50 protein-coding genes and 1 pseudogene (1 of these 51 cut by a window edge) are annotated in these 55,061 nt (G+C 43.8%); 10 read left to right on the top strand and 41 right to left on the bottom strand.

Annotated features, from left to right (window positions below):
* Nucleotides 1-190 (top strand): annotated as a pseudogene (locus BM377_RS16400) (IS110 family transposase); the annotation flags it as partial.
* 157 nt (nucleotides 191-347) lie between these two features.
* Here BM377_RS16400 and BM377_RS05415 read toward each other — a convergent pair.
* Together BM377_RS05415 and BM377_RS05410 are read right to left on the bottom strand one after the other, a co-directional pair.
* A complete protein-coding gene (locus tag BM377_RS05415; protein WP_092244895.1) occupies nucleotides 348-713 on the bottom strand; it encodes a hypothetical protein in 366 nt (121 codons plus the stop codon).
* 22 nt (nucleotides 714-735) lie between these two features.
* Nucleotides 736-1,410, bottom strand: coding sequence for an HAD family hydrolase (locus BM377_RS05410; protein ID WP_092244892.1), 675 nt, complete (start codon nucleotides 1,408-1,410; stop codon nucleotides 736-738).
* Nucleotides 1,411-1,548: 138 nt separating this feature from the next.
* Between BM377_RS05410 and BM377_RS05405 the strand changes: the two genes are divergently transcribed.
* Nucleotides 1,549-1,842, top strand: a complete 294-nt coding sequence (locus BM377_RS05405; protein WP_092244889.1) for a hypothetical protein — start codon at nucleotides 1,549-1,551, stop codon at nucleotides 1,840-1,842.
* Nucleotides 1,843-1,951: 109 nt separating this feature from the next.
* Here BM377_RS05405 and BM377_RS05400 read toward each other — a convergent pair whose 3' ends face one another.
* From BM377_RS05400 to BM377_RS05385, 4 genes are all read right to left on the bottom strand, one after another.
* Nucleotides 1,952-3,559 carry a DUF4153 domain-containing protein gene (locus BM377_RS05400; RefSeq protein ID WP_177223807.1) on the bottom strand — a complete coding sequence of 536 codons (1,608 nt, stop codon included), beginning with the start codon at nucleotides 3,557-3,559 and terminating at the stop codon, nucleotides 1,952-1,954.
* On the bottom strand, nucleotides 3,549-3,773 hold the full coding sequence (locus BM377_RS05395) for a helix-turn-helix domain-containing protein (RefSeq protein ID WP_092244883.1): 225 nt from the start codon (nucleotides 3,771-3,773) through the stop codon (nucleotides 3,549-3,551). Before BM377_RS05395 ends, BM377_RS05400 begins: the two co-directional genes overlap by 11 nt.
* A 15-nt stretch (nucleotides 3,774-3,788) precedes the next feature.
* A complete protein-coding gene (locus BM377_RS05390; RefSeq protein WP_092244880.1) occupies nucleotides 3,789-4,265 on the bottom strand; it encodes a DUF2975 domain-containing protein in 477 nt (158 codons plus the stop codon).
* Between the two features lie 85 nt (nucleotides 4,266-4,350).
* Nucleotides 4,351-5,586, bottom strand: a complete 1,236-nt coding sequence (locus tag BM377_RS05385) for a hypothetical protein (RefSeq protein WP_143104467.1) — start codon at nucleotides 5,584-5,586, stop codon at nucleotides 4,351-4,353.
* Nucleotides 5,587-5,710: 124 nt separating this feature from the next.
* On the opposite strand from BM377_RS05385, the gene BM377_RS16320 reads away from it, so the two are divergent.
* Complete coding sequence (locus BM377_RS16320) at nucleotides 5,711-5,881, top strand: hypothetical protein (protein ID WP_158588674.1); 171 nt, start codon at nucleotides 5,711-5,713, stop codon at nucleotides 5,879-5,881.
* A gap of 41 nt (nucleotides 5,882-5,922) precedes the next feature.
* Here the strand turns inward: BM377_RS16320 and BM377_RS05380 are convergent, their stop codons facing one another.
* The 7 genes from BM377_RS05380 to BM377_RS05350 all read right to left on the bottom strand — a co-directional run bounded on the left by BM377_RS05380 (nucleotide 5,923) and on the right by BM377_RS05350 (nucleotide 14,593).
* Nucleotides 5,923-7,110 (bottom strand): pectin acetylesterase-family hydrolase, encoded by a 1,188-nt coding sequence (locus BM377_RS05380; RefSeq protein ID WP_092244874.1) that lies wholly within the window; start codon nucleotides 7,108-7,110, stop codon nucleotides 5,923-5,925.
* Nucleotides 7,111-7,150: 40 nt separating this feature from the next.
* Entirely contained in the window at nucleotides 7,151-7,816 is a 666-nt protein-coding gene (locus tag BM377_RS05375) for a DUF6320 domain-containing protein (protein WP_092244869.1), read from the bottom strand.
* Between the two features lie 33 nt (nucleotides 7,817-7,849).
* Nucleotides 7,850-9,115, bottom strand: a complete 1,266-nt coding sequence (locus tag BM377_RS05370) for a hypothetical protein (RefSeq protein ID WP_092244866.1) — start codon at nucleotides 9,113-9,115, stop codon at nucleotides 7,850-7,852.
* A gap of 27 nt (nucleotides 9,116-9,142) precedes the next feature.
* On the bottom strand, nucleotides 9,143-11,830 hold the full coding sequence (locus BM377_RS05365; protein ID WP_092244860.1) for a right-handed parallel beta-helix repeat-containing protein: 2,688 nt from the start codon (nucleotides 11,828-11,830) through the stop codon (nucleotides 9,143-9,145).
* A gap of 241 nt (nucleotides 11,831-12,071) precedes the next feature.
* A complete protein-coding gene (locus BM377_RS05360) occupies nucleotides 12,072-13,214 on the bottom strand; it encodes a GGDEF domain-containing protein (protein ID WP_092244857.1) in 1,143 nt (380 codons plus the stop codon).
* Nucleotides 13,215-13,327: 113 nt separating this feature from the next.
* Entirely contained in the window at nucleotides 13,328-13,600 is a 273-nt protein-coding gene (locus BM377_RS05355) for a hypothetical protein (protein WP_092244854.1), read from the bottom strand.
* Nucleotides 13,601-13,768: 168 nt separating this feature from the next.
* A complete protein-coding gene (locus BM377_RS05350) occupies nucleotides 13,769-14,593 on the bottom strand; it encodes a PilZ domain-containing protein (RefSeq protein WP_092244851.1) in 825 nt (274 codons plus the stop codon).
* Nucleotides 14,594-14,700: 107 nt separating this feature from the next.
* Between BM377_RS05350 and BM377_RS05345 the strand changes: the two genes are divergently transcribed.
* Nucleotides 14,701-15,399 carry a YggS family pyridoxal phosphate-dependent enzyme gene (locus BM377_RS05345; protein ID WP_092244848.1) on the top strand — a complete coding sequence of 233 codons (699 nt, stop codon included), beginning with the start codon at nucleotides 14,701-14,703 and terminating at the stop codon, nucleotides 15,397-15,399.
* 213 nt (nucleotides 15,400-15,612) lie between these two features.
* On the opposite strand, the gene BM377_RS05340 is transcribed toward BM377_RS05345, so the two are convergent.
* Nucleotides 15,613-17,568: an oxidoreductase gene (locus BM377_RS05340; RefSeq protein WP_092244845.1), complete on the bottom strand. Its 1,956-nt coding sequence runs from the start codon at nucleotides 17,566-17,568 to the stop codon at nucleotides 15,613-15,615.
* 158 nt (nucleotides 17,569-17,726) lie between these two features.
* Here BM377_RS05340 and BM377_RS05335 point away from each other — a divergent pair, with 158 nt between their 5' ends.
* Nucleotides 17,727-18,152 carry a MerR family transcriptional regulator gene (locus tag BM377_RS05335; RefSeq protein ID WP_092244842.1) on the top strand — a complete coding sequence of 142 codons (426 nt, stop codon included), beginning with the start codon at nucleotides 17,727-17,729 and terminating at the stop codon, nucleotides 18,150-18,152.
* A gap of 118 nt (nucleotides 18,153-18,270) precedes the next feature.
* On the opposite strand, the gene rho is transcribed toward BM377_RS05335, so the two are convergent.
* The 9 genes from rho to BM377_RS05290 form a co-directional block, all read right to left on the bottom strand.
* Nucleotides 18,271-19,806, bottom strand: coding sequence for a transcription termination factor Rho (gene rho, locus BM377_RS05330; protein ID WP_092244839.1), 1,536 nt, complete (start codon nucleotides 19,804-19,806; stop codon nucleotides 18,271-18,273).
* 1,294 nt (nucleotides 19,807-21,100) lie between these two features.
* A complete protein-coding gene (gene hflC / locus BM377_RS05325) occupies nucleotides 21,101-21,985 on the bottom strand; it encodes a protease modulator HflC (protein WP_092244835.1) in 885 nt (294 codons plus the stop codon).
* Nucleotides 21,986-21,995: 10 nt separating this feature from the next.
* Complete coding sequence (gene hflK / locus BM377_RS05320) at nucleotides 21,996-22,913, bottom strand: FtsH protease activity modulator HflK (RefSeq protein ID WP_092244832.1); 918 nt, start codon at nucleotides 22,911-22,913, stop codon at nucleotides 21,996-21,998.
* A gap of 133 nt (nucleotides 22,914-23,046) precedes the next feature.
* Nucleotides 23,047-24,405 carry an NCS2 family permease gene (locus BM377_RS05315; RefSeq protein WP_330392951.1) on the bottom strand — a complete coding sequence of 453 codons (1,359 nt, stop codon included), beginning with the start codon at nucleotides 24,403-24,405 and terminating at the stop codon, nucleotides 23,047-23,049.
* A gap of 52 nt (nucleotides 24,406-24,457) precedes the next feature.
* On the bottom strand, nucleotides 24,458-25,090 hold the full coding sequence (locus BM377_RS05310) for a CPBP family intramembrane glutamic endopeptidase (protein WP_143104466.1): 633 nt from the start codon (nucleotides 25,088-25,090) through the stop codon (nucleotides 24,458-24,460).
* An 88-nt stretch (nucleotides 25,091-25,178) separates the two neighbouring features.
* Complete coding sequence (locus BM377_RS05305; protein ID WP_092244826.1) at nucleotides 25,179-27,173, bottom strand: methyltransferase domain-containing protein; 1,995 nt, start codon at nucleotides 27,171-27,173, stop codon at nucleotides 25,179-25,181.
* An 8-nt stretch (nucleotides 27,174-27,181) separates the two neighbouring features.
* On the bottom strand, nucleotides 27,182-28,111 hold the full coding sequence (locus BM377_RS05300; RefSeq protein ID WP_092244823.1) for a diacylglycerol kinase catalytic domain-containing protein: 930 nt from the start codon (nucleotides 28,109-28,111) through the stop codon (nucleotides 27,182-27,184).
* Between the two features lie 43 nt (nucleotides 28,112-28,154).
* Nucleotides 28,155-29,342, bottom strand: coding sequence for an SPFH domain-containing protein (locus tag BM377_RS05295; RefSeq protein ID WP_177223806.1), 1,188 nt, complete (start codon nucleotides 29,340-29,342; stop codon nucleotides 28,155-28,157).
* Between the two features lie 183 nt (nucleotides 29,343-29,525).
* A complete protein-coding gene (locus BM377_RS05290; protein ID WP_092244818.1) occupies nucleotides 29,526-30,380 on the bottom strand; it encodes an NUDIX hydrolase in 855 nt (284 codons plus the stop codon).
* Between the two features lie 107 nt (nucleotides 30,381-30,487).
* Between BM377_RS05290 and abc-f the strand changes: the two genes are divergently transcribed.
* Entirely contained in the window at nucleotides 30,488-32,488 is a 2,001-nt protein-coding gene (gene abc-f, locus BM377_RS05285; RefSeq protein ID WP_092244815.1) for a ribosomal protection-like ABC-F family protein, read from the top strand.
* 151 nt (nucleotides 32,489-32,639) lie between these two features.
* Complete coding sequence (locus BM377_RS05280; RefSeq protein ID WP_143104465.1) at nucleotides 32,640-33,239, top strand: hypothetical protein; 600 nt, start codon at nucleotides 32,640-32,642, stop codon at nucleotides 33,237-33,239.
* 63 nt (nucleotides 33,240-33,302) lie between these two features.
* On the opposite strand, the gene BM377_RS16620 is transcribed toward BM377_RS05280, so the two are convergent.
* From BM377_RS16620 to truA, 10 genes are all read right to left on the bottom strand, one after another.
* A complete protein-coding gene (locus tag BM377_RS16620; protein ID WP_278289977.1) occupies nucleotides 33,303-33,425 on the bottom strand; it encodes a hypothetical protein in 123 nt (40 codons plus the stop codon).
* A complete protein-coding gene (locus BM377_RS05275; RefSeq protein WP_092244810.1) occupies nucleotides 33,412-33,948 on the bottom strand; it encodes a hypothetical protein in 537 nt (178 codons plus the stop codon). The genes BM377_RS16620 and BM377_RS05275 overlap by 14 nt, the downstream gene beginning before the upstream one ends.
* 53 nt (nucleotides 33,949-34,001) lie before the next feature.
* Entirely contained in the window at nucleotides 34,002-34,547 is a 546-nt protein-coding gene (locus tag BM377_RS05270) for a hypothetical protein (protein ID WP_092244807.1), read from the bottom strand.
* Nucleotides 34,548-34,600: 53 nt separating this feature from the next.
* Complete coding sequence (locus BM377_RS05265; protein ID WP_092244804.1) at nucleotides 34,601-35,146, bottom strand: hypothetical protein; 546 nt, start codon at nucleotides 35,144-35,146, stop codon at nucleotides 34,601-34,603.
* Between the two features lie 14 nt (nucleotides 35,147-35,160).
* A complete protein-coding gene (locus BM377_RS05260) occupies nucleotides 35,161-36,534 on the bottom strand; it encodes a DUF2147 domain-containing protein (protein WP_092244801.1) in 1,374 nt (457 codons plus the stop codon).
* Between the two features lie 29 nt (nucleotides 36,535-36,563).
* On the bottom strand, nucleotides 36,564-36,935 hold the full coding sequence (locus tag BM377_RS05255) for a hypothetical protein (RefSeq protein ID WP_092244798.1): 372 nt from the start codon (nucleotides 36,933-36,935) through the stop codon (nucleotides 36,564-36,566).
* The gene (locus BM377_RS05250; protein ID WP_092244793.1) at nucleotides 36,932-37,249 is read right to left on the bottom strand and encodes a hypothetical protein; all 318 of its coding nucleotides are present in this window, start codon (nucleotides 37,247-37,249) and stop codon (nucleotides 36,932-36,934) included. Before BM377_RS05250 ends, BM377_RS05255 begins: the two co-directional genes overlap by 4 nt.
* A gap of 176 nt (nucleotides 37,250-37,425) precedes the next feature.
* A complete protein-coding gene (locus BM377_RS05245; RefSeq protein WP_092244790.1) occupies nucleotides 37,426-39,324 on the bottom strand; it encodes an ArnT family glycosyltransferase in 1,899 nt (632 codons plus the stop codon).
* A 61-nt stretch (nucleotides 39,325-39,385) separates the two neighbouring features.
* Nucleotides 39,386-40,996: a DUF5722 domain-containing protein gene (locus tag BM377_RS05240; RefSeq protein ID WP_092244787.1), complete on the bottom strand. Its 1,611-nt coding sequence runs from the start codon at nucleotides 40,994-40,996 to the stop codon at nucleotides 39,386-39,388.
* Between the two features lie 154 nt (nucleotides 40,997-41,150).
* On the bottom strand, nucleotides 41,151-41,903 hold the full coding sequence (truA, locus tag BM377_RS05235; protein ID WP_092244783.1) for a tRNA pseudouridine(38-40) synthase TruA: 753 nt from the start codon (nucleotides 41,901-41,903) through the stop codon (nucleotides 41,151-41,153).
* 564 nt (nucleotides 41,904-42,467) lie between these two features.
* On the opposite strand from truA, the gene BM377_RS05230 reads away from it, so the two are divergent.
* A complete protein-coding gene (locus tag BM377_RS05230) occupies nucleotides 42,468-43,007 on the top strand; it encodes a QueT transporter family protein (protein WP_092244780.1) in 540 nt (179 codons plus the stop codon).
* A 32-nt stretch (nucleotides 43,008-43,039) separates the two neighbouring features.
* On the opposite strand, the gene BM377_RS05225 is transcribed toward BM377_RS05230, so the two are convergent.
* Nucleotides 43,040-43,225 (bottom strand): hypothetical protein, encoded by a 186-nt coding sequence (locus BM377_RS05225; RefSeq protein WP_092244777.1) that lies wholly within the window; start codon nucleotides 43,223-43,225, stop codon nucleotides 43,040-43,042.
* 389 nt (nucleotides 43,226-43,614) lie between these two features.
* Between BM377_RS05225 and BM377_RS05220 the strand changes: the two genes are divergently transcribed.
* Complete coding sequence (locus BM377_RS05220) at nucleotides 43,615-44,400, top strand: CPBP family intramembrane glutamic endopeptidase (RefSeq protein ID WP_092244774.1); 786 nt, start codon at nucleotides 43,615-43,617, stop codon at nucleotides 44,398-44,400.
* A gap of 364 nt (nucleotides 44,401-44,764) precedes the next feature.
* Here BM377_RS05220 and BM377_RS05215 read toward each other — a convergent pair whose 3' ends face one another.
* Together BM377_RS05215 and BM377_RS05210 are read right to left on the bottom strand one after the other, a co-directional pair.
* Nucleotides 44,765-45,547, bottom strand: a complete 783-nt coding sequence (locus BM377_RS05215) for a ZIP family metal transporter (protein WP_092244907.1) — start codon at nucleotides 45,545-45,547, stop codon at nucleotides 44,765-44,767.
* Between the two features lie 139 nt (nucleotides 45,548-45,686).
* Nucleotides 45,687-48,098, bottom strand: coding sequence for a glycoside hydrolase family 3 C-terminal domain-containing protein (locus tag BM377_RS05210; RefSeq protein WP_092244771.1), 2,412 nt, complete (start codon nucleotides 48,096-48,098; stop codon nucleotides 45,687-45,689).
* A gap of 270 nt (nucleotides 48,099-48,368) precedes the next feature.
* Here BM377_RS05210 and BM377_RS05205 point away from each other — a divergent pair, with 270 nt between their 5' ends.
* Entirely contained in the window at nucleotides 48,369-48,872 is a 504-nt protein-coding gene (locus BM377_RS05205; RefSeq protein ID WP_092244768.1) for a CinA family protein, read from the top strand.
* A gap of 61 nt (nucleotides 48,873-48,933) precedes the next feature.
* Here the strand turns inward: BM377_RS05205 and BM377_RS05200 are convergent, their stop codons facing one another.
* The 5 genes from BM377_RS05200 to BM377_RS05180 all read right to left on the bottom strand — a co-directional run.
* Nucleotides 48,934-50,967 (bottom strand): ABC transporter permease, encoded by a 2,034-nt coding sequence (locus tag BM377_RS05200; RefSeq protein WP_177223805.1) that lies wholly within the window; start codon nucleotides 50,965-50,967, stop codon nucleotides 48,934-48,936.
* Nucleotides 50,957-51,727, bottom strand: coding sequence for an ABC transporter ATP-binding protein (locus BM377_RS05195; RefSeq protein ID WP_092244762.1), 771 nt, complete (start codon nucleotides 51,725-51,727; stop codon nucleotides 50,957-50,959). The genes BM377_RS05200 and BM377_RS05195 overlap by 11 nt, the downstream gene beginning before the upstream one ends.
* A 132-nt stretch (nucleotides 51,728-51,859) precedes the next feature.
* Entirely contained in the window at nucleotides 51,860-52,780 is a 921-nt protein-coding gene (locus tag BM377_RS05190; RefSeq protein ID WP_242948092.1) for a sensor histidine kinase, read from the bottom strand.
* Nucleotides 52,755-53,444 carry a response regulator transcription factor gene (locus tag BM377_RS05185; protein ID WP_092244756.1) on the bottom strand — a complete coding sequence of 230 codons (690 nt, stop codon included), beginning with the start codon at nucleotides 53,442-53,444 and terminating at the stop codon, nucleotides 52,755-52,757. Before BM377_RS05185 ends, BM377_RS05190 begins: the two co-directional genes overlap by 26 nt.
* A gap of 93 nt (nucleotides 53,445-53,537) precedes the next feature.
* On the bottom strand, nucleotides 53,538-55,061 hold the 3' portion of the coding sequence (locus BM377_RS05180) for a hypothetical protein (protein WP_092244753.1). The gene runs 522 nt beyond the window's last position; the window shows 1,524 of its 2,046 coding nt (coding positions 523-2,046); its start codon lies beyond the right edge, outside the window; its stop codon occupies nucleotides 53,538-53,540.

Genomic DNA, 55,061 nt, shown 5'->3' with positions numbered 1-55,061 from the left:
TCTACGATATGCTCTGTTTAATACCACCATCTATGTCTGTCATTGGGATCCGACATTTAGCGCTTACCTTGCCAAAAAGCGAGCTGAAGGGAAGCATTATTATGTGGCTGTATCCCATGCCACAAAAAAACTTGTGAGACTGATATATCAGCTTGAGAAATCTCATCAGTTATACAACAAAGCAGCTTAACTAATTCCATACAAATCTTCTTTCAAGAGCATCTAAAACGATGCTCTATTTGTCATGCAGTTTTCAAGGTGCTGAATACGATGCATAAGTCATCGTCGCTATATTTAAAACATTTCTGTTTTAAAACATTTTTATTGACTTTCTTTAATAGTTAGTCTTACATAGATATCTTCTTACCAAAGTATCTCCTTGCAAGAATGATTCCGTACAAAAACCAGATATACTGGAACCAGATTGTAAGCACCAGCGGGTGATATGGTATTCCGGCAACCTTCATGATAAGTCCGACTATCAGAATTGTAAGTGAAAAATAGTGAACGAATGCGATTTTTTCTTTTCTGTCAGCAATGACATGAAGAACAGTGGCAATAAGGAACGAATAGTCTGAGCAAAAGACAAAGACTCCGACAAAGTCATACCACTTTTTTGCCATTCCTTCGCAGAAGACGCCCGCTATCGCCAGCGTAGCGCAGACAAATACAACAATATCAACCACTCTTAATACCTTGCGTAATCCGTTCATACCGTCTCCTCCATTCAAACACTTAGATCATTCCCTCAATATCTTTCCTACTCTCCGCGTGCGGGAATTCATCAAATACAGGGCTTGGAACATGCGGCTCAAACATCATGTGTCTGTACCAAAGCGCCTGCACGGGATGCATCCCGATCTCTTTGGCGGTAAAGAGTTCTCGTGAGCCGCCGTCTCCGACATATAAGCATTCCTCGGGCTTAACGCCCAGCTCGGCGGCTGCCCTAAGATAAATCTCCGGCTCAGGCTTAGCAACCCCCTGCTCATATGAAAGCATCGCCGCATCTAACAAAGGATATAATGAACAATTCTTGATCATCCTCGCTTCATCGGAATAGCAATTGCTGATAAGTCCTGTCAGGATTCCCTTCGCTCTCAAAGCATGAAGTAAATCCAAAGACTCTTTCGGGATCACACGAAAGGTATCTTCAAGCGTAGCTTTTCTTCCGTCTGCTACCATCGCAACATTCTTTTCAGAATATATCCCCATCGCCTTAAGCGCTTCCCCGATGCCATCTTCTATCGTCACTTTACCAAGTGTCCTGGCTTCTTCCGTCTCATGCCACACCTTCCTAAACGGATCATGCTCAACTCCAAGATCCGCCGCTATATCTTCACTAAAATAAGTACTTCCTTCAAACAACGAGACAAGTGTCTCAAACATATCAAAAATGACTGCTTTGATCATTTTCTCCTCCCTGAAATAACAATAATTTATTATAGCAAAATACCCGCCCGCAAACCACCTAAAAAGCCCATAATATCGGGCTTGAATCCGATGTAATTCTTGCGATATAATATAAAAAACGCAAATAAGGAGGAAGCAATGACAGACGGACGTGAGGATCTGATATATTCACTTGCCAAATCAATGGGAGTTGGCGATGCCCAGAAGAACAGAGTTTCTTCCGGTACATATAATACAGAAACGGGAACGATGTACTGTAACGGACATGTGATCTCCCGTGCTTCCATAGAGCAAGCCAAGGCGTACTTCACAACACAGTACAAGAAGCTTGCGGAAAGAGATGATGAGGGTTCCAAAGAGCTCGCAACAATCTATGAAGTCGCGATGGAATCTATCAATATGGTGGTTACACCTGCAAAGACATCTGAGTAATCCCATAGAACCAACTTAAGCTTATATCAATTCAGACATATATAACCAAAAACGGCCTTGAGAACAGATAATCCTGCTCCCAAAGCCGTTTTTTATTACTCAATTTCTTTTATCCCGCTTTATAGAACTTAAGCGTCTTATGCGCAATGTAATATGATACATTAAACTTTCTAAAGCCCGTATATTTATCCTCATCCATATAATGCCTATCGGAATGAGCCCTCTCGTAAGCATCGACAAGCTCTTCATTTCCCGCGATCGCAGGAACCGCATCATATGAAAGATTATTGGTTATGTAGTCTTTTACCGACTTATACTCATCAATGTCATCCCCCGCCGCAGCAAGGTCGTACTCAGCGATCCTGTAATCCGGATTACTGTAAGTAAACGCGATAAATGCGATCGTGATCGCAACCATGCATGCTCTGAACACCGGGAACTTCTTGATGTACAGGCTCGCGATCAAAAATGCCAGCCAGAAGCACAGCACCGCAAGGAACCAAAGCACAAATAATCTAAGGAATGTCAGATGATAAGCACCGACATACAAGATCATTCTCATCGCAGACGATGCGATCATGATATACGTACAAACTGCGATCATTGTCAAAAGAGCTTTCAAAACCTTGGACTCTTTAAAAAATGCCTGACAGACCGAAACCATAATGACATTTAAAATACATACCGCCAGAAGCTGGTAAAATCCTTCGTGCGCGTACTCAGCGTAAGTATAGTTTTTAGGAAGAGCCACGTTTCCGCTGAAAAGGTAAATAAATTGGATCGCACAGAAAAGAATGTAAACCGCGCCGATGATGCTTGTAAAAGTGATCGCTATAACGGGATTTGTCGTGCCTTCTCCCATCGCTTTCACCTTCAGCTCTTTTGCGGCAAGCGAAGTGATGATCGTATATGCGGCCCAGAAAACGACGATTGCGGTAAGCACCATCTTGATCGCATAAACAACATTGTCATCAATCTCAAATTTGATATTTGACAAAAGATTCTCAAACACGGCGTCCGCAGAAGCCAGAAGCGGCAATATCACTTCAAGTAAAGCCAGTGCTACCCCGATTCCGATTAGTATCGCTACGATCATCTTCTTTTTATCGGCGCTGCCTTCTTTCCCGATTGCTTTCTTATATGCTCTGTGATCTCTGACAGGTCTTGCAATATGCTCCAGAGGTTTGATAAGAGTTACAAAGATCCCCGCAAACCATGCGCCGATGTCAAAGCCCGTCGTATCCACATAGAGATACACTATAAAACTCATAAACAAAAGAACTATCGCAGTCCTCTCCAAAAACTCAAGCGCCCAGCTCGTTGTAAGGCATCTGTGAATTGAAAGGAGTACCAGCGAAACCACGTAAAAGATTCCGAGACCCTTCTTACCGTTGCAATCCGCGATCAGTGACAATCCCTCTTTTGCCCTCATAAGCTTAAGAATGACAAGCGCCGCAACCATAAAGATCGGATGTGTGATACTCGCATGATTATGATACAAACAAAATGAGTAAACTATACCGAATATGAGCGCAAGCAAACTGTATTTCTTGAAATTCTCAGAATTGCCGACCCTCACAGTCGTTATCGTCGCTGCAGGTCTAACCGGTACTCCCTGCATCACAGGTACTCCCTGCGGCATCGGATTGCCTTGAATGTTGTTATACTGCGGCATCTGATTATTGTACTGCGGCATCTGATTGTTATTAACTTCCATTTTCTTCCTCCTCACCGTCAACGTATTCGAGGATGTCCCCGGGTTGACAGTCCAAAGCCTTGCATATCGCATCGAGTGTCTCGAGCCTTACGGCTTTGGCTTTGTTGTTTTTAAGGATAGACAGATTGGCAAGTGTAATCCCGACTTTGCCCGCAAGCTCGGTCAGTCCCATCTTCCGTTTAGCCATCATTACATCTAAATTTATAACTATCATAACTTCTCCTACTTCTTAAATGGTCAGATCGTTTTCCTGCTTGTAACTCACGGCCCTGTCAAAAACCCTGGCCAGAACTTTACTGAACAGTCCGGCAAAAAAGAATACGCCGGCGATGATCACCGCTCCCGGTGTGAAATAAACAAAGCATCTAAGCAACTTAACACCGGTAATTATAAAAGCGTAGGTTCCCATACGATAAAGGCTCTTTACGTTGGCTTCAACGAAGCAGTTATCCTCGATCACCGTCTTCATCATCTTACGAAGCTCAAATAGTATCAGAAGTGCTGCGACTCCTGCCATCATGATCGAAGCAACGGCGTACCAGTAATATTCGTTGATCGGGTACTGTCCCATGCTCTCGCCCATAAGCTCTCTCGATTTTATGATCGCATACTTAAGCGTGAACGGAACTGAGACCTCGATCACAAGTCCAACGTAAAAGCAAAAATCCAAAATGGCTTTAACGAAATAATTCAATCTGTTATCCATGTTTTCCTCCAAGTACTTGTATATCTTCTTTATAGCACACTCATTTTTGTTTTGCAATATATTTTTATTGATTTGCGATAAATATTTATTGTTCGCCAACAGCCTCATACGCTGTGTAGTATGTTTCTATCCTATCGAATCTGTAATAAGCATCACCGCTTATGCTGGCAACGCTTCCCGGTGTAATGCAGACATCTCCCTCGTTGTGCGGGATCAGCCAGATGCAGTCAACAAGTTCTTCCTTGTCAAAAAAGAGTACGAAGGCATCTACCTTTACCTTTTTATCACTTAGATTCTCGGCCGCAAGCACAACAGAGTTTCCGTTTTCCTTGGCGTATACGACAACATCGTCCGCCATATTTTTCTCATAAGGATCTCTTTTGGATACAGAGAACTCGTACATTGCAGGAATATTGTCGCCCAGTTCGTTCTTGTCAAATCGCCCTTCAAGCACAAACTTCCCGTCATTATCAACGACTTCAACGCATCTGTCCGATTCGGCAAGCTGCTCTCCGTCTTCATCTCTTGCTATGAAACGGGCCTCGTATCTGCATTTCTTTCCCGTCTTATTCTGAAGAACAAGAACCGGATTACAGTTGTGTACGTCTTCCCTAAAATACTGCGCTATTATAAGCGTTCCGACAGGAAGTCCTCCATAGGAGGGCATATCGTCATCAGATGCGCCTATCTTATCGCTTATAGGCTTTTCCTCATACTCTTCCGTCGCATCCTCGAGTTTTTCAAAGATTTCGGTGTTGTACTGTGCGGTATCGAGAGAGCCGTCGCCGGAACTGCTCTGAGCGGTCCCAAGTCCCTGTCCGGTTTTATCGTCCGCGGATCCGTCCGCCATTCCGGCGCTTTTTTCGTCATCACTTTTTTCTTTATACCCGAGCGAATCCGTCACAACGCCGTCGCTGACATAATATATATCTTCAGATGAAGCCTCTCCCGAAGCCGTATCCGAAAGCTCCTCTTCCACCATCGCAAGCTCTGAATTTCCCTTGCCTAAGCCATTCTTAAGCCACTCCATATCAAAGCCCATGTTTGAATAGTTGTCGTATATAATCCCGCCGACAACGGAAAGTCCGTCGGTCCTTGGATACGGAAGCGATAAACCGTATGAATTAAGATACATGATAACGGGCAGAATAACGCCCACAACAGACATAGCCAGCGCCCTTGCGCGGGTTATGGATCTTTTTTGAATTAAACAATAAATACTGAGGATCAGTGCGATCAAAGACGGCATTATACCGACAAATGCCAGCGATAAAATGAGACCTATTATAGATAAAACTATCGTAATTACTATAACAAGCATGAATTTCCCCCCGGAACGAAAATTTACGAAAATTTTTTAATGTCAATACTTGTATCTAAAAAAATTTGAGCTACAATATATTGTAGTTAGAGAAGTATTTTTTGTTATTTACGGAGGTATGAAAATGAACAGTGTTGCAACCATGGAAGCTCTTGATTCCCATATTATTCGCAGCATTCTTCGCTCAATGATCAACGAACACTGGTCTGTATCGGAGGCTCTTGATGAATACGACATTCCCGAGGACCAGCGTGCAGAGTACGAAGCACAGATTGAGGAATGCTTTGTTGACTGATCACTGCGTTTCATTACCTAAAGCCCGGCAATCTATCAAGCTCAATCTTTAAGTAATCTCATACCAACATCATATACTTTGCCATCCACCGCATCGCCGAGCCACTTGGCCATGGATATTCCATCCATAGTGAACGCAGCGAAGTGTAATTCTCTTACGCTCGTGTGAACCGTTCCCCCCATGGTTATGATCGGAAGCTTGAAATCATCGACGTATACGCCAAAGGATGGCGTTATTTTTTTCAGCTCATCAATCATTTGTGTGAGCTGTTTTTTATACACATCCTGCACCTTCTTATCGGTCTTGTATTTCTTATTTACAATCTCATTGTAGTAGGCGCTGAGAAGGTAATCCCTCTCCGAACTCGAATACAGATACCTAAATCTGTCCCCGTATTTTTCATACAGATTCCTGTACCAATCAAGCGTGATATTGTCCGACTCTATCGGCTTCCATATATCTTCCTTAGTCTGCCAGATAGTCTTGGCGGTCTTCCTCCACTTCTTATAAAGAACCATTCCACTGTCGGAAAAAAGAGTTATATTCCTTGTCTTCGGATACCAGTCATCAGCGATCTCGCCCGCAAGCGCAGGAACGGCAAAAGCCCCGGCGGAATTGCCGGCGATCAGTATCTTCTTGGGATTGGGAAAAAGACGCTTCGAAACCTTCATACTCTCAAGGAAATTGATATATCCGTGAAAGTGAAGCACGTCCTCGCCACCGTCTTCCGTCTTATAAGTATATTCGCTGTTTCCTACGTGAAGGTCTCCCGTTGCGTAAGTCACGACAACAAAGCTCCAGTCCTTGAAAGGATTCTTTGAAGAGCTTATATCCGTTATTCCAACATTTATATTAAAAATCTGAGTGAAAGGTCTAAGATTGTTCCAATAAAAGTTAGGCTCCCAAGCCGCCGCTTTTCCAACGGTAACGGGATGTGCCGCGGTATACTGATTCCACGCCATTCCGCCGCCCGAAAAGAAAATGCAGAGCTTATCGGAATCACCTATTTTGACATAGATATAATACTCAGAGCCGTCTCCTGACATTCCTTTGTCCAAGGTGACTCTGTACCATTCATCTTTTTCCGGATTACCCGGTAGTTCTTCTGCAAGCTGATCATGATTTTCCAAAGCCCTGGTAACAGAGCTCTCTATAAAATCCCCAAACTTTGTCGCAAAAGCCACTCCGTGTTTAAGATTTTTCCTTACTAAGCGATTATTTTTGTCCATTATCCCCTCAAGTCTATAGCACAGCAAAAAACACTGCTTATTACATGTTGAACATCTTCTCCGAAGCCTGCTTCAAGTCTCTGAATCTAAAGATCACAACACCCACTATCAGTATCAGATAGCACATAATGCTGATCCCAACGGGCCACGGAAGCTTGTTGTAGCCTTTTTTGATGAAATAGATCTGGCCAAGTGTCATCGCAAAATCAAAGATGATGTAATAAATATACTCATCAAGCCTTAGTTTAAGCGAAACGGCCGTAATAATAGTCACGATGGCAAGTCCGATAAGCGTCATCGGAACCATCCACTCAACGCTCCAGCCATGGAACCCCGTTTTGAAATCAATATAGATATCAACGACGATCGCAACTATAACTTCCCACGTTATGATCTTTAGGATGTTGTTTCTAAGATACACGGTCGTAAGTATAGTGACCCATCCCGCGAGGAAACCTAGCATCAGCGGGCCAAAGAACGAATACTGTCTTCCGGTCATAATATCGATCGTAGCGAACACGATCTCGACCGTGGCAAATAGAAATGTGCATATTTTAAGGAAAGTGATATGGCTCATCACTTTTCTTTTTAGTGTCGGAAACGCCGGATTATTGTCTCCTTCAACCGTTTTAAGCTGTCCCTGACAAAGCGGGCAGCACTCTTTTTTACCTCTGATATTTATCTTACATTTAGGACAAATCTGCATCTGTCTGTGTTACTCCCTGTTAAAATCTTTAGATCACTCCTGATCGTAATCATTACTTCCAAGCTCAACCTCAAGTCCGATACCCGTAAGGCACCTAAAGAAATTGAGCATAACCTTGTGCGTCTTAAAAGGCGAAACCTCGCCGAAAACCATCTTATCCTTATATGAGCAGACCGTTATCTGCTGGGATGCGGCTGTCATGAAGGCGCTGAATCTGTCGATGTAATCCTCAACCTCATCGGGCATCTTGATCTGACCGAGGTTTGACATCGAACTGGTTACGCCCTTCTTGGCATTCTTATCAAAAAAGCCGATTCCCATATCCTTGATAGGAAGAGGGATGATCTTGATACCTACGTTGTGTTCAAGCGCCGCATAGGAATTCATCGTCTTTTCAATGTTCTCGGAGCTTAGCTTTTCTTTGAAGCTCTTATCGACAAAAGCGATTATGTCTTCGAGTTCACCGCTGTTTTCTCCCGGAGCAAAATCAATGTTTATGATTCCGAAGAAATTGCGGGCGGTTCCGCTCTTAAAGAACTGGCGAAGATTAACCGGAACGCTTACAACGACATGTCTTTTACGCTGGAAAAGACTCATTCCCTGAAGAACTGCCTTGATATAAACCGCAACACACATAACTCCTACCGTAGTGTTGTACTTATGCGCAACGTCCAAGAATTTGCTTGCGGATATCGTGCCTTCCAATAGATGCGGAAGCAGGTTGTCATCAATCTCTCCGCTCAGCTGATATGCTCTTACGGAAGACATCTCGCGAAGCTGCTTAAGCCCTTTTTGCTTGCTGTAGAAATCCTTGAAAGCATCTCCGTTTTTTTCCTCCAAAGAGAAATCGTCGGATGGATTGATATCTACATCAAGATTGTGCTTAAGCTGAATGTATCTTGTGATAAGATTTTTGAAAAACATGAATGCTCCGGTTCCGTCAGCCAGAACGTGGAACATCTCAAGATTGATCCTTTTCTCATAATAATTGACTCTGTAGAGAAGATTCTTGTGTCCCGGAATATAAAGCGGAAGGCATGCGGGAGAATTCTCCTTTTCCACCACCGCTCTTAAATTGCTGTCCTCAAGGTAGTACCAAAAAAGTCCTCTGTGAAGCACGCAGTTAAAAAACGGAAACTCTTCGATCGTCTCATCCAGCGCGCTCTGCAGCGTTGCCTTATCAATCTCCTCCTTAAGTTCACATGTAATTCTGAATACTCTTGTATTGGCTCCTCTGGCGGTAGACGGAACTATCTTGGCCGCGTTGTCGAGCCTATACCAATTGGCGCTTCTACTCATAAAACTTCTATACCTTAATCTCTTACTTTATAAATGCTCAAGTCTCTCGGTAACTATCTCCATATCGCCGAGGCCGACTCTGTAAATGACATCTTCCAAAGTAATAAACTTTTTCCCTTTTATAAATTTTAGATGCTTGGGTGTAAACCTCATCTCAATGCCTTTAGGCGTCAGACCTGCGTTCACCCTATCCTGTATTGTACCACAAGTTTCCGAAGAATCATGTGGCATACTCTTACTTAGTATACACAATAATGTGCCTGCTGTCCTCACCAGTCCTTCCGCATTGGCATCAAGACCCGCTTCTATCGACTGAAGCGCGCCTACAGACCACCTTTTCATGTTACGATATATGCCGTATTCGCAGTCAAGCTCGACAAGCTTTTCCTCCGCGCTGTCATAGAGCCAGACTTCGTTTCCTTTAACGAACATGTCGCTCACCTTGAAAAGACCTCCCTCAAACGGGAAGCTGATGCCGACGTTCGTACAACCCGTTATAAGAATGTTGGCGTTGATCTCGGCGGCTTCGTCCTCGCGATCCGGAATGTTCTCGTTTCCGAGGCTTATCGTGCTTGATGCCTCGGTGCTGTCGTCTGCCGACATAGCGCTGTTGTCCACTCCGAAGATCACCTGTCCCGTTGCAATCTTATCTTCAATCCTGCCGTTTTCCTTGTGGCTTATCCTGTTCGAATAATCATAAGGAGTCTGCACCGTGAATCTGTCGCTTCCGCACTCTTCGAAAGGTCCCGAAACGGGGAATCTTCCTCTTTTACGTCCGAAATAATCCGTGTCAAAAGAAATATCGCTTCCGTCAGGGTTTTCGAATCTCTGCTCGGGTTCAAACGCAGTTCCCAAAGTGCTTGTATTTACAGGCACGGTAAAGCCCCTTGGCAAAAATTCATATAGATTGGTGTGGATCGTGTATCTGCCATCCGTCTCATCTATATTGAGCGTGATCTTGTGGTCCTTATCGACATGGCAAAAGCCTTCGTTATCGCACGGACGCGCCCCGTTAAAGAATGCATTACCCCCAAGATAAACAGGCATATGATCGTAGTAAATATCTCTGTCTCCGTAGAGTTCGACCGCATCTCCCTTGAACTTGGAAAAATAGTCTGACGGCGACGGATAGTTATTATACGGAACCGTTCCGCAGATAAAGTTATTAAGATCCATAGTATCGTGGTTCTTGGATACGCAGTACTGCAGAAGATCGTCTCTTACCGGCTGCTGGATGAATATATTGTTATAGAACCTGGCATCGCCGTGAAGGATCGTCATAAAGCCCGCAATCTTGGTAGAATGCGGCACATGATAAGGCGTGTATCTGTCGGATGCAAATTTTCTTCCGTGATTGCCCGTGCCCTGTCCCACATAGGTAAAAGAGCCAGCTATAAGATTATGTACAAAGGCAATGCCCTGAGTACTTATACGCGCTGCGATATCGGACAACAAAAGATTGTGATCTATAAGCGTCGGACCGTGAGAAACCTCTATAAAGATGTCCTCTCCGAGTGAAAGCTCATCCTGAATAAACGTACCCTTGGGAGGAACGTTGTCGTGCATGAAATTAAGATTAACTCTGGTCCCCTGGGCTTCCCAATCAAGCCAGATTCCTCTTGTGCAGTGATCGATATGATTGCGCCTTATCTGCGTGTCGATAGCCGCATGAAGCTTGATGCCGCCTATCTCGGCGCCTCGTAAATTATGTCTTATATTTATATGATGAATGTGATTGTCTTCAATAGTACAGAACGCACCACCCATGTGACCTACGATGCCTGTCTGTCCGCAGTCGTGGATATCGCAGCGTCTGATGATGTGCGAGCCGACATATCTTTTGTCCCAGCCTTCGTTGACTGCCCGGCATACGGCATCCCTCTGGGTCTGCGTGCCGTCTTTTAACCAAAAGCTCGTCCACTTATTATTATTGCCGGCCTGGAAATACTTGCCAAGACTGATTCCGCTGCACTTGGACTCTGAGATCTCACAATCTTCGATGATCCAGCCTTTTGACCAGTTGGGGCCTACCATACCTTCCTGGAATGCAGTCGGGGGTGCCCACTGAGTTGCGGCCTGTCTGAATGAAATGCCGGATACGGTTATGTAATTGACACCTATTTTTGCAGGGAAAAAGCATGCCTTTCTGACAGAGAACTCAACGTTTTCTCTGTTGGGATCAAGCCCGCCGAAGTTGGCATAGATAATGGTATTGTCATCCTCCTGCGCAGTGAACCACACAAGGGTTGTCGCAGCAGGGTCCCATGATCTCTTATCTTCTGTTGGGTGCATGCAAGATGGAAGGTCAAAGACTTCCGTCATGGATTTTCCGTTAAGATATACTTCGCCCGTATGCGGAGTCTCATCGCTGCTTACAAAGAACCAGTCGCCGCGAACAGTGTCCGTATAGGGATTGTAGTCACCGAAATAGCTGTTCGGAATACGAACGCGCCATACGTTTTCAAAAGCTTCCCAGTTGCTGAGTACCTCAGCTCCCGTGATCACGACATCACCCTTGGATGCAGCCTTATATGTGATCGGTTTATCTTTTGATCCGGAACAAGCCGGTTTAACCCATTCTCTGTATATTCCGGGCGCAATGATGATCTCGTCGCCTTCTTTTGCAACTCTTGCCGCCTCGGAAACCGTTTTAAAAGGATGATAGGTGGAACCGTCTCCGCTTCTTAACACGCTGTCTGCTACGTAAATCTGCATATTCGCCTCCCAATAAAACCCTTTTGACCTTTTGGGCATCTCACCTTATAATTATACCACGTAAAAAAAGCATAATGAGGTGATATACATGGCGCGAATGAAATATCTTTACGCAATAGCAATCCTCGCAGGCTTCATCCTTGCAGGACTTTTGATCAACTTCATAACAAAACTATTTTGACATAAAAAGTGACCGGCGGCGTTTCCACAGGTCACTTCTTTATCATCGTCAAATGACGCATCATATTTTTTTGTGCTGATACAGATCCGAGTCGGCCCTTGCGATGAAGGACTGAACGGATATGGGCTGCTCGAAGTCGTACTGGGCGATTCCTACGCTGACAGATACTTCGTAGGGAGTCCCGATGCTCTCTTCGAGTCTTTTGACATTGCTCTTGATCTGATCGGCAAGCCAGCTTGCCTCTGCTCTGTATGCCATCTCGGCTACGATAATGAATTCGTCTCCGCCGTATCTTGAGATAAAGAAGCGGTTTCTCGGGCCCTGACAGGCATCTTTTATAGCTCCCGCAACTCTCACAAGAATCTTATCCCCTTCGCTGTAACCGTAATTGTCGTTGATAAGCTTGAACCCATCGACATCAACTATCAAAAGGAAAAGCGGAAGCTCAGGCTCCTCAACATGCATCTTCTGCGAAAGATACTTGTACATCTGATTCTTGTTATTAAGCTGTGTAAGCGGATCAATGGATATAAGATTATCCATGTACGTGCTGTAAAGATAAAATACCGCCGCAAGCGCTCCGTAGCAAAGGAACGGAACTCTCCAGTACATCGCCTGCAAAACGCCCAGTACAATAGGCGCCGCGGGGAAAATACCTATCATCAGATATATATACCTGTCAGTGTAAATGTTTCTGCAAAAAGCTCTTCTGAATGCATTAAACGATGCTGCGATCATGTATCCGAACGGCACGAGCACCAGAATAAAGTACAGCCTACCACCCCTTAGGATGTTGTTTTCGTCAACATAGTAAACAAGTCCTGTTCTGTACGCCGTAATGCACAAAAAAGCCGCAACCCAAATGGGGATACTTAAAAGTACCCTGTTGGAATCGTGCTCTATATATTTTTCTTTTTGCATGATCTCTGAAAGAATAAACCAGATATATGCCGCAATACTGAGCAGTATATAGGTAAAAATATTGGATAGGTACACAAGCGTCATGGAACTTCCAAGGCAGCCACCGTCCACAAGTGCCCAGAAAATCTCAGCTGCGGAATAAGCAATAAGCGTTACTATGAGGTTTCCCAAATAGATCTGTGAAAGCTGTTTGTTGATACCTCTGTTTATCTTAAAAAGAAGCAGGCCCAGAAGGAATATGCAGGCCAATTGTGCCTCAACATAGTAGAAGACGTAACCCAAATTAAAGACCTCCGAACATTCAATGAGCAGCCTTCCAGCCGCTCATTGTAATAAATATTTTATCACGAAATCTCATTACCTGTCTAAATAATTTATAGCTTATCTCGGTTTCTTTAAATCCCGTTCGCTATGGCCTTGAGCGCGTCAAATTCCGACTCATACACTCCGCCCATGGCCTCGATATCTTCCCATGTATACCATGCTCCGCTGAGCTGAATTCCGTTGATCGATATATCGGTGGTTATAACCATAAACGGCTTGTGATTAACAACGATATACGCTGTTCTGTTAAGTCCGAAGGGGGTGACATAAACATGCCCCGTATCTATGAGATGATTAAGCTGATCTATTGATAAAGTCTTGGATAAAGGTACTGTCTTTGTCATGTTCAATGCCCCTCTTCCTAAGAAAAAACAAGTAGAAAATCACTGCCAAATCATACGCAAAAAAATAAACCAGGTAGTATAAAATAATTATACTATCTGGTTTTTTGAGTGTAAATTCGTTTATATTTATTTAATATTTCCCTAATTCCAAGTTCATTCTTTTGACCGTCAAATGTTCCTAAGATCAAGAAGATTCTCGATTTCACGCGCCTGATCGGCCTCTCTCATCTCTTTTTTCTTCTGTCTCTGAGTCTTTTCGGTTTTTTCGGTTCTTTCGGGCAAAAGAGCTTTCGCAATATCCTCTTCAACCTCTTTTATCTGCTGCTTCTGAGTAATCTCAGGATTGAGATTGGTCTCGGGGATATCATCGAGGCTGGGATGCTTCTCGTTCTTCATCGCGGCAAGAAAACCGATAAGATCGACGTTAATATCGGAAATACTGCAGCCTATCGCTTTCTTTTTACCAACATTAAAGTTTCTGACAACTACGGTGCTGAGCTCATAGTTATGGAACGATGAGCCGTATCTGAATCTGACATCTATGTGGTCTCCCTCGTTGCACACCGTATCCTTGTCGAGGATCAGCGAGATTCCGCGCATCGAAATATCGTGAACCTTGCAGTTCTTAAGATCAATGGTGTTGCCGTTGATCGACATGATTCCGAGCTTATCGATATAGAACCTCTCGGCACGCCTTAAATTATCAGGCTCAAGCTCCGAAAGGCATCTTATAAGATGGAAGTTGCCGTACCTGGTCCTAACGGGCGTAACCGTGGTAGAAACGAACTTATAGACTCTCCCATCCCTCTTGTTTCTTATCTGAACATTTGAAGGCTCAAGAAATCTCATATACTTGCCAAAATACTCCATCGGCTGTACAAGCAGTCCCGCCGAGCATCCGAAAATCGCCTCGGTCATAAGAACTATTCCGTGTCCCGCAACAGATGCATGTATCTTGACTTCTGAGCCGTTTGCTATCTCACTTACTTTCATAAAAAAATAACCCCATGTGTAGCATACTTTCTATATCATGATATACTATGTAAAGAAAAAAAGGAAGTTGAAGAAAAAAGAAGGAAGTACGTCCGGAGGATCAAGACATGATAAAAGAAAACATTGAATACGTTGAAAATAGAATCGCCGAAGCCTGCAAAAGAGCCGGCAGAGACAGAAGCGAAGTCACACTTATAGCAGTCAGCAAGACCAAGCCCGTCAGCGACCTTAGAGAAGCCATGGCATGCGGCATCACGGTATTCGGAGAAAATAAAGTTCAGGAAATAAGAGATAAAACGGCTGAGATCACAGAGCCTCTTTCATGGCACATGATAGGCCATCTTCAGGCCAACAAGGTTAAATACCTTCCCGGTGTTGCCTGCATGATCCACTCAGTCGATAACAAGAAGCTCGCAGATGAGATTGAAAAACAGGCAGCCAAGCACGACCTTGTAATGGACGTTCTCGTCGAAGTAAACATGGCTCACGAGGATACCAAGTTCGGCCTTTCACCCGATGAGGCAATTGATTTTGTAAAAGAGATCAGCACTCTGCCGCACCTCAACATCCGCGGATTTATGACTATCGCTCCCTATACGGAAGACCCTGAATCAAACCGTGTATACTTCAAGGGGCTTCGCGAGTTAAAAGATAAAGTGAATGAACTTAACATCCCCAATGTTAAGATGGACACTCTTTCAATGGGAATGACAGGCGACTACGAAGTAGCCATCGAAGAAGGCGCAACCTTCGTAAGAGTCGGAACCGGAATCTTCGGAGAGCGCGACTACAGTAAGAAAGCATGACGGCGGTTACGGATACGCGTCGAAAGCATGACGCCGAGATGAAGACATTATAAAAAGAGCTGTGAATCATTTGAGAGTCAACCTCAATATTCACAGCTTTTTTTTGTTATCTTACTAAATCATCAGCGGTCGGCGCGTGCGCCGCATTCGCCGGCGTCTCAGAGCGAAAGTGCAGCCTTGTAACCGCCTTCGATCGCTGTCCCCGCGTTCCGCTCAGAGTGAAAGCGCAGCCTTGTATCCTCCTTCAACCGCGTGTCTGATCCTGCCTGCTTTTTCGGCATCTCCGATCGTGATCATGTCCGGATACTCTTTTGCGATATCTTCTGCGATCGCATTGGATCTTGTTCCGAGTGAGATAACGATATTATCGTAGCTTGCCGTAACTTCTTTTCCGGTCTCAAGGTTATTGAACTTAGCCTCGTGCTCATCTACGCTTACAAGCTGGTGCTTAGCGAAGAATTTGCATCCGCCGGGAGCAAGTCTTCCCATAACATCAATAAGATTCTGGAAGAAGAGTCCGGGTCCGATATCGTCAGCCATCTCGTATAGCTCAATGCTGTTTCCTTTTTCCTGAAGGAATTCCGCAGTCTCGATTCCGGTCATACCTGAACCTACTACGCAGACTCTTTTGCCCGAAAGATTGACTCTTCCCGCCAAAACATCAGGCGGAGTGATTATAAAGCTACCGTCAAGTCCCGGTATGCTTCTTGGAAGAACCGGTGAAGAACCGATAGCATTGATAACCTTATAAGGATTCTCCTTCTTGATAAGCTCGGCAGTTGCCTCGGTATTAAGTCGAACTTCGATGCCGTACTTCTCGATCATAGCCTGATAGTACTCAATAAGCCATGTGATCTTGTCTTTCTTGGGAGGCTTATTTGCAAGATTAAGCTGTCCGCCGATCTCTCCTGCCGCCTCAAAAATAACAGGCTTAAATCCACGCTCTGCCGCAACTCTTGCCGCCTCAAGTCCCGCAGGACCTGCGCCAAGGATCACTACTTTCTTTCCGTCTCCGTTGTTCTTAAGAGGAAGATACGTGCACTCCTCGCCTCCCTCGATATTTACGGTACACTGGCAGCGAATTCCGTTGTCTTCGTCCGCAGCCATAAGGCTTTCCATACAGTTAAGACAGGAGATGCACTTTCTGATCTCTTTTTCCCTGCCTTCTTTAACCTTGTTGCCCCAGTAAGGGTCGGCAAAGAACTGTCTGGCAGAACCAACGAATGAAACTCCCTTATTAAGGAAATCAACTGCGCCCCGGGGAGTTCTGATAACTGAACATGCGATAACGGGGATCTTCACCGCTTTCGCGATAGTTGCTCCGTTAACCATCTTCCAACCTTCATCAAAGCCTGTAGGCTCCCAAGCCCAGTTCATGGTCTCGTAGTTTCCGGCTGAAACGTCAAGCGCATCAACGCCGTAGCTTTCAAAAAGCTTGGCCATCTCAACCGCTTCCTCAAGGATCATTCCGCCTTCTTTTCCGATCTCGCGCATATATTCGTCAGCGGAATATCTGATGATTATCGGATAATCTCCGCATTTTTCCCTGATGCCTTCAACAATCTCTTTTATAATTCTTACTCTGTTCTCGATACTTCCGCCGTATTCATCTGTTCTGTGATTTGTGTATGAAGAAATGAATTCGCAGAGAAGATATCCGTGAGCCGCATGAAGCACAACGCCGTCTACTCCTGCTTTCTGCATGCGAACTGCGCTGTCCACAAAATCTTTTACCGTATCATGAATCTCTTCAACGGTCATTGCATGAGTGGGCATATGGATGAGATCGCTCTCCTGTCCGCTCGGTGATGCCATCGATCCGCCGTTCAAAGGCGCAATTCCCTGACATCCGGGATGATAAAGCTCAACAAATAAAAGTGATCCGTATTTATGGATGCTGTCAGCCATCTTCTTGTATCCGGGGATGAACTTGTCGTCATCCGTACAGATATTTCTGATGTTGCCGCGTCCGGTCTTGCTGTTGACAGAAGCAACCTCTGTCATTACAATTCCGCATCCGCCCTTGGCTCTTTCGGTATAAAAAGCGATATCTCTTTCAGAAACGCTACCGTCAAGCTCTGCGTAATAGTTGCCCATTGGTTCGAAAACCAGTCTGTTAGGTGATGTTACTTTGCCAATTTTTTGCTCGGTAAAAAGCTGTTCGTACATATCTCCTACCTCCTATACTTCCACTTATAAATCTTAGAGTAGCTCTAAGTCAATGTTTTTTATATTAAATTATTATAATCACTTTAATCACTTGAAAATATCAGTGTTTTGCGCTATTCTTATATCTGCAAAAGTTAAAGTAACTCGAGGTGATCGCTATGGTAAATATGGAAGATTGCGTTAAGTCTTTATCTATGGACCATCCACTTGATACAACGCCCAAATATTCCGTAACTCAGGCCTCCAAACTGGTCGAGATCTCGGAACATACGCTTAGATACTATGATGACAAGGGTCTTTTCCCTTTCCTTCAAAAAAATACCGCAGGCAAGCGTCTTTTCTCGGAAGCAGACCTTCAGTGGGCCAAGCTCCTTGAATGCCTGAGCAATTCAGGTCTTTCGATAAAAGAGATGCAGAAGTACGTTAAACTCTGCACTATCGGCGACTCTACAGTTCCCGAACGTTTTGAGATCTTGAAAAAACAGGAAAAGATCGTAAAAGATCAGATAAAAGAGAAAAAGAAACAGCTCAAACTCTTGCAGTTCAAGCTGGATTACTACGAAAAATGGTGCCAAAGGATATAATCCTCGGCACCATTTATTATTTCTATTGCACTGCTATTCGAATCGGCGATTAGAAGCGAATCTGCTTCTCGCCATTCCTCTTATCAGAAACGGATCTGCTTCTCTACCATTCCTCTTATCAGAAGCGAATCTGCTTTTCTACCATTCTTACGAATTCGACGTTGTTTCTAGTCTTTGAGAAGAGGTTGATGCACTGGTCAACCGCATCGTCGGCCTTCATTCCGTTGAAGCCCTTTCTCAAGCTGTTGATCGCAACAAGCTCTTCGTTTGTAAGAAGTAGATCTTCTCTTCTAGTACTGGACTTGGGAATATTGATAGCAGGGAAGATTCTCTTTTCCTGGAGCTTTCTGTCGAGAACCATTTCCATGTTACCTGTTCCCTTGAATTCCTCGTAAATAACATCGTCCATCTTGGAACCTGTCTCGATAAGTGCTGTAGCAAGAATTGTAAGGCTTCCGCCCTCTCTCATATTTCTCGCTGCACCAAAGAATCTCTTGGGCATATGAAGAGCTGCGGGATCAAGACCACCGGAAAGTGTTCTTCCTGAAGGAGGAACAACGATGTTGTAAGCTCTTGTAAGTCTTGTGATAGAGTCAAGAAGGATAACTACATCCTTACCGTGCTCAACAAGTCTCTTTGCTCTTTCCATAACCATCTCTGCAACTCTCTTATGATGCTCGGGAAGCTCATCGAAAGTTGAGTAGATAACTTCAGCGTTAGGTCCCTCAATTGATTCCTTGATATCCGTAACTTCCTCAGGTCTCTCATCGATAAGAAGGATGATGAGATGAATCTCGGGACTGTTCATAAGGATTGACTTGGCAACTTCCTTAAGAAGTGTTGTCTTACCTGCCTTGGGAGGAGATACGATCATACCTCTCTGTCCCTTACCGATGGGGCTGATAAGATCCATGATCCTCATTGCAACAGATGCAGTGGGAGTCTCAAGTCTGATCTTGGAATTAGGGAAAACAGGAGTCATGTTCTCAAAGTTCCATCTTCCCATAGCAACCTCAGGCTTGTAACCGTTAACAGTATCAAGTCTTGAAAGCGCTGCAAATTTATCTGTCTCTTTCTTGGGTCTGCATGTACCCGAAAGGATATCACCGGTCTTTAAATTAAATCTTCTGATAAGGCTGGGAGCAACATAAACGTCGTTCTCGCCGGGAAGATAATTCTCGCATCTGATGAATCCGTATCCGTCCTGCATAACTTCAAGGATTCCGTTAGCGCTGTCGCCCTCTTCGATCTCAACCTCGGGCTCTTCCTGAGAATGTGCGCCGTCCTGCTTATCTGCTTTATGAGCTGCATCGGCCTTGTCGGCTCTGCGACCTTCGGACTTATCCGCTCTGCGACCTGCGTTATCTGATGCATCACCTCTGGATGAAGCTACGTCCTGCTTGTCGGAAGCATCAGTTGATTCGCTGTTTGCGGTAGTAACCACAATCTTCTTTCTGGAAGGCTTAGCAGGTGCCTTCTTCTCTTCAGCTGCGTCGCTCTGCTCCTTAGCTTTCTCGGCAGCCTCCTTTTCATCAAGTTCGCACATAAGATCAATAATCTCAGACTTTTTAAGTCCGGCTACGCCCTTGATTCCTCTTTTCTTTGCAATGTCTCTTAAATCATTCAGTTTCAGTGTTTCGTATTTTTCTCTCAAGTTCTCTCCATTCCGCGCCACATGCGCATTTATATAAGCAACTTCAAATTATTTTCAATGGAATCAGCAAACGACTGCGTGAAATACGCGTTTGTTTAAAGAACAAATCCTAATTTACTTACTGAATGTACAATACACCATTTTAACGATAAAATCAACATTTTATCACAGAAATTCCCAGTATTTTCCTACAAAAAATTGAGATTTGTAAATTTAAATCTCGAATATAAGTGACTTTTGTTCACAATTTGCATTCCGTTACCGCTCCCCGAGCGCTTTCCCGCAAATCACCCGTAATCGTCCTCTCCGCTTTACGGGGTGCATCTCACATTCTCCTCTCACCCCGTAATTTCGCCTTCCGCTTTACGGGGTGCGCTCCACTTTCTCCTCTCACCCCGTAATTGCGCTCTCTGATTTACGGGTTACATTTCACTTTCTTCATTCCCCCCGTAAACTTGCTCTCCACTTTACGGGCTACGCTTCATCTTCTTCCCTCACCCCGTAAACATGCCTTCAACTCTACGGGTTGTGCTTCACTTGCTCCTCTCACCCCGTAATTGCACCCTCCACTTTACGGGCTGCACTTTACTTTCTTCCCTCACCCCGTAAACACACTTACCTCGCACCGCCTACTGCGCAACTTTTATTTCCGGGCGGTGCATATCCCAACTTTCGCACCGCCTACTGCGCACTTTTTCTTTCCGGGCGGTGCATATCTCAACTTTCGCACCGCCTACTGCGCAACTTTTTTCTCTCAGGCGGTGCACATCTCATCTTTCGCACCGCCTACTGCGCAACTTTTTTCTCTCAGGCGGTGCACATCACAACTCTCGCACCGCCTCACGCGCACTTTTTCTTTCCGGGCGGTGCATATCCCGTCTTCCGCACCGCCTCACGCGCACTTTTTCTTTCCGGGCGGTGCATATCCCATCTTTCGCACCGCCCACTGCGCACTTTTTCTTCCCAGGTGGTGCACATCTTATCTTTCGCACCGCCTACTGCGCAAACTTCTTTCTCAGGCGGTACGAAACCTTAATTTGCCGCGTCCACAATTATTGTCAGGCGCCTAGACCACCGCCGCGCCCGCCGCCCCGCGTAAACCGCAAAGTCAAGGGACCGTGGAATAAACCGGAGCGCTGCCGGCGCGAGGATTTATGCCGCGAAAGCCCTTGACCGCGCGGCGGCAAAGATTATCCTACGTAAAAGGGGCGCAAGCAATTTGCTTGCACCCCTGCTTCCGGCGAGGATGGGTCCGGGCAAAGCCCGGCCATTCCGCTGCCACTTCATTTTCTATTTAATCATTAAACTTGCCATAGAGGATCTTTGCGAGCTCAGAGTTCTTATCAAGAACAATTGTCTTGTCGCCGGTCATCGAAGCCTTGATGGCATCAAGTCCTCTGATGTAGCTGTAGAACTCGGCTTTTTCCTCGGTATCATATGCCTTGGAAAGTGTTTCCATGTATGATGACTCACCTTCTGCGATGAGCTTGGCTGCGTCTTTCTCAGCCTGAGCCTTTACAATGGCAACTTCCTTGTCGGTCTCGTTGTGGATCTTCTGAGCCTCGGCATCACCCTGCGCAGTGTATGAAGCAGCGATGTTGTTTCGCTCTGAGATCATACGCTCATATACAGCATTCTTGTTATCATCAGGAAGATCGAGAGCCTTGATCTGTGCCTGAACAATTGTGATTCCGTAGCCTGCCATATCATCATTGGCTTCTTCGGATATAAGCTTGGTGAGCGTCTCGCCTCTTGCCTCAATGACTTCGTCCTGAGTCATTGAAGAGATTGCATTCTTGGTCGCATTGTATACGGATGCCTCGATTCTCTCCTCGGCTCTTGCTGTAAGAGCATTAAGAGTCTGAACATATTTAAGCGGCTCCGTAACTCTCCAGATAACGTATGTATCTGTGATCATAGACTTTTTATCCTTGGTGATAACGTCTGAAGCGGGGATATCATAAAGAACCGCCTTGGCGCTTATTGTCTGAGCGTCATCAATAAAAGGAGTCTTGAAATGAAGTCCCGGATCGTCTGCAATTGCGATGATCTTACCGAATCTTCTGACAGTAACATATTCATTTTGATGAACTATAAATGTGGCTGAACCTAATACTATAAGCAGTGCCAGCACAATAAAAACTATTAATCCCGAAAATACACCTTTTTTATTTACCATGTTAACCTCCTCAATCACTAAAGCTTTCAAGCGGAAGCATCTGCTGAGTCTGTCCGTCCGTGATTATAACCTTAAGTTCCGGGAGAACATCCTCCATTGCTTCGTAGAAAAGTCTCTTCTTGGTGATATAAGGCTGTAACTTGTACTGCTCATACATCTCGTTAAATCTTGCAACCTGACCTTCGGCCTCGGCAATTCTTGACTGCTTCTTAGCCTCGGCGTCCTGAATTATCTTATCGGCTGTAGCCTCTGCCTTGGGAAGTTCTTCGCTCTGATACTTCTTGGCATTGTTAATAGCGGTCTCTTTTCCCTGCTTGGCAGTTTCTACAGACTTAAATGCCTGAACAATTTCCTCCGTGGGCGGCTCAGCGTCCTGAACAGAGAGATTGACTACCATAAGGCCGATCTTCTTTTCGGTAAGTTCATTCTGAAGCTTCTCTTTTACCTCAGCCTGAATCTGACCCTTAGCTGTTGTGATAACGTCATCAACAGGATAGTTGACAACAGTATTTCTGATGCATGCAAGAGCCATGTTCTTCATGATAAGCTCGGGCTCTTCACTGTTGTAATAAGCGGCAACGGGGTCGCTTACCTTGTATTCAAGATAAAAATCGATATCAACAAAATTAAAATCAGACGTGATCATTACACCTTCGTCATCAACCGTGATGTTCTGACCGTCTTTTATCATGTAACCGATTCCGATTCCGTGAGTTGTCATATCAATAAGATGTGCACTCTGGATGAAAGGAACCTTGAAATAAAGTCCGGCGGTATCTACTCTTACTACCTTTCCGAACATAGTCAGGATCGCCTGCTCCTGCTCTTTTACCTGATAAAATCCCTGACTGATAACAAGAAGAATGAACAGTGCAACTATTCCTGCAAGTATCGTCTTAGGATTTATCTTAAGCGATTGCTTTCTCATAAAATATCCTCCCTTTTATAGTAATTAATAATATGATATACGAATTGCTCCATGACTTTCGACACCTATATCATATAAAAAATCGGCGTGCGCCGAAACACACGCCGACATCATTTATCTTTTTATAAATCCATTACTGGAAGTTCGTGATCAATGCTATAACTCTCAGTGCAAAGAGTACGAATACAACCCACATGATAGGGCTTACTTCCTTAGCTTTCTTGGAAACAACCTTGAGGATAACCCATGCAAGAACCGCAAACATGATTCCTGTAGCGATTGAATATGCAAGAGGCATCATAACTACTGCAAGGTATGCTCCTACAGAATCAGCGATGTCGCCGTCGAACTTAACCTTTGTGATACTCATGAGCATGAGCATACCAACATAGATAAGTGCGGGAGCTGTTGCAAATGAAGGAATGGCAAGGAACAGAGGGCTAAGTACAAGTGATACAAGGAAAAGAACACCTGTTGTAAGAGCTGTAAGACCTGTTCTACCGCCGGCTGCAACACCTGCGCTTGACTCTACAAAACTTGTTACCGTTGAAGTACCGAGGAGGGCACCTGATGTTGTTCCTACAGCGTCAGCAAGGAATACCTGACCGACTCTGGGAAGGTTGCCGTCCTTATCAAGAAGGCCTGCCTTGTCGGCAACACCTACTACTGTTCCTACTGTGTCAAAGAGATCTACATAAAGGAAGCTGAATGTGATAGCAAGGAACTGAATGATGTGGCTTGCTGCCCATCCAAAGTTAAGCTTGAATGCTGTCTCTGAGATTGCTCCGAGCTGAAGTCCTCTTGAGAAATCAGGGAAAAGGCTTGTTCCTTCAGCAGGTACATAAATGCCTGCAGCCTGAAGGATCATACCAACAATCCAGATAACGATGATTCCGATAAGAACGCCGCCTCGTACATTGTAATGAACAAGTGCTGCGATAAGTATCAAACCGATAAGAGCAAGTACCATATCAAGATCTGAGAAGCTTCCGAGGCCAACTACTGTAGCGTCGTTAGCAATGATGATACGTGCATTCTGCATTCCGATGAATGCGATGAAAAGTCCGATACCTGCTGAGATACCGAATTTAAGATTCTGGGGAATACTATTGATGATCTGCTCACGGAATTTGAAGAATGAAAGGACGATAAAGATAAGACCTTCCACAAATACCGCTGTAAGAGCGATCCTGAAGGGCTCTGCCTCATTTGCAAGTTCACCTAAGCATACGGTGTAAGCAAAGTAAGCGTTAAGTCCAAGTCCTGCTGACAATCCGATAGGATAGTTTGCAAGGAATGCCATGATAAAAGTAGCGATGGCTGATGCAAGTGCCGTAGCGACAAATACACCGTTTGCATTCATTACAGTACCCAGGATGTTAGGGTTAACGGCCAGAATGTAAGCCATTGTAAGGAATGTTGTGGCACCGGCAAGAATCTCTCTCTTGACCGTGGTGTCATGTTCTTTGAGCTTGAATAACTTTTCCAACATACTTTTTCTTCTCCTTTGTTAGATATGACTATTATCTTTTACAAAAGCCGCGTCACCTGTACAGGATCCTGCCGACTACGTAAGCCACCTCATAAGCGTTGTCATATAACTCAAAGAGAACGTGTGCCATAACCGTGACATAGACGTTCCTTGTCAAAAGATATGCGATCGTAACGGGCAGAGCCATAAGCATCCACTCTGCAATCCCCAACCAGCCGTGCGCTCTTGCGATTGAACAGAGCAACAGACTGACAACCGTAAGGATCGCCGTCTTTTTCTTATTGTCAAAAGAGATTAAGGCCCTTCTGTAGAAAAACTCCTCAGCAACGGGCTTCATAATAATCATCATGAAAGCGTATACTAAAGTAGGCACAAGATCGTTCTCGACGATAATGTTGATCACATGATCGTCGATATCATAGGAAAAAGTCATCGTGATAAAATCTTTAAGCTTACCTGCCCCAAACAGGCCGAAAAACGTAAGTGCTACAGGTAACCAGAAAGTTTTTATCTTGCAAAAATGACTGCGCATCTTTCTAAAGGAAAACTGCTTGTGAATAAAATAAAAATAGATAAGCAGTCCCAAATAGAATAAAAAGAATAAATTAAAAGCTTGCTTGGGCACCACAATAGTGGCTATGACCAACGCCAATTCCCATAGCAGCGGTATATATAAACGGTTCAAAATAAACTCCTTCAACACAAACTTCTCTCAATTGGGTAAATAACCATACTCAATAATTATAAATTCAATGATAATAGAGGTCAATTCATTATTTCGATTTTTCAACCACTATTATACAGTTTGACGCGGGATATTCCGTCTCCTCATCTTTTTCATCCAAAAGATCCAGATACTTGCCGAGATTATCGGGATATCCGGGCTCCAAAAACTCTTTTGCCACGATAATAGATGCGCCCATCTCCTCAAAGAACTCGCGATACTCTCGCAGCGTAAAATACCCGAACTGCTCCTGCACTTCATGCGCATAGCTCTCGTTTCCCCACGTGTAAGTGTACAGAAACTCTCTTATAAAATTGATGTCTCCAGAAACCGTAAGACTCTTATCGTCGGTAAAAAGAACTTTCTTCTCCTCGGGGATATCCTTAAGCCCCTTGAAGTCCTTGACATAGTTCTTAAAGAAATCAAGCCCCGCCGCAGTCTTAAACCTTATCTTCCTGACTGCGTTTCCTTCAGTCTTGATACCGTCGCGGATTATGATCCTTCCGCCCTTTCCGAGGCTGTCGTAGGCGTTTCTAAGAGCCTTCTTGACACTCGCAATATCAAACCTTCCGTTCTCGCCCTCTGTGTATGAATAGATCTCATGCAGGATTGAGGAAAAGATAATGCTTCCAACCTCTCTTCCCATGGTACCGTCAACGAAATTGTGGACCAGAACGTTCCAGCCGTGGCCCTCGCGATGTTTCTTTTGATTAAGAGTCTCGATGACGTTGGTAGAAATGTCGGTTCCAATGATCTCCTTGTCCGGAAATCTGCTCTCAAGCTTATCCAGAAGGATTCCGCCGCCCGATCCAACATCAACGACGCTGTTTCCCTTTACGTAGTCAACAACGCTGTCCTTGGTGCTTGTCGCAACGTTGTTCATGGTGCTAAGATATTTGTCTTCATTATTAAGCCTGTCAAAGGCATCTCTTCTGAATCCAAACATGTCATAGAGCACGATTATGCTCTTTTCAAAGGTAAGAAGTCCGCTTCTTTCAGCCTCCACGCAGAATTCTATGAGCTTTTCGCAGACCTTGGAAAACTTAAAATCAACGAAAGCACTCTTATTCTCGATCTTCACCGAAATATCAACGTTCTGAACGGACGCATCCAAAAGATATTTCTCTATGATGCGCTTTTTGTAGACATTGACGTGCTTTTTGCCCTCGTAGTCGTAATAAAGATTGTCGGAAAGAGGCTTGAAATTAAGATGCTCTACTTCTTCCCCGGACTTAGCAATCTCTTTTAACGTATTTACAAGGACAGTCTTGATCTGGCCCATGTCAAAGCTTGAAAGCGCCGCCTCGAAGTACCAAAGATCATATTTCGGAAAGATTTCCTTGGCAAAAAAGTCTACGTCACTTTCAAAGAATTCGAGTTCCCCGGGGCAGAGCTTCTGAAGCCTGTACTGCGGCGAAAACTCTTTTAACTCACCCGAAGCAATATCGCTTATAAGCGACTTGACGCTGACTTTGATATCTTCCCAGATCTTATCCGAAACAGCTCTTATAATGCACTCGTTAAGCGCAAACAAGAGCCTTTGCAGATCATGCTCTTTGTCGTCACGATATGCCAAAAGCTCTTTATTACCTGAAACCGAGATCTCACCGCGAATACACTGACCAACAACTCCGTGAGTCTTGATCAGTGTATAAATAAAGCCGTCATCACCCGTTTCGTCTCTATAAATATAGGCAGATGCTATATTGTGTATATCAAGTGGATAGCCTTTTTGGCGCCATGCACTTCTCTCTTTTGAAATACCGCCTTTGGCTACCTCTGACCACTTGAGCGTGGTCGAAATAAGCTCTTTTTCCTTGGAAGGGATACCGTCGCGCTCGGCGATCTCATCGAGGATATCGAGAGTCTTCATCACATACATCAAAGTCTCTTTTCCCGATAAGCTTCCCATGCTCTCAAGGCGCTCCGCGTTGACGTAAACATTGTCCGTCTCCGTCAGGAACTTAAGCCAGCGATTTTCATCAAGCACTCCTTCCTTAATATTTCCTTCGCCGTCAAAATATCTGTCAAAATTCTTCCCCATGTAAACTCCTAGCCGGTCACGAGCCTTCCTATGCGGTCCGAAACCCCAATCTTGATCTCCATCCCCGCGTTGAAATCGATCGTGTCATCCAGGATTCCGTCGGAGAAAACAACTCCGTTCTCACTCATGTTGGATGTGACGATGAGCTTTTCTTGGTCCTGTATCTGCCCGTAGACAATGTCTGCCTGAGTAAATCTTCCGGGGAAAGGCTCTCTAACCTGGAAGGTCAACTGCCTTGCGCCCCAGTCGTATGTGGGCTCCGGAATGTTCTTAAGTCCGAACGCCTTGGCCATTCCGTTAAATTCCGCCATAACGGATCTGTGCCAGCCTGTCATTCCGAATCCGGTAGATACGATGATTCCCGATGATGACTGATTTTCAATTTGGTTACGATAGTTAATGTTGTATCTGGCCGAGGTGTGATTGCTTACTCCTACAAAAAAGTCGTTTACCGCGTATAGCACCTGACCGTCCTTAGTTTCTACTTTTCCCATTGTAACACTTTTGGTATTAAATTTACCATCAATCACTCGCGGAAGTACTCTTTCGACATCGCCCGTTTCATAAGGTAAAAGAACTCCGTCCCACCTTTCGGGATCGGGATTGACGCCTACAAGGGGCTGCCCGTTAAGATACTTCATGGTGTTGGCTACAAGTCCGTCCTGTCCCACGGCTATCACTATGTCGTCTGCTCCGAAGATCATATTCGGAAGATACTCTCTGTCTATCTCCTGGAGTCTTGCACAGGGGCGGACAAAGTTTCTGATATTCTCAAGGGCCGCGTTGTAGACCTTGTCTTCTTTTTCATAATCGGAGAAGTCCGCTCCGAGATGCTCGATATAGAATCTCGCCTGTTCAACGGTGTTGTATCTTCTCTTAAGTTCCTCATATCTTGTGCGGCGTTTTATCAAAACAACCTTGTTCATTCCCCTGTCCATAGTTTCCTCCTAAGTTTGGCTACTCATATCTGCTCCGGATATGTCATTTCTGTACAAGCCCTGTTGTAATAGTCTGCAAAAGATCCGGTGTTATATTCAAAGTTCCGATCTTGTCGGCGTTCTCTCCAAGATTCATGAAGCCCATCGCCATGAGTGTTCCGGGATCTGTCTGAGCCATCGCGCAAGCCTCGATAAGTGCGACATTGAGGTTGTTATATGCTTCGACCACAGCCCTGAGTGCATATGCCTGCTGGTCTGCCTTGATTCTCTCGTTCTCGGCTTCGAGAGCTGTGAACTCGGCGTTCTTCTTCTCGAGCTCGATCTTTCCGAGCATCTCTTCGTTTTCAAGTTCGATCTTACCTTGCATCTCCTTGGCCTCGATCTGGAGCCTCTTCGCCGCAGCCATCTCTTTTAACGCAAATTCTTTTTCCTGCTTCTCGGTGTTCATCGCAAGTTCGCTTCTAAGTGCCTTCATGCGCATCTCTTGCTCTTTTTCCTCGCGCTCTTTCTTCATATTAAGGTCGCAGCGCTGAACGTATTGCTTCATCTCCTGCTCTTTTTCTTCCTTCTCCTTTTCCTTCTCGGCGACCTTGATCTCAGTGTTGATCTCGTTCTCCTTGATCACTCGCTCCTGCTCTATTGCTGCGTTCCGCCTCTTGTAGATCGCATCGTCCTGTTCCTTAAGGATTTGCTCTCTGGCTGCCGCTTCAAGAGCTTTCCTTGTCTCGGTCTTGGGATTGATGCCGAGGATGTTTATCGCAACTACGCTGACTCCGAGCTTTGCGATAGATTCGTCGTTTGTAAGCGTCTCCTCTATGGTCCGCGCCATCTCGTCCGCCAGCCTTATGATCGTCCTTACGTCTCTCTTGCTGACCTCACGGATGACAATCGCCTTTATGATGTTGTTGATTCTTTTCTCCAAAAGAGCCATCTGCTCCGCGATCTTCTGCTCCGTCGGGACTTTATCCTGATATGCGAAGTCGAACATCTTTGATGCCTTGTTGTAATCTGTGATCATGTAGGTTGTAACGCCCTGAACACATACGCTCTGGTAATCTCCGGTTACAACATCGTCAAAAGCAAATGCTCCGTCAAAAGCGGTTGAGGGTGCGACCATGATGTTGGTCGTAAGGTCGTTGTACAGAACAGATAGGCCAAGTCCCTCTCTTACCACCGTTCCATTCTTGATCACCATCACATAATCATTGGGTTTAAATTTCATGAATTTCATACTGTGTCCTCCTTCCTCCATTAGATAACAACTCGGTATGTACATCAGAAAACACTTAGTAGTATTTTGCTACTTTGTTTTCTTGATTTTATATTAGTAGTAAATTACTACTTTGTCAACAGTAAAAATAAAATCCCGGAAAAATCTTTTTACAGATCTCTCCGGGATGCTTATTATCTGGATTTATTCACCTTTATAATAATACTCCGCCGACAGTTTGTTGCTGGTTATAGACTTTATCTTTTCCCCTGTCGCTTCTATCTTGGGCGCCACCATCGCTCTGAAATTGGTCTTGTACAGCTTCTTTCCGAGCACAAGCTCATAAAGTGCCTGAAGATCCGGAAGCGTGAACTTATCTCTCATCATGTTAAAGGCAAGATCCGTATGCTCGAACTGCGCCTTTAATTTCAATATCGATTCTATGATGATCTCGATGTGGTCAAAAGCGAGCTCCTCATCTCCCTCAAGGCTTGAAACCCAGTTCTCATAATAGGTCCTGCCGTTCTTAAAGCGCTTGTTTTGAATCTCGTATTTTATCTCAACATCTCTTTCGGCATTGATAAACTTAATCTCTCCGGGTGTGATGATAAGATCGAACCAAGCCGCATCCTGCACGCCGCCTGAGTTGTCGCCGATTCCCGCGCATGTAAGTCCGCGAAGCGCATCATATCCGGTGTCCGAAACCAGCGCAAGATATGCGATCGTCATTACCCAGGTTCTGGGATCTCTTCCGGGTTTTGTGAAAGTATAGATCTGATCGAGGTATACCCCTTCAAGTCCCGTCTCCTGCGAAAGCTTTCGCTGCGCCGCCTGATATGCGGTCTCATCCTTGTGCACAAAGCCTCCCGGAAGCGCCCACGTATCGATATACGGGTGCTCATCTCTTTTTACCAAAAGTATTCTGAGCGTGCTGAGATCGGGGCTTACTCCGAGCACCAAAATATCCGTCGTAACGGACGGTCTCTCGTAGTTGCCGACCTTGTAGTTTTTAAGGAATTCTTTTTCGGTTAATCCGTTTCTGTCTTTCTTCTGTGCCATCCCCACTCTCCCGAAAGTGTAAAATGAAAATCATACATACATTGTATCATTTAGTATCATCTTATGCTAAAATGTGTTGTTGCGAAATGTAATTTTGGAGATTAATTATGATTTTATCAGTACACAACATAAATAAATCTTTTGACGGAAAAGATATTTTGAAAGATGCATCTTTTCATATAGAAAACAACGAGAAGGCTGCGATCGTCGGAATCAACGGCGCCGGAAAGACAACTCTTCTTAAGATAATAATCGGAGAGCTTGGCGCAGACAGCGGCGATGTGACTTTTTCCAAGGATGTGACTTGGGGATACCTTGCGCAGAACCAGAACGTTCAGACGGAGAACACGATTTTCGAAGAGCTTGTCGAGGTAAAAAAACACGTCATCGAGCTTGAAGAAAACATCAGAGCCGCCGAGGAAGAGATGAAGCACGTTACGGGCGAGGAACTCTCACGCCTCATGGACAGATACACCTTCATGAACGAGCAGTTCCAGAGAATGTCGGGCTATGCGTGGCAGAGCGAAGTTACGGGCGTTGCAAAGGGTCTTGGCTTTACAGAGGACGAGCTTGATAAAAAGATATCCACCCTCTCCGGAGGTCAAAAGACAAGAGTGGCACTCGGTAAGCTCCTTCTTGAGAGCCCCGATCTCATCATCCTCGACGAGCCCACGAACCACCTGGATATGACTTCTATAAGATGGCTTGAGAATTATCTTTTGAATTATAAAGGTGCTGTGCTTATCGTCTCGCACGACAGATATTTCCTTGATAAGATCGTAGGCAAAGTTATTGAAGTCGAGAACACGCTTGTTTCAAGCTTTGTCGGAAACTACAGCGCCTATTCGGTCAAAAAAGAGCAAAAGAGACTTGCGCAGTGGAGCGCTTACATGAAGCAGCAGCAAGAGATCAAGCACCAGGAAGAAGTTATCGCAAAGCTCAAGTCTTTCAACCGCGAGAAATCTATTAAGCGCGCCGAGAGCCGTGAAAAGATGCTGGAAAAGACGGTTCGTCTGGACAAGCCCATGACGATCGACGACAGCATGAAGATCACATTAAAACCCTCTTGCGAGAGCGGAAAAGACGTTCTGGAAGCCGTGAACCTTTCTAAGTCTTTCGGAAGTCAGGAGCTCTTTTCAGGGATTAATTTTGAGATAAAAAAGGGTGAGCACGTTGCGATAATCGGTGACAACGGAACGGGTAAGACCACTCTCCTTAAGATGATAAACGGTCTTGAGAGTATCGACAGCGGCAAGATCACACTCGGAACCAAGGTTGAGATCGGTTACTACGATCAGGAGCACCACGTTCTTAATGACAACAAGACTTTGTTTGATGAGCTTCAGGATGCGTATCCGACACTCAATAACACAGAGATACGAAACACTCTCGCGGCATTTCTTTTTACGGGAGATGACGTATTCAAAAGAATCGGTGACCTCTCGGGAGGTGAGAAGGGCCGTGTCAGTCTTGCTAAGCTCATGCTCTCCGACGCCAACTTCCTGATCCTCGACGAGCCGACGAACCATTTGGACATCACAAGTAAAGAGATCCTTGAGTCGGCAATCTCAGGCTACGAGGGAACCGTGCTTTACGTAAGCCACGACAGATATTTCATAAATAAGACTGCGACCAGGATTCTTGACCTTACACGCAAGAGCATGGTCAATTACATCGGAAACTACGACTACTACATCGAGCACGTCGAAGAAAAGATGCAGAACACGTTCGGAACGGTTGATAGCGGAGCCGGTGCGATTGGAAGCGTTGCATCATCTTCTGCTCCCGGCGCAGCCGGCGTTTCGGGAGTTGCTGTCGGTGCTTCTTCTGCTTCGTCAGGAAATTCCGGAAGCTCGGGAAGCGATGACTACAAAGCTCAAAAAGAGGACAAGGCAAGAAGAAAGAAGCTTGAAGCCGCTCTTAAGAAGTGCGAGGACGAGATCGCAAAGCTCGAAGCCAGGGACAGCGAGATCACCGAGGCCCTCTCCGATCCTTCCATCGGAACCGACCTCGCAAAGCTCCGCAAACTCACAGACGAGCAGACCGAGATACAAGAAAAGCTCTCCGCACTCTATGATGAGTGGGAAGAGCTAAGTTCAGAATCTTAATATAAAGCCAGGCTGTATTAATAGATGACTGCTCTAATATTTTTATGATAAATGCCGATAATATAGATAGCAATGGTTTGCGCGTCTTTTCAATGGAATGAAATCCAATGAAATGGCGCGCATTTTTATTGAAAGGGGATCAATCATATGAATGTTGCATTTAATCCGGGAATATAGCTATGGAACTACGTATAGCTCTACCACCAACAAACCTGTAAGTAAAATGGAAGCTCCTATCAGTCTTCCACAAACCGGTTATTATAAGGACCCTATACCAAGTGTATTCCACAGTAAGGAAGATTGTGGTGTAGGAGAAACATATCTCAACTGCGCTCTTTCCGGAAGCGAGGGTGATCCTAATAATTTGCCCTGCAATTTTTATAAGCCGGCTGATTATAATGAGGAAGATCCTGTATATATAGCAAGGCTTTATCCATGGGATGGTTCGGAGACTATAGTAAAAGAGATTCATCTCAAGGATGTGGATTTAACTCATGCCAATAAGATTGAGACTTTTGCTTATGGAATATATCTAAAAGACAAAGGTGAGATTGCAAATCTTGATGATATTTTAACCGCATACGACCACGCGCATGATAACGCTTCCCCTTGCACAAAATCTAACCTCAATAAAGTGGATGTTATAAGTGCTATACGAGAATTTATGGAAGCAGGCCTCAAGCAGGGGTATTATAATCAGTATGTCGACTATTTAGCATTATTTAATGCTATAGAAAGAAACAGACATTAGCGTGTATATCCGCCGACCTGTTCGGCATTATTATAGGCGCTTGGGAAATCCCAAGCGCCTACTTTATTCTTTTTCATCATTGTCCTCGCCATCTTCAGCTTCATCGTCGCCCTCATCGCAATATTCTTCATCTGCTTCGACAACGTTTACCAAGATTGCATCTAAGACAAATTTATCTAACTTCATCGTCGTCATCATCGCAATATTCTTCATCTGCTTCGACAACATTTACCAAAATTGCACTTTTTTGATACCTATCTAAAGAATCTAGTTTGTAATGAAAGCTATCTTCTCCTCTGTACGTATAATACCTCAACATTACTATTTTCTCATCTGTGTCATCAATAGTGCTGACGCTTATAATAATATGGAACTCTTCATTCGGAAATAAAGCATGAAATTTATACCCCCAAAGCTCAACAATATCAAATGCCAATCTTAAGCTTTGCTCATAAGTTATTCCTTCAAAATAACTATCAATCAAAAACTCGCTTTGGCTCCATTCAAATTCAGATAATTCATCATAATCATAATAATCTAACGTTTCTTCAGACTCCTTTTCTCGATCATTAATTTTTATAAAAATACCATCTTGAATTTTATATATCGTTGGATTGATCACAGAAAGCTTTCCGGTAAAATCAAAGGTATTATCCATATCTTTGATTTTTAAATATTCTTCTTGCATGCGCGTGTTCATTATTATCATAATAAATTCATTTCCCTATTAGCGTTTCACGCAAAGCGTTATTATTTATATTCTTAGATCTCTATATCATCGTTATCTTCATCGTCGTCATCATATTCTTCATCTGCTTCGACAACATTTACCATAATTGCACTATCTAAATAATCATCTAAAGCATCCAATTCGTAGTGAAAACTATCATCACCTCTGTATGTGTAATACATTATCCTTACTGTCTTCTCTTCTGTATCATCAATTGTGCTGACGCTTATAATAATATGGAATTCTTCATTCGGAAATAGAGCGTGAAATTTATATCCCCAAAGTTCAACAATATCAAATGCTAATCTTAAGCTTTGTTCATAGGTTATTCCTTCAAAATAACTATCAATCAAAAACTCGCTTTGGCTCCATTCAAATTCAGATAATTCATCATAATCATAATAATCTAACGTTTCTTCAGACTCCTTTTCTCGATCATTAATTTTTATAAAAATACCATCTTGAATTTTATATATCGTTGGATTGATCACAGAAAGCTTTCCGGTAAAATCAAAGGTATTATCCATATCTTTGATTTTTAAATATTCTTCTTGCATGCGCGTGTTCATTATTATCATAATAAATTCATTTCCCTATTAGCGTTTCACGCAAAGCGTTATTATTTATATTCTTAGATCTCTATATCATCGTTATCTTCATCGTCGTCATCATATTCTTCATCTGCTTCGACAACATTTACCATAATTGCACTATCTAAATAATCATCTAAAGCATCCAATTCGTAGTGAAAACTATCATCACCTCTGTATGTGTAATACATTATCCTTACTGTCTTCTCTTCTGTATCATCAATTGTGCTAACGCTTATAATAATATGAAATTCTTCATTCGGAAATAGAGCGTGAAATTTATATCCCCAAAGTTCAACAAGATCAAATGCTAATCTCAAACTTTGTTCATAGGTTATTCCATCGAAATAACTTCCAATCAAAAATTCGCTTCGGCTCCACTCATATTCAGATAATTCATCATAATCAAAATAATCTACCGCTTCTTCAGTAACCCTTTCTCGATCATTAATTTTTATAAAAATACCATCTTGAATTTTATATATCGTTGGATTGATCACAGAAAGTTTTCCTATAAAATCAAATGTATTATCCATATCCTTTATTTTTAAATATTCTTCTTGCATTAGCTTGTTCATTATTATCATAATAAAAATCCTTCCTACTTAAAAAAAGGTGGTTCACCTAAATATTTTAAAGCTTTATCTATAGCCCTTTGAATCGCTGGATCTTCTAACATTCTTTGAATACTTGGTGGTGCTTCCGGATATGGTGGATCATCATAATAAAGCTTTCCATCTACAGGATCAAAAATATATTTTCCATCTTTTGCATCATGATAGTGTACGTTACCATTTCCATCACCTGGTTTAGGATTCTCCACATCAACTCTTTCGGTTTTTCCTCTCTGCCATATAGTTTTTGGATCCATTTTAGTCCCGTTTTTTCCAAGCGGTTCCCCATCTTTGTTCTTACGATGCGGTTTCTCTTGATTTTTATCTTTTCCTTTGCTTTTAGATTTAGTCTTGGATTTGCCTTTGGATTTACTAAAATTATAAGCCCGCAAAAACTCCGCAGTTTTTATAACAATCAATGTAGCGTCAGCAGCAAGTATCCCCGCTGCTATTAAATCCCCTATAGGTAAAGGTCCATCGCCTACAACTAAGGTGGCGAGTGCCGGCAGCTGTGCTATTACTGCTTCTATTTGCTGCATTGTATATTTGCCGACTTCAAGTATAGTCTTAACTGTCTCCTCTAATCCATACCATACCTCAGGTTCCATTGGGATAGCAAAGCCATCGGAAACATTCAATAACACTGCATTAGACTGTGCAGTGACACCGCCCATTTTCATTGCCTTTGGTGCTCCGCCGGTGGCAAGCAAATTTACAACAGAAGTCTCCATCTTCGGATCAGAGACTTGCATCTTGTTAAGCGCTGATGTAGTAGCTGTAAGACATTTCTGAAGGTCATAGTTTTGTTCTTCAAGGCCTGACTTTTTTGCAGAAGCAAGTGATAGTTCATCAAACTTTTCTACTTTCCTTTTGCATTCATCACAGAAATCTGCATCCTCTTCATATGACTTTCTAGATCTTGTGTAAGATGTTCTTGTGATATTTGAATTGTATTTACCGAATTTTTCTATTACGTATTGGGATATTTTTTCTATCTCTGCGCCTTCATGATCAAGCTTTTCAAACTGTCTATCAAAATGATCCCTGTTTTCTCTAAGAACATCGGTATCTATCCTTGCTTTTGGTGATGAATCGACCATACCCTTAAAGTCTTCTTCTATTATCCGATATCTGAGTAAAAGTTTTTTCTGGATCTCAAGATTTTCATCATGAAGATTCATCTGTTTATCGCTTACAAAAAGCTTGGAAGCTTCTGCAGCCTGACCTATAAAAGTTTCATTATCACAATATTTCCGGTACTGTTCTGCAAGTACATCCGCATTTATTTTATACCCTTCATGCGCGTGACTCCAGCCATCAATAAACTCAGCCACCTGCTCGGCGTCATATCGTATTCCCATTTATAGCCTCTTTCCTTTTTCGCTACTTATTACATCTGCTGTTCTGCCGGAGCATAGAGCATTGCTTCAAGCTCCTCTATCTCTTCTTCACAATCTTGAATAAGCTTATGCAGATTTTCTATAGTGACCAGAATATCCGACATAAAATCTGATGTAAGAGCCTGATCTTTCTTTATGTTTGAGATGGTCATATCTTTTAATCGTTTCCCTTCGTCTTTAAGAATGCCTCTCCATTTATCTGCTCTTGAAAGATCATAAGCTTCTTCAGGAATCTGTACATTTCTTTCTATTTTTTTAAAGCCTCCTTCAGTTTGGCGGTACAGTTCTTCCAGTTCTCTGATATATTTCCTGTATTTTTTTATCCTTCGCTTTAACTCTTCTATCCTGGAATGTATACTCATACAATAGTACCTCCGGATTTATCTTCATTGACAACGATGCTCTTGCTTGCAACATCATCAACTTTGATTATGCTGTCTCTCATTTTAAAAAAAGCTGTTGGAAGTGCTTCGGCAGACTCTGCCATATATAGATGCGAAGTCTTATAGACCTGCTTTAAAATTGTATTCATGTATCGTCCGACACCGGTTCCTTCCCATGCTTCATTATCTAAAAGACCATCATCTTGAAGTTTGCACCAGGACGCAGAACCCTTTATGTCCCCAACAATACCCGTGAACACGTTAGTGTCCATATACATTTTATTATCAGACATTTCCCCTATCCTTCCTTTTTATCTTATAAGCGCGTATGTGAATAACTTATTAACATGATAGCATACATCTTCCACCCCATTCAAGGAGTCCATTTTTATTTGTTACTACATTTTTCATAGCAAAAATAAGACCATGCGCAAACCTGCACACAGTCTTATCTAGACATACAACGTATTTACTTATACACGATCACATATCCGCCGACCTGCTCGGCATTATAGCCATTTGGAAGGTCGCCGAGCGCATCTTTTTCTGCGCTTGAAAGAACGAAGATATCGTCGCCGTAGTTTGCTTCAATAACATCTGCGCCGATCTCGGTGCCTGCATCCGCGGACTCATCGTCCGAAACGACTGCGAGCACATCTTCAGGAAGTCCGAATACGAAATTGCCGTAGCTTGCGGCCACTCTGAATTCCGCGTCGGGATCCTTGTAGACAACGGTGTTGTGGAAGTCCACAGGCGAATAATTCGTATAGTAAAGCGCGAGCATGAACGGCGAGGAAAGTCCGTCGTACGTTGAGTAGACGGTTCTGTCATCTCCTGCGATCTCGTAGGCTCTTACCATCGCATCGCCGTAGCCCGGCATAAACACGTCCGCCGCCTTATCGGTAAAGTCGGTAAAGTAATCCTTGGCAAAAGAAATTGCTGCAAGAAGCACGATCACGCAAAGCGCGTAAAAGAGCTTCTTGGAATTCACAAGTACAAACTCCGCACCTTTTACAAAGTAAAAGATAAGCGGAAGGTACATCATTACCATCCTGCTCGCGTCCGCCTTGATCGCGATCGCCATAACAAAACAAGCGATCAAAAGTGTAGACCAAACGGCATTCATAGAATAAAGCGCAGCCGCATCAGAAGCGTTGGCCACACAGCCCTCGCCGGCATCAGTGCCATCGCCGCCGGAAACCGCGCCTGCGCCGTCGCGCTCCTTCGCGAACAGCTCTTTTACCCCGATAGAAATTCCGATAAACACAATCGGGAACGTGAACACATAGAGCATCCAGTAGCCGGGATAGAAATGGCAGAGCATTTCATGCCTGTCCCCTATCGTAAGCGCGATCAAAAGAGTCTTCGCATTATCAATGAGCTGACCAAAGAAGCCGGGACCGGGTGTAAGGAATACCTCTCCCGTTCTTGACGCCGTGAATTTATTGATACAAAAATGCTCCGTTATGATCTCGGGAAGCCCAAGGTAATTTACCGCGTAGAACACAAAGAGCGGTGCAAAAAGGACCATGAACGTAACGCCCGAAGCAATTAGCTGCTTAATATTCAAAACCTTTTTTCTAAGGCAAATAATGCAGATTAAAAGTAGGTGCAGCGGAACAACGATAGTTGCGGAACCGTAGCTGTACATGCAGATTGAATACATGCCTGCGCTCAAACAGTAGAACAAAGTGCTGTTTCTTTTTATTCCGAGCATAAAAAGATAAACCGCAAGCCCAAGCGTAAACGGCATGATATTGCTGTCAAGCGTCCATCTTGAAAGGATCACGTGCCACGGGCAGACCGCAAGAAAAGCGGTTCCGAAAAGACTGATCTCGTTTGAGTAAGCTCTTTTAGCCGTAAGCTCTTTTAATATAAAGAAAAACAAAATAGCCGTCAGGATGCCGCAGATCGCAGGGATCATGCGGAGTTTAACGATGCCTGTTCCAAATAATTTAATTGAAAGTACGTTTAAATAAATAAGAAGCGGGCTTCCGCCGCCGGGGCCCCAAGTGATGGGATATACGGGATATGCGTAGCCGTTGCGATCGATGCCGAACTTCGCGATCGCGTATGCGTCGTAGCCGATCGATGCTTCGTCCGGCGCAAGTCCCAGGGGCACACGGCCCAGTAAAAAGAGCCTTAGAAACGCCGCCACCGCGATGATAACCGCAAGCGCAATATACGTCGCTTTAGAAGACAATCCGCCCGCGCCAACACCGATTCCGGAGCCGGCATCGTCGCCGCCGAAGCCGCGACCACCGTCTAAGCTGCCTCGCTCCCTCTTTTTCCCAATTACAAAAGCTGCCGCGCCCATAAGGACGCAGGCAGCCGTAGCTATACAATTGTATATGTCAATTATTCTCATAGATTTCCCCAACGCTCATCATTCAAACCGGGTCAAGCCGATAAAACGATGGCCTCCGCTATCATCTGGCGTTCATCGCCGCATTCCAATCCGGAATTCCCATGATGGCTGCCGAGCGCTGAACATATGCGCCCGCGTTGGCTCCGTTCATCTGCTGATAGAACTCAAACGCAAGCTTTCTCGTGCCGTCCTGACCTGTAAGTCCAACCGACAATCCCTGCGCAACCTCAACGGGATAATCCGTCTGTCTATTAAAGACTATCATATTTATGTAACGATTGGTAGCCGCTCTTTGATAAGCGTAAACAATCGCTGCAGCCTGAGCCTCGTCGCCCTGCGTTGATGAGTATCCAACCTCTGTCAAAAGAATCGGCCTTACCGCGCCCTTAGTGTTTCTCATTCCGGGCTGGCACATGAAGTCGGTAAGCTGCTCGATATTCTCCATTGAAAGATAAGGAGTATCGATCGTGTGCTGGATCATAGCAGCAGCCTTTTCACTCTTTGGTGTCCAGAAGCTTGTCCAGTTCATAGGATAATTGTAAGGATGCTCAGCGAGCGCCCAGTCAAAGTTACCCTGAGAAGTAATGATACCGTTCATAACCTCAAGCATGCTTCTTGCCGAGAAATATGAAGGATTGTTGATTGCTGTCCAGTTCTGGTCAAAGCTTGCGCAAACATAAGCATTGGCGTTCTTACTGCGGATCGCAGTGTAGCAAACTCTAAGCGCATCAGCGTAAAGCTGCGCGTACTGCGCCTCATCGGAAACATTGGTGTGATTCCAGATATTCTTGGCGTTGACCTCGTTACCGACAACCCAGTTGTCGACCTGTCCGAAACCGTTCTGACCGTTATATCTGTAAGCAAGATAAGTCACAACAGCCTCGAGGTTCTCAAGTCCCGCATCCTCAGAAGTGTTCATCATGTAATAATTACCGCTTCCGCCTCTTGAGAAAGGTGAAATCATGAATTCCTCGCCGGGCACTGCCGGGTTCAAAAGAACTATCGTAACACCCATACCCTGCTGAGTACTTGTTCTTATCGCATGGTCGTACTGACTAAGATATGAGGAATCGTAGTTGTATGTTTTTCCGTTATACTCGAAAACAACGCCCCCGTTCCCACCGATAACGTCCTCAAGATTGATGTTGTAAGCAGCCTGCTGAACTCCAAGCTGAGAAGCCTCTGTGTTGCCGTTACCAATCTTGGCGCCGTCAAGGATAAGGCCCTTTTTACCGTTATTCTTTCTTGCAGGTGATCCTACCGCAAGTACCTCGGGATTGGAGATGTAGCGCACTCCGGTCACAGGAACAAAAGCCCCGCCCTGAAGAACGGCCACCTGGAACTTGTCGTATAAATGGCATGAAGTTGTCTTGTTCTCAAGGTTAAAAGAGAACTGTACCTGCGCTCCCATTGGAACCGAAGCCACAGGTGAACCCGCAGGGCCCGGCTGATATACTTTTTCCGCAAAAAGATAGAACTTGCCGTCGTCACTGTCAGGAAGTTCCTGAGCGGATGCAGTAACTATAACTTTCTCGCCTGCGATTGAGGCAGAACCTACAGATACAGAGCCCGTGCCTGCCGCCTCTGCTTTAACCGCAAAAGGAGAAAAGACACCAAACACAGCCGCCGAAAACGCTATGCCTATTAGTGCTGAAAAGATTTTCTTTGTCATAAAAGACCCCTCGTATAATTTTTATTTATCGCATTTCGCGACATGAGCAAAAATATATAGGTGTCAAAATTTGGTTTTGGCACCTACACCATTTTAAATATGAAGCCTAAATAAATCAACAAATATGTACAAGAATTAATATAATGTTTACATTTCAATAATCCACCTTCATAAGGCAAAGCCCCATCGGAGGCGCTGTCGGGCCGGCTTCCTGTCTGTTGCATGCCTCCAGGATCTCTTTTACCCTATCGGCAGTTATATTTCCGTAACCGACTTCCAATAAAGTACCGGTAAGAATGCGGACCATGTTCTGCAAAAAGCCGTTTCCGTGAAAATAGAACCTGATATAATTGCCGCTTTCCTCTATCTTGATGTTGTCAACGCACCTAACCGTCGACTTCTTCATCTTGTTATTGCCGCAAAAGCTCTTGAAATCATGCGTTCCGATAAGATGCTCAGCCGCCTCTCTCATCTTGTCCGCGTCGGGCTTTTGCTCAAGTATCGTCACATACTTCCTGTCAAAAACAGGCTTTGACGCGCCGTACCAGCAGGTGTATCTGTAGGTCTTACCAAGCGCATTGTACCTTGCATGGAATCTGTCGGAGCAGACTCTCACCTCATTTACGCTGATATCATCGGGAAGATACTGATTCATGTAGCTCTGAATCTCATCCTCGGTCATATCCGTATCAAGCACCGCGTTAGCTGTCATCGCCCGCGCATGAACGCCCGCATCAGTCCTTCCCGCACCGATGATGTTAAAAGTCTCATCGTCCGGAATGTTCGTCATCTTCCTAAGGACTGACTCTAATTTCCCCTGTATCGTCATGTCTTTTCCCGGCTGTCTCTCCCAACCGTAAAACCTTGTTCCATCGTAACTTATGATAAACTTGTAGTTTCTTTTCATATCCTGTCTTTCCTTTATAGTTGCGCCGTTTCTAGTCTTATATCTTACTCCGTTTCTTATGAACTTGCATGGATTCCCGCGTAAGAGCCACGCACATAGAAATAGTTTACCATGGTTTCTATAATTCATGCTATTCTTTCGCATTATTTCTAGACAAAATCAATATCATTGCAACCTAAATCATTGAAAAAGCAGTCGCAATACCGATAACCGGCATGCATATCATATATTTTTGCAATTATGCATGTATCGATATCCTTCAAGATTGGTGCTTAAAGCATGTTTTTTTATGAAAATGATTATAGTACATGCCCACAAGCCGCTTACACACCACTTTTTATAATTGCAAAATCGATAAAACTCCTAAAAAAGGCATGTCATATTAAGAAATCTGTCCATACACATGCATAAATCGCGATTTTAGTAGTTAGTTACTACAGGTCGAATGAAATCGGCACAATTGACTCACGATTCTCATGAAATTATCAGCATATTAATGTATAATAACTTGTAATTGTCAGTTCGAAACCTTCCTGACACTAAACAAAACTAAAGGAGACAATCATGAATAACAAAAGCGTACTTTACATCACTCAGGCTGCGGTGATCGCAGCTATCTACGTAGTTTTGACACACATCGCAAACACACTGGGACTGGCAAATCAAGCTATCCAGGTGCGTTTCTCAGAGGCACTTACGATCCTGCCATTCTTCACACCGGCAGCAATCCCCGGACTTTTCGTAGGATGCATAATCGCCAACATAACAACAGGCTGCATGCCCCTCGACACAGTATTCGGATCTATCGCAACACTTCTCGGAGCACTCGGCACATACTATATCGCCCACGGTCTTAAGAAGCCCACCGATCCCGGCTTCTACCCCTCAAACAAAGTAAAGACCTGGCTCAGCCCCGTTCCTCCGATATTAGCAAACACGATCATCGTACCCTTCGTCATCAAGTATGTTTACGGCTCTGAAGGAACAATCCCCTTCTTCATGCTCACAGTCGGAATCGGCGAGATCATCTCCTGCTTCGTACTCGGTATGATCCTATTGTTTGCACTGAATAAAAGAAAGAACGCTATATTCTATGGGCAGTGAATAAAAAAAGGGTGAATTGATTCAATTAGATTTTATTGAACCGATTCACCCTTAACTTTTTCTCTGATCCTATCAAACATGCCCTCAATTGAAGCAACTCTTCCGGCTGATACATCTGCATCAGATTTACCCAACAATTCAAATAATAAAGCTTCATTAGCATCAAACTCGGATTTATTCTTTTCTTCTAATAATTTTGTATTCTTTAGATTTGTCATATTCCCTTTACAGCTTGTGGTTTTTTAATTGCGTTGCTTAACTTTCTCGACAAGAGAAATAATAAGCAGAAATAAAAATGCCTCTCTCGTCGGCCTACGAGAGAGGCGGCTCGTCATGAGCTAAATTCTTCTCGGGAGCATCCACTTTGGAGTGGGTGCTTTCTTTATAGATAATATAGCACCTTTCACAAGAACATTCAATGTTTTTCTCTTCTGCAATATCGCAATAATCCCAATTTCAAAATAACTGTTGACATACTACGATTGATGTAGTATTTTTTATTATGTCAATCGTACTACGCTTATCATACTATAGCTGTAGTACTATGTAAAGTCAAAAATTATAAGGAGGTCATGATCTCACAGCATAAAGAGATAACTAGATAATAATGAAAAATTTGAAATTGATTTTGGGAATAATCATAGGATTTGTGTTACTGCTGGGGTGTGTTATCTTCGCAGATGAATTTGTAGCTACATTTATACCTACTCAACCTTTCGGCGGAATGGCAGAATTCGCGATCAGGATACTACTTCTGACAATCAGCTATTTTATTATAAAGAAAATGTATAAAAAAGGTATCGGCCCTTCAACATCAAACTTGGGTAAGGGCATATTCATATATGGCGCAGCGATGTGGATACCGATCATTTTAAACCTCATAACTAAGGCCAGAACTCCCGTTGTACCCTTTGCGACTGTGCTTCCGACTCTAATCGGTATTTTTTTCTCGCAGATGGGAACAGGCGTCTTGGAAGAGCTTGTATTCAGAGGATTCTTTTTTAATGCATTTGTTGACCGTCTCGGAAACAACAAAAAAGGAGTCTTTGCTTCAATGATACTCTCATCATCAGTATTCGGTGCTATCCACTTACTGAATCTAATCGATAGTCCTGAACTGATTGTAGCAACTATTGCGCAAGCAATCTATGCAACAATGGTCGGTTGCTTTTTCTGCATGATCTATTATTGCACAGGTAACATCTGGTCCTGTATTATACTTCACGGTATTGTTGATTTTGCAGCTAAATTCTGGAATGCATTTAATCCGGCTCCAAGAGCGGATAAGTCTATATTTATGGGAATATTTGAAATAGCCGTTTGCGCTATACTTATGATCTACGCGATCATAAAGCTAAATAAAGAATTTAAAAACAAAGAAGCAGCTGTATAAAAAACAAACAATTTGGGGAAATCATTTTATATCCTTGATCTGCTTGACTACATGCGCTTTGACGATTTTATTTCTTCAAGAAGTGAAATGTCGGCATTTTCGGCCACTCATACACGCAAATTTTAGTTATTAGCCGTCTTGCGTGCTTTTTTCGGCGCTTTTATCAGTATCGCGATCACAATAAGAAACAAATAAGCACGCACAGGAAGGATTTCCTTACCGGTGCGCGCTTTTTAGTTCAAAACCATACACGTACTACAGCAAAAACAGCTGTTTTGCGTGTCAAAAAACGATATTGCGTTTGTTTCCGACGCTGCAGGCAATGGATCGCCCAGTTGCGTCGCAAGAGTCATAGCCGATGCCGTCACCCGAGCGCCACGTCTAAGATCATCATAAGGACAAAGCCCATGGCGAAGGCGACGGTGCCGGTGTTGGTGTGCTTGCCGGCTGACATTTCGGGGATGAGCTCCTCGACTACGACGTACATCATGGCGCCGGCTGCGAAGGCAAGCATGTAGGGAAGGACCTGAACTACGATGGCTGCCGCAAATATCGTGATGATCGAGGCGATCGGCTCTACGATTCCGGAGAAGGCTCCGTAGAGGAAGGTCTTTCCTTTGTTCATGCCCTCTGCTTTGAGGGGCATTGATACGATCGCGCCCTCAGGGAAGTTCTGAATAGCAATACCTATAGCAAGGACAAGGGCTGCGGTTCTGCTGACCGCAACGTGTCCTGAAAGCCATCCCGCATAGATGACACCTACAGCCATTCCCTCGGGAATGTTGTGAAGTGTAACCGCAAGGATGAGCTTGGTTGTTCTTTTAAGCTTGCTGCCTGTGGGTCCCTCAGATACGTTATCCATGTGCATGTGCGGAGTAACGATATCAAGGAATAAGACAAAACCGATTCCTATCAAAAATCCGATAGCTGCGGGCATATATGCAAACTTGCCGTATTCAGCGCTCGCTTCAATCGAAGGCTGCAATAAGCTCCAGAATGAAGCAGCAACCATGACGCCTGCTGCAAAGCCCGTCAGTATCTTTTTAAGTCTTTCTGAAATGTCATCTTTTAAAAAGAAGACCATAGCGGCGCCAAGCGCCGTTCCTAGAAAAGGGATTAATATACCAATAAAAATTTCGCTTCTCATAAGTGATTCCAATCCTACCATCAAAGTCAAATCCCCCGCAATCGCCGGATGTACATATCCTTCCGCACATTCCATCGCGGGTGCAAATGAAAACAATTCTCAATAGCATACAGACAGTAATCTATCACTTATGCAAAAATCAGTCAAACTTAAGAATGGTTGCAAGGATTCTCTTAGCGCAGATCTTAAGCATATCTGTATCGACAGCGCCCTGCTCCATAGCCTTCTTAACTCTCTCGGGGAAGCCTGTCGCCATCTTAAGGTCGTTACCTGCGTTGATCTCCTTGTAGTGCTCACCTCTTGTCCACCAGTCTGATGTAACGATTCCGGTGTAGCCCCACTCATCGCGAAGGATTCCTGTGATAAGGTCCTTATTTTCCGAAGCTCTGAGTCCGTTGACCACATTGTAAGAAGACATGATGGTATAAGGCTCTTCCTCTTTTACGATCATCTCAAATGCCTTCAAATATATCTCACGAAGAGCTCTCTCCGAAACTCTGGAATCGCTGTGCTTTCTGTTGGTCTCTTTGTTGTTGCAGGCAAAGTGCTTAACGCTTGCGCCGACGTGGTTTCTCTGAATACCGCGAACCATCGCTGCCGCCATCTTTCCTGTAAGATAAGGGTCCTCTGAATAATACTCAAAGTTTCTTCCGCACATAGGGCTTCTGTGAATGTTGATAGCGGGTGTAAGCCACACGCTAAGGTTATTCTCTTTAAGTTCCTCACCGCCTGTAAAGCCGACTGCTTCCGCAATCTCTTTATTCCATGTGCAAGCGATCGATGTTGAGCAAGGGAACGCTGTTGTGCGAACTCCTGTCTCGGGCATGATACGGACACCTGCGGGGCCGTCTGCTGTAGCTGCATTGGGAACACCGTACTCGTAGATGTTTCCGAAGCCGAATACGTTGGAAACGCCGGTATTGGGCTGTCCGCCTACAAGATGGATGAGGTCATCTGTTGAAAGCTGCTCCATGAACTCATCGAGTGTGATCTTGCCTTCAGCAACTTCGCTGAATTTCTTGATGCCCTCGCGCATGGGCTGTGTATAGTAGTGCCTCGGGATCTCTTTTACCAAAGGAGCAGTCGCTTCTTCGGTTCCGGGCTGCATTTTCTCAAATATGCATTCGTCTTTGTCCTTGTGCTCTCCGAGAGGAAGCTCTTCAAAAGAGCCGTCACTGAGCATACGCTTCTTTAACTCCGAAGGAACTACCTTGTGCGAAAGCTTCTGTACAACCTTGTCCTCGCCAAGACTCCATGTAAACTCAGACTTTACGGCGTCTCTAACGTTCTTTCCAATATAGAAGCTGTACTCGCCTTTCTCAAGAACATAAGAAGCATCGACAACCTTTCCGAGATCATCGAATGAAGAAACCGCATACTCATCAATCACAAGAGTAAGGATCTGTGACTCGCCGGCCTTTAGCTCTTTTGTCTTGTCAAAAGAGATCAAGCTCCTTGCGGCTTTACCGAGCTTTCCGGAAGGTGCACATGCATAGAGCTGAACAACCTCCTTGCCCGCAACTTTACCTGTATTTGTAACTTTGACCGTGAAGATGAACTCTTCGTCCTTCTTCGCAGCCGAAAGCTCTTTTACCTCAAAATCGGTGTAAGAAAGGCCGTAGCCGAAAGGATAGATGACCTTAGCATCTGCGCCGGGAATGGTAGAGAAATAGCGATATCCGACGTAGATATCCTCAGTATAATCAACATAATCTATGGACTCGTGGTAGTTCTCGGTTGAAGGATAATCCTCGAGTTTGCCTGCAAATGTATCTGCAAGTCTTCCCGAAGGGCACACGTTTCCAAGGAGCACGTCCGCTGCGGAAAGTCCGCCTTCCATACCGCCCTGACCCATGTATACGGCAGCGGCGATCTTGGAATCTTCTTCGATCCATCTGCAATCGATAACTCCGCCCACATTAAGAACAGCGACAACGTTTTTGAAGTTGTCTGTCGCGGTCTTTATCATTTCTTTTTCTTCGGGAGTCAGATAAAAGTCTCCATCAAGGAAAATCTCGCCCGAGATCTTGGGCATGCTGACGCCGGCAGGCCAAGGATTGAAGTCCTCATAGTCGCCTTCCTTATCGCTACGATCCCAGCCTTCGCCGGAAAATCTATTAAGTACAACAATTGCCGTATCGGAAAAAGACTTAGCTTCTGCGAGCATATCTGCAGGAATCGGGATCTCCTGAGTCATTCCGGGAACGCGCCCTGTCTTGAACTGCTCTGTAAGCCCTTCCTTGTAATACTCCATCAAAGGCTCATAAACCTTAACCTCGCGGATCTTGAGACCATCGTACAAAGAGTGAATGTACTCACAATATACATCTCCTGAACCGCCACCACCTTTTACGTAGTCAACCGCTGCCTTTCCGAGAAGTACAAGGGGCTTTTCCTTAGAAAGAGGTAAAACCCCGTTATTCTTCAAAAGAACTATCGCCTCATCCGCAGCTTTCTTTGAAATCTCAATGTGTTCCTTGCTGCCTGTCACTCTCTTGTCACCGTAGAGCGGAAGTGAAGGCTGATAAAGAAGTCTTGCCCATTTCTGCATTGTAAAAAATCCTCCGTAAAAATCTAATAAAATTATTCAATGCTATATTCTATTACATATGGGCAAAAAAGACTACTTAAATTATGTTTTCAAATCCGGTTATTCGGAATCGTCGTCTCCGTCCGAATTATCGCTTGCTTCCACATCGCCGTGATACTCTTCGGAAGGCGCCGCGTCCTCAGAAAAACCACTGTCTCCGTCATCTCCGTCATTATCTTCGTATTGATGTATAATAGGAGCATACAGCGAACAATATTCAAGGAGCTCACCATGACAGAAACCGAAGTCAGAAATAAATACGAAGAGATAACCAAGACCCTTATAGACAAAAATCTCACCATCACTACGATGGAGAGCTGTACTGCGGGACTTATAAGTAGCCTGATCACGGATACCGAAGGTTCGTCGCAAGTACTTAAGGGAGCTTTTGTGACATATTCAAATGAAGCCAAGATCATGCAGAATGTTCCTGCCGAGACGATCGATAAGTACGGCGTGTATTCTGAAGAGACGGCAAAAGAAATGGCAAAGGCATGTAAAAACACCTACGCCGCGGATATTGGCGTAGGTGTCACCGGTACTATGGGAAATATCGACCCGTCAAATAATGACAGCGTGCCGGGTGAGGTGTATTTCGCCATAGCTGATAAAGAGACTCTTTCCTCGGAACATGTAAGCTTATCGCCCAGGGACAGCAGGTACCTGTACAAGTTGTCCGTCGCGGACATAATTGCCGATAAGCTCCTTGAAATACTGAGAGGTTGCTCCGAATAAGCATCTATAGTAAAACAGCGTGGCATCTTATGGGGGAATAATTACTTATAGGGGCGCTTGCTCACGCTGCTTCACTCCTTCCGTAGACCGTCTCGTAGTACTGCTTGGACGTCATGAGATAAACAAATATATATACCAGGAAGAAGCTTACGCTTGCTATTGTTATGCACATAAAGAAGGTAGGTATATCAACAAAAAGTATGCTGTTTAAGAACAGTCTTACTATACTGCTCGCAATTGAAGCATGGATTATCGAAGCAAACACCGGTAAAAAGAACATTGTCATTACCTGCGTTCTGATAGTCTTCTTAGCCTCTTTTTCCGTAAGTCCGACTTTCTTAAGGATGTCAAATCTTCTTCTGTCTTCAAGTCCTTCCGACATCTGCTTGTAGTATATGATCATCACTGTTGCAAGTAGGAATACAACAGACAGGAATCCTCCGACAAACAAGACGCCGCCGTAAACGCTGTAGAACTGGCTTCTGTACGTCTGCTTGTTTCTTACATCATCGATTGAAAAGCCTCTGTTTACGAGCTCGTCGTTTAAAAGATCCACTTTATCAAATCTGTCTTTGTCTACAAGATTAAATTCGATACATGAAACATGGTCAAAATACTCTTTTTCTTCATCTCCGAGTACAAGTACCTCTTTACCCATTTTTTGATTCAGGTTCTCATCATCGGCAACGATCAATAGCTTACCGAAAAGAAACATCTCAGGCTCATAGACTTTCTTAATATCTTCATTCTCAATCTCACCCTTGATCTTGTATTCATCACCGAGTATTTTAATGCTGCCGGTTTTCATGATCTCTTTCGGGCACTCTTTTACATATACTTCTCCCGGTCCTACGCTTATATCTTGCCCTGTTACATATTTATATTCCTCGGGCGTAAGTATATAAACATCCGATATAGCCGCAAGATCGGTTATATTCGCATTCAGACTGCTAAATACCGCAAATCCGTCATCTGTCTCAAGAAGCATTCCCTGCGTATACTGCAATGTTTCCGTGTCACATGGTTCTATTCCGATTTTTTGGCACGCGTCGTTCGTTGAATTCATGAATGTATCTCTGTCAAAGTTTTCATCCACATTTGCGACGATCACGGTATCTTTTGGGAACATCATATTTATGTTCTGCTCTCCGAGAAGAGATATCGAAGCACAGCATGTAAAGAGAATTATTACCGCAGTTGAAAGTACGCATATGGATGCAAGTCCGACCGCGTTGTGCTTCATTCTGAACATAAGGTTTGATACGCTTATAAAATTCCTTGTATTGTAATAGAATTTCTTATTCTTCTTAAGCATCTTAAGTACAAAGATACTTCCGGCAACAAAGAGAAAATATGTACCGAGGATTACAAAAAATACACTTTGGAAAAGCACTGATAATGCAGAAAAAGTGTTTTTTGTCCTAAGTGCAAGAACATATCCTATACCAAGGCAAATAGTTCCGGCAATAAGAAGAATATATCTTGTCTTAGGCTCTTTTTCTCCCATATTCTCACTTTTCAAAAGAGCTATCGGCTTTCCGAAATTGACTGAAAGCGCGTTGTATATGTAGCATATAAAAAACCAGAACTCAAATGCAATCAGCGTAAATAATAGAGCATTCGTTGAAAAAACAAGTCCGTCCAAAGGTTTTTGGCCAACAAGCTTATAAAGAACTAGAAGCATGAGCTTATTGAGGAAGGTCCCTACTATGATACCGAGGCCGATCGCAAGTGTTGATGTAATAACGTTCTCGACAAAAAGGATCGCGGCTATGTGCTTTTTGCTAAGCCCCAGTATCCCGTAGAGTCCCATCTCTCTTTTCCTGCTTCGCATAACGAATCTGTTGGCATATAAAATAAAGCCGAAGGCAAAGAGGATCACTATTCCTTTTCCGATAGAAAGAAGCGCTGCTATAGTATCTGCGCCATAAAAGACTGCTCCGCTTTCCGTAACAAGGAAGCCTGTCCTTGAGAGAGAGTCCATAATGTAAAAGAGCATGATCATAATGGAGCTTGAAATAATGAAAGGAACCAAAGTCCGTATATTCTTTTTCATGCTCGTAAAAGCCATTTTTAAAATAAACTTAGGATTCACTTTCATCTCCTCCTCTCATAAGAATGGTAACTGCATCGCAGATATCATCAAGCATCTCGCTTCTTGTCTTTTCCCCGCGATAAAGCTGATGGAAAACTTCTCCATCCTTTATGAACATAACTCTGCCGGCATAGCTTGCGGCAACGTTACTGTGAGTAACCATAAGGATTGTCTGACCGCTCTTGTTGATCTCTCTAAAGAGTCTCATAAGATTAGTTGCTGCCTTGGAATCAAGCGCTCCCGTAGGCTCATCCGCTAGAAGAATCCTGGGATTGGTGATAAGGGCTCTTGCAACTGCGGTTCTCTGCTTCTGTCCGCCGGATACCTCGTAAGGATACTTGCCAAGGAGCTCTTCAATGCCGAGTCTCTTCGCAACGTCTTTTACCTTGGAATCCATGGTCTTATGGTTTTCTCCCGCAAGTACAAGCGGAAGCTTGATGTTGTCTTCTATAGTGAAATTATCAAGAAGGTTGAAATCCTGGAAAACAAATCCGAGGTTCTGTCTTCTGAAGATTGCTCTCTCATTGTCTTTTAACTTGGAAAAGTCCTTGCCGTCGATGAATGCCTTTCCTGCTGTGGGAACATCGAGGCTTGCAAGTATGTTCAAAAGAGTTGTCTTTCCGCTTCCGGACTCACCCATGATCGCAACGAATTCCCCATCTTCAACGCTGAAATGAACGTCCTTAAGTGCTGTAACCTGTTCTATTCCCATGCGGGTTGTGTAGATTTTTTTGATGTGACTTACTTCCATTAATGACATGTTTTTCTCCTTTTATAGACTGTTGGTTTTATGTGATGAAACGAACGCACTCGTTTCCTTGTCGCTGAAATTATAGTAACAAAAAAAGAAATGTAAAACCTTGTTATTGGCTTACATTTCTTCTTGCTATTCTTACATTTTTGTAAGGTCCGATGTGTGTACTTTTTCCTTGGAAACAGTGATACAAACTTCAGTCCCTTCACCTTCCTTGGAATCAATGCTTATCTTGTGCCCGAGCTTATCGCAGATGTTCTTGCAAAGATAGAGTCCGAGTCCGCTCGCCTTCTTGTCGATCCTTCCGTTGTAACCGGTAAAGCCCTTTTGGAAGAGCCTGGGTATGTCCTCTTTTCTGATTCCGATTCCGGTGTCTTTTACTTTTAATATAATGCTTCCGCCGTCCTGCTCCGCGTAAAAAGTGACGCTACCTTTCTTGGTGTATTTAAGAGCGTTTGACAGTATCTGCTCAAGTACAAAGCAAAACCACTTCTCATCGGTAAGGATGTTGCAATCGAGCTCCTCCATGTTGACCGCGATGTGGTTGTAGATAAATACGGATGAGTACTTCTTGACCACCTGCTTGACCATGTTCTCAAGGTTGTAGCTCTTAAGTCCGAGATCGTTGGACATCGCTTCAAACCTAAGATAATTAAGGCTCATCTCAACGTAGTTTTCTATTTTAAAGAGCTCCTGTCTGCAGAGCGCTTCGTTTTTGTCAGGATCCTGCAAAAGAAGATTGAGCGCGGCGATAGGTGTTTTTATCTGGTGAACCCAGAGCACGTAGAAGTCCTCTTTTTCCCTGAGTTCCTCCCAGTTGTCGACGTCTACTCTTCTCTCAGGCTCTTTTTCCACATTAGTGTCTCTGACCTTTACGACCTGCTGATAGTAATTTACAAACAGTACCAGAGCACTTTTTATCATCATAAAAAGAACCAGATAAATAAGGTACTCCTTGGATATTTCATACAGGCTCGACACTGCCAGAAGTATCACTGTTATTATCAGATCTCCGTAAATGAGATTCTTATTATTATTCAGAAATTCCTTCTTCGCCAACGATATATCCCATTCCTCTCTTGGTAACAATGTAGTTATTAAGTCCCGCGTTTTCTATCTTTTTCCTGATTCTGGTGACGTTGACGGTAAGCGTGTTGTCATCGACAAACTCCTCGTCGCCCCAGAGTCTCTCCATGATGGTCTCTCTTGAAATGACCTTGCCGGGAGATTCCATCAGGGTCTTAAGAATAAGGAATTCATTCTTGGTAAGCTCAAGCTTCTCATCACCCACCATCGCTGTCGTATCGTCAAGATTGAGCTTAACGCCTCCGCATGAAAGAAAATGTGCTGTCTCCGGATGAGCACTGCTGCGCCTTAGTATCGCCTGTATCTTGGCTGTAAGGACCTGCAGGTCAAATGGCTTAGATATGAAATCATCCGCGCCCATATTCATCGCCATTACGATATTCATGTTGTCATCGGCCGATGAGAGAAAAACTATCGGAACGTTTGAAGTCTTTCTTATCTCACTGCACCAAAAGAATCCGTTGCACACAGGGAGCTTAAGATCCATAAGAATGATATCCGGTCCGTAATTAAGTGCTTCTTCCGTTACATTATGAAAATCTTCAACAATCTTGGCTTCCATCTGCCAGGAAGATAAGTGTTTTTCGATCATTTTTGCTATTACATCATCATCTTCTACTATAAATACTTTCACCACATGCCTCCCCTTGCTGTCGTCGTTTAAACTTCACGTATCATAATAACATAAATTTGCGAAAATTAACCCCCTAGGGGGCTTAAAACCTCAGCTTCATGGCGAAAATAATCCAAAGAACATTTTCATTCTGCAAAACAATACAGGATTGTTTGCATAATCCAAATAATCCGGACTCTCATACTGACAGAAAACAGTAAGCAGACACATTGCAAGTGTTGCTATACACAAAAGGGCAATCCGCCTAGCTCTCCTGTTGTAGCTTTCTTTATCACAACAATCCTTATTGAGCAATTCCATCGCGATCATAGCTGCCGGAATAACAAGATACAGTCTGAAATCCGCCTGGTATCTAACAAGAACTCCGCACATTATGGTATCCACCGCAACAACAATAGGCACGATCAGATAACATAGAATCCTCATATATAACATTTGGCTGTTTCGTGTTTTTTTCTTCAAATCCAATGCACAGATCCAGACAAGCGGGATCACCCAAAGCACTCCGCCAATTTGATCTTCACTGACAATGAAGCCCTGATATCCGCTATCAACCGATGTAGGATACATATAGGGAAACTCGAAATTGAACTTTGGCAAATTAAAAAGATAATACCATAATCCAATTGGTATTCTGGCAATATGTATGCCCATATGCACCATGTCGTACCCGGTCATATTATAATTTGCGCCAAAATCGAATACTGACCCAAATCTAATATAATTGTAATACATAAGACCTGCAGCAACAGGCACATAAGGAAGCAGCAACATCAATAATCTTGGGATTCCGGTATATCTTTTCTTACTGTCTTTTTTATATAAATTCCTAAAAATAATAATTCCAAGAAAACTTGCTATTGCAAATTGTGGTCTGCATCCAACTGCACATGCCATGCAAAACGATCCAAGCATACCTCGCCACAAACATATATTATGAGAACCATCCGGATCGGTACTGTCCTCACCATACGTAAGCGAACTTAACCAAAGAGCCAGTCCGAAGCACACAAAGACAAGCCCTGCTCCTATAGCAACATAATAAATAGATGCTTTCTTGATCAATAAGATCATTCCCGCAGAAAAAGTACATGTCAAAGACAACAACAGAAACAAGCTTAACGGCATCTTTTTATTAATCTTTTTTCTGAGCTCATTCATCAAAACAAAGCATGCTATCAATAGGAGCACATCGATAATGCAAGCCTCCGTAACATATGGCATGTCTTCGCCTGTCAGCAGATAATACGGCAAATTCAAAAACAGCGCGGGGACAACTCCGAAATATACATAGTACTTTCCTTGATAAAAGGCCGTATCCCATTTCGCATGCGCACCGAGCGCTGCTCTGTTTGCGGTGTCATATGGATTCTCCATAGATAAAAGAGTATCGTCAGCCTCGTCGCTAACATAAACATTTCCTTCAGATATGGCTCTGGCAAGTTCTCCATATCCCATACTACTCCCCGAGTCACTCGTTTGATGCTGGACTAACAAAACAAGTAACGACAATCCAATTGTAAAAAGAAGACATACAATCCCCGCTCTGCGTCTTCCTTCATCCATACCGGCCATATCATAGTAATTTCCACGCAGAATCACGCGTAATCCAACAAGAAG

This window comes from Butyrivibrio sp. INlla21 (genome assembly GCF_900116875.1).
In the GTDB taxonomy this organism is placed as follows: Bacteria; Bacillota; Clostridia; order Lachnospirales; family Lachnospiraceae; genus Butyrivibrio.
This window is presented reverse-complemented; position numbering and strand designations above follow the sequence as displayed.

Bases quoted from the DNA above. Each gene is read 5' to 3' on its own strand.
- BM377_RS05400 (WP_177223807.1), bottom strand. From the start codon at position 3,559: ATGGAAGTTAATAACAATCAGATGCCGCAGTACAATAATCAGATGCCG.
- BM377_RS05375 (WP_092244869.1), bottom strand. From the start codon at position 7,816: ATGCAGATTTGTCCTAAATGTAAGATAAATATCAGAGGTAAAAAAGAG.
- BM377_RS05205 (WP_092244768.1), top strand. From the start codon at position 48,369: ATGACAGAAACCGAAGTCAGAAATAAATACGAAGAGATAACCAAGACC.
- BM377_RS16320 (WP_158588674.1), top strand. From the start codon at position 5,711: ATGAACAGTGTTGCAACCATGGAAGCTCTTGATTCCCATATTATTCGC.
- BM377_RS05260 (WP_092244801.1), bottom strand. From the start codon at position 36,534: ATGGGAATACGATATGACGCCGAGCAGGTGGCTGAGTTTATTGATGGC.
- BM377_RS16620 (WP_278289977.1), bottom strand. From the start codon at position 33,425: ATGAAGTTAGATAAATTTGTCTTAGATGCAATCTTGGTAAACGTTGTC.
- BM377_RS05195 (WP_092244762.1), bottom strand. From the start codon at position 51,727: ATGTCATTAATGGAAGTAAGTCACATCAAAAAAATCTACACAACCCGC.
- BM377_RS05265 (WP_092244804.1), bottom strand. From the start codon at position 35,146: ATGATAATAATGAACAAGCTAATGCAAGAAGAATATTTAAAAATAAAG.
- BM377_RS05410 (WP_092244892.1), bottom strand. From the start codon at position 1,410: ATGATCAAAGCAGTCATTTTTGATATGTTTGAGACACTTGTCTCGTTG.
- BM377_RS05210 (WP_092244771.1), bottom strand. From the start codon at position 48,098: ATGCAGAAATGGGCAAGACTTCTTTATCAGCCTTCACTTCCGCTCTAC.
- BM377_RS05370 (WP_092244866.1), bottom strand. From the start codon at position 9,115: ATGAGTAGAAGCGCCAATTGGTATAGGCTCGACAACGCGGCCAAGATA.
- BM377_RS05395 (WP_092244883.1), bottom strand. From the start codon at position 3,773: ATGATAGTTATAAATTTAGATGTAATGATGGCTAAACGGAAGATGGGA.
- BM377_RS05290 (WP_092244818.1), bottom strand. From the start codon at position 30,380: ATGGCACAGAAGAAAGACAGAAACGGATTAACCGAAAAAGAATTCCTT.
- BM377_RS05275 (WP_092244810.1), bottom strand. From the start codon at position 33,948: ATGATAATAATGAACACGCGCATGCAAGAAGAATATTTAAAAATCAAA.
- BM377_RS05280 (WP_143104465.1), top strand. From the start codon at position 32,640: ATGTTGCATTTAATCCGGGAATATAGCTATGGAACTACGTATAGCTCT.
- BM377_RS05345 (WP_092244848.1), top strand. From the start codon at position 14,701: ATGATAAAAGAAAACATTGAATACGTTGAAAATAGAATCGCCGAAGCC.
- BM377_RS05305 (WP_092244826.1), bottom strand. From the start codon at position 27,173: ATGGGGAAGAATTTTGACAGATATTTTGACGGCGAAGGAAATATTAAG.
- BM377_RS05225 (WP_092244777.1), bottom strand. From the start codon at position 43,225: ATGACAAATCTAAAGAATACAAAATTATTAGAAGAAAAGAATAAATCC.
- BM377_RS05350 (WP_092244851.1), bottom strand. From the start codon at position 14,593: ATGAAAGTAAGTGAGATAGCAAACGGCTCAGAAGTCAAGATACATGCA.
- BM377_RS05365 (WP_092244860.1), bottom strand. From the start codon at position 11,830: ATGCAGATTTACGTAGCAGACAGCGTGTTAAGAAGCGGAGACGGTTCC.
- BM377_RS05300 (WP_092244823.1), bottom strand. From the start codon at position 28,111: ATGGACAGGGGAATGAACAAGGTTGTTTTGATAAAACGCCGCACAAGA.
- BM377_RS05405 (WP_092244889.1), top strand. From the start codon at position 1,549: ATGACAGACGGACGTGAGGATCTGATATATTCACTTGCCAAATCAATG.
- BM377_RS05335 (WP_092244842.1), top strand. From the start codon at position 17,727: ATGGTAAATATGGAAGATTGCGTTAAGTCTTTATCTATGGACCATCCA.
- BM377_RS05215 (WP_092244907.1), bottom strand. From the start codon at position 45,547: ATGAGAAGCGAAATTTTTATTGGTATATTAATCCCTTTTCTAGGAACG.
- abc-f (WP_092244815.1), top strand. From the start codon at position 30,488: ATGATTTTATCAGTACACAACATAAATAAATCTTTTGACGGAAAAGAT.
- BM377_RS05415 (WP_092244895.1), bottom strand. From the start codon at position 713: ATGAACGGATTACGCAAGGTATTAAGAGTGGTTGATATTGTTGTATTT.
- hflC (WP_092244835.1), bottom strand. From the start codon at position 21,985: ATGGTAAATAAAAAAGGTGTATTTTCGGGATTAATAGTTTTTATTGTG.
- BM377_RS05255 (WP_092244798.1), bottom strand. From the start codon at position 36,935: ATGAGTATACATTCCAGGATAGAAGAGTTAAAGCGAAGGATAAAAAAA.
- BM377_RS05340 (WP_092244845.1), bottom strand. From the start codon at position 17,568: ATGTACGAACAGCTTTTTACCGAGCAAAAAATTGGCAAAGTAACATCA.
- BM377_RS05385 (WP_143104467.1), bottom strand. From the start codon at position 5,586: ATGCTTGTTATAGTAATTACGATAGTTTTATCTATAATAGGTCTCATT.
- BM377_RS05240 (WP_092244787.1), bottom strand. From the start codon at position 40,996: ATGACAAAGAAAATCTTTTCAGCACTAATAGGCATAGCGTTTTCGGCG.
- BM377_RS05355 (WP_092244854.1), bottom strand. From the start codon at position 13,600: ATGACAAAGACAGTACCTTTATCCAAGACTTTATCAATAGATCAGCTT.
- BM377_RS05250 (WP_092244793.1), bottom strand. From the start codon at position 37,249: ATGTCTGATAATAAAATGTATATGGACACTAACGTGTTCACGGGTATT.
- BM377_RS05270 (WP_092244807.1), bottom strand. From the start codon at position 34,547: ATGATAATAATGAACACGCGCATGCAAGAAGAATATTTAAAAATCAAA.
- truA (WP_092244783.1), bottom strand. From the start codon at position 41,903: ATGAAAAGAAACTACAAGTTTATCATAAGTTACGATGGAACAAGGTTT.
- BM377_RS05220 (WP_092244774.1), top strand. From the start codon at position 43,615: ATGAAAAATTTGAAATTGATTTTGGGAATAATCATAGGATTTGTGTTA.
- BM377_RS05230 (WP_092244780.1), top strand. From the start codon at position 42,468: ATGAATAACAAAAGCGTACTTTACATCACTCAGGCTGCGGTGATCGCA.
- BM377_RS05245 (WP_092244790.1), bottom strand. From the start codon at position 39,324: ATGAGAATAATTGACATATACAATTGTATAGCTACGGCTGCCTGCGTC.
- BM377_RS05390 (WP_092244880.1), bottom strand. From the start codon at position 4,265: ATGGATAACAGATTGAATTATTTCGTTAAAGCCATTTTGGATTTTTGC.
- BM377_RS05315 (WP_330392951.1), bottom strand. From the start codon at position 24,405: ATGTTGGAAAAGTTATTCAAGCTCAAAGAACATGACACCACGGTCAAG.
- hflK (WP_092244832.1), bottom strand. From the start codon at position 22,913: ATGAGAAAGCAATCGCTTAAGATAAATCCTAAGACGATACTTGCAGGA.
- BM377_RS05295 (WP_177223806.1), bottom strand. From the start codon at position 29,342: ATGAAATTCATGAAATTTAAACCCAATGATTATGTGATGGTGATCAAG.
- BM377_RS05380 (WP_092244874.1), bottom strand. From the start codon at position 7,110: ATGGACAAAAATAATCGCTTAGTAAGGAAAAATCTTAAACACGGAGTG.